This window comes from Rhizobium sp. KNZ2-6A (genome assembly GCF_056755475.1).
Map to the genome: position 1 here is coordinate 56,732 of NZ_JBNDIC010000020.1, position 57,671 is coordinate 114,402.

The following is a 57,671-nucleotide window of genomic DNA, read 5'->3' on the forward strand; positions in this document are numbered from 1 at the left end:
CCGGTGAATATTGACCGTCGGCGCCAGGAGCACCGATGCCCCCTTGCTCTTGGCCTGGCCGGCAAGTGCTGCGCCCATGCGCTGAACGAGCGCCGGATTCCATGTGGCCCCAAGCGCGATGGCGACGGGAAAGCAGGCAGCATTAACGCCGGCAACCAGCGAGCCTGCACCGCGGGCACCATTCGGACCATCCGTGACCTTGATCTTCGGAACGCCAAGACGCTCGACCGGCACCGTGGTCCAGAAATCGGCGCCCGACAGCAGCGAAACCTGCTCTTCAAGCGTCATCCGGTCGAGAATATCGTCAATCATAAAGCCTCCCGAACAATGTGCTCGCCATTCCCCCACCGCGATTTGGCGGAGATTCGTGTTTAGGACAAACAAATCATAAACGCGCCCGATGATCTTCTGCTAGTCTGGACGGCGAAAAGAACCAGTTCGCTAAAATGCGAATAGTCTTCTTTCGAATAAATTTGACCGCGTCGGATTTCATGAGTCCAGTTCATGGAGCCGAGTATGCGTTCGTTGCTAGTCGCTGCAAGCTTTCTCTTCGTGGCCGGTCTGTTGTTTTCGACGACCACAATCGCAAAATCCGTGGCGACCACAAAGCCGTGCATCCGCTCGCTGGGCTTGGCCGCCACTATGTGAATGGCCGACGGCGGCACGTCGATCCGTCGCGGGACTGCCGCCTTAGCAAGTTCAGGCACATCGGCCATCGTCGGTACTGCCTCGCCTAGCCCGGCCGCAAGCTGTCTTACGGAGCGTTTATTGTAGTTCCGCTGGGTGGCAGAAGAAGCCGCTCTTGCCTTCACATGTCGATCGCGTATGAAGATTGTCCCCGTGCCGGGGAACATTTTGAAAGTCATCCTGCGAATGCGAACACGCCTGTCGACAATCCCGGCACTCGGTTCCTTGTTATCCTTGCCCTGACGAATGCCAGCTTCGCCTATGAACTCGTGCGCGTCCCTCCCGGCAATCGCAACAACATTCAGCCCCCATACCCAACACCTCGGTGCTGCGGGCCAAGGCGTTCAACACGACGTATGAGGAAAAATACCAGAAGATCCTCGGCGTGCTTCGCGAGGACAAGGACCTGATGGCGTCGATCAGGAAGGCCGCGACGGCCTATCAAATCGACCCCATCCACATTGTCGGAGCGCTTGTCGGCGAACATACCTACAACATCACCATCGTGAACAGGGTCAAGTCCTATTACGTCAAGGCGCTTGCCTATTCGCAATCCGACTTCAAGTTCGCCTACAAGGACGTGACCGTCCAAGCCTTCCTGAAGAAGCCGGAATTCGCCCATTGCGAAGCATTCCCAGGCAGCGCCGAACTCTGGGAATGCCGTGACGAAACCTGGGACGGGAGTTTTCGCGGCAAGGTCATCGATGGCGTCACCTATGAAAACATGACGTTCCAGCGCGCCTTCTTCCAGCCGTTCTTCGCCGGCCAGACCTTCGGTCTTGGCCAGATCAGCCCGTTAACCGCGCTCGAGGTCACCGATCTGGTGCATGCCACCAGCGGTCTCCCGAAACTGTCTATCGACGATCCGCAGGCAATCTACTATGACATCATGGATCCCGATCGCAGCGTGATCTATATTGCCGCGATCGTCAGGGATGCGATCGACGCCTATCGCACCCAAGGCTTCGACATTACCGACAATCCCGGTCTGACGGCAACGCTCTATAATGTCGGGCAGCCGCGGCGCCGCGCACTTGTCTTGCGGCAGGCCGCTGACGCTTCAGGCGGCAAGAAGCTGCCGGAAGAGAATTACTATGGCTGGTTGGTGAACGACCGGCTGCCGGAGCTGCAGGGGTTGCTGAGAGAGCAGTAATCGAAAAGAGGTCTGCGAAGCTCTCAAAGCCGATCGCATCGGATAGATCACACGAGCAAGGTAATGCGGCCGTTGGCGATCTTGTTTTCGACCCAGAGCCGCTCGTTCTGCCAATCGTGTCGCTTCCATCCTTCCCAGCTGAAGCCGCATAGTTTGACGTCCCACTCGGATACCGGAAAGTTCGCGAGCGTATAGCCGATGCCGAGGAAGCCGGTGCTCGGAAAGACCTCCCGCATCCGATGCCCGGCAATGCTAAGCTCGCTGCAGCCGGCGATATAGGTCTGCGGCGGCATGATACGGATCTCCTTGCCGGCCCTGCCCATCCGTTCGATCGCCTGCATCGTCCAGTCGGCCCTCCGGCCCCGCAGGCGCTGAAAGATGTTGGGGCGCGGATGATATTTGCGGATGATGTTCGGATGATAGGCGAGCATCAGTACCTTCGCTGTCTTCAGTGCCGCATTGTCCAGGAAGCCGGTATCGATCAGCCGCCGATACAAAACCTTGCTCGACGCGGCCAACATGATCATGTCGGTGCGCTCGCCGCTCATGCCCCCGGCGAGGTTCGGTTCATTGAAGCGCATGACGAATTGCGCGTCGTCCACGATCCCTGAGAGATCGCGCTCGAGCTTGCCATTGCCAATGATGATCGCAGTCTTGCGCGCCAATGCGGTCGTCCGGAAAAAGGAGGCCGTGCTTTAGCAATGGCGACTGACAAAGCGCTGAAGCATTGATGATGCGGAACTGAAATCCCCTGCTCCACGACGACGTTACAGTTCATCGGACATCACAGGAAATAGCGGAACTTCAACGGCAGCAGCGCCGCACCGATCGCGCTGGCATCGCCTTTTGTCTCGCTGAGGACTAGCCGCGGCCCGAGCGGTGCGGTACCGTAACGATGCGGGCGCTGCGAGGGCGCATTCACGCGATCGATCATCATCTGCCCGAGCATTGGCGGCAGCTGGCCGCCGAAGACGATCGCCTGCGGATCGATCACGCCGGTCAGCGTGGCGATCAACCGGTCAAGCATCGGCATGGTTTCGGAGAGCCAGTTCTCGACGCCCGGCCAGGAGGAATTGAAATCTTGCTTCAGCTCCTCGATAGAGCTTATCTCGATACCGTTCTCGCGCAATATGCGGATAAGATATTGCAGGGCCGGTCGTCGTGGCGATTCGTCCGGATTATAGATGACGCTGAATTCTCCCGCATTGCCGTGGAAACCGAGATAAGGCTTGCCCTCCAGGACAAGACCGCCGCCAAATCCGTAGTTGAAGGACAGATATGCGAAGGTCTGGCACCAGCGCCCGACGCCACGCAGGCTTTCGCCGATGGCGCCGGTGGTCGCATTGTTTTCCAGCCACACCGGCAATCCGAACGCATCCTCGAGCTCCGGCTGCAGATCGATCAGGGACCAGTCCCGCAAGGGCTCGGGCGCATTGAAATGCCGATTATCACCGACGAAAAACCCGGACATGGCAAAGCCCAGTCCGACAAGGCTATCCCGCGATAGCGCTTGTTCCTTCAAAAGAAAATCCAGTCTTCGCGCGAGGACAGCCAGCATTGCCTTGCGGTCACCCGGCACTCCCCTCAGTGTCTCCTGACCGGTGATATCGCAACGGAAATCGGCAATCGACAGGGTTATAGCATCGGTATTGACCGAAATGCCGACCGAGTAAGCGGCTTGCCTTGCCAGTTCGATTGTCGGGCTCGGCTGGCCGCGCGTGCCCTTGAGGGGCGCACCGGCGCGGAGCAGACCCCGCGCCATCAAGCCTTCGACTAGGCGGTGCACCGATTGCTGTGTCAGGTTGGTATGGGTGGTTATGGTCGAACGGGGGATCGGCTCATGTCGACGCACGATATCAAGGATGAGACGTTCGTTTGCGCTTGCCAGCGGGGATTTCTCAAATGCTGCCATGACTGCGTTCCGCCCCTTTGCCTCCGCCTTCACCTCTTATATTCGCGCCCGAAATCCAGCCCATGCGACATATTCAAGGCGGCCTGTCACAAATATTACACTTTATGTGTATTAATAGCCATCAGCGACGGATGCCGATGGTATTGCGTCGGCGCGCAGCCAATGGCGTCTGCATTCTGCGACGGACATCGAGCGGCGCATCCCGTCAGAACGATCACGAAAGCCATTCCCATGCATAGCCAGACCGCCGTTTCGCCTCGCCTTGCCGATATCTACGATCTCCTGTCCCGCGCCAATCCGGACATTTTGACGATCGCCCATCGCGGCCTATGGTCGGCAGCCCCGGAAAATTCGCTGGCATCAATCCGCGCGGCTGCCGAACTCGGCGTCGAATTCGTCGAGATCGACACGCAGGCAACGGCCGACGGGCATCTCGTCGTCATTCACGACAAGACGCTGGACCGCACCACCTCAGGCAAGGGCATCGTTGGCGCCAGCAGTTTCGCAACGGTCCGCGACACGCGGCTGCGCGCCGGCGCCGGTGGAGAAACCGCTCTCCTGACCGATGAGCGTGTGCCGACGCTCGAAGAAGCGCTTGAAGAGGCGCGCGGGCGCGTCTTCGTCAATATCGACACAAAGTTTCCGCATGAATTGCCGCTGGTCATTGCCGCCGTTCGACGCCTTGGCGCCGAAGACCACGTCATCATCAAATCCGATATCGACCCGGAAAGCCCCAGGTTCTCGGTCCTCGATGCCGACTGGTTCGGCTCTATCCCGCATATGCCGATGTTTCCCGCAAGACCAGGCAAGTTCGCCGACGACCTGCGGCTGATCGAGCCGCTGCGCGCGGCGATAATCGAAGTCAAGTTTACCGACGTCGCCGATCTTGCCGCCGGCCGCGAAGAGCTGGAACGCCAGAATATCAGGCTTTGGATCAACACGCTCGACGTCTCCCACAATCTTAATTTCAACGACAGCCATGCGCTCAAGGATCCGGAAAGCGTTTGGGGAACCCTTGTTACGGCCGGCGTCGGTGCGATCCAGACCGACACGAATGTCGAATTCAAACGCTGGCTGGCAGGCCGTTAAGCCGGGGCAGATAGAAGCACGCTAGCTGCAACCGGTGTCGACCAAGCCGAGCCCCACTTGCGCGAGATAGGTCTCCAGGATCGCCACATCGCCGCTCGTCACGATGGCACCGATGTAGCCGTCGGGACGTACCAGTATCCAATCGCCGACGGTAAGGGCGTAGGCGTCACGGAAGTGACCTGCGTCATCGTGCATATCGCCCTTCGGACCGAACATATGAATATGCATGTCCCGACGCGGACGCACGGACCCTCGCTCGACCTCATAGCCAAGCAGCGTCCAGTGCGTCCCTCGGAACAAATCGAACAGCCGTGTGGCTTGGCCGGCTGCACCGCGAAGCGGGGCGTCCGGCGCACGATCGCCGGCAAGGAGACCGCCGTCCCGCCTCGGCTGCTCAAGCGCCAGCGAGGATTCGGGATAACCGATATCGAGTTGATGGACCTCGCGCCCGCGACGCATGTCGCCACGCTTTAGGGCATCGAGAAGTTTTGTTGCCAGGCCGAGCATTGCTGCTGCGACTGGCCTGCGTTCCTCTTCATAGGTGTCAAGCAACATCTCGGGCGCGCCATTGGCGACTGCAGCCAGCTTCCAGCCTAGATTATAGGCATCCTGCACGCTGGTATTGAGGCCTTGACCGCCGGTCGGCGGATGAATGTGAGCGGCATCGCCGGCGAGGAATACGCGGCCGAGGCGGTAGCGATCGGCCAATCGCGCATTCATGCCGTATGCCGATGCCCAGGATACGGATTGGATATGAATATCGTCGCGATTGGTGCGCTCCGCCACGATGGCCGCCAGCCCTTCGGCGGAAAGATCGATATCGCCTTCGAGAGGGATCGGCCCCTGAATCTGGAACATTTCGGTCCCTGCAAGCGGGCAGAACGATATCTGCCGAGCCATGTTTCCCTCGTTGAAGCGATGCCAGGCATCGCGTGTGAGGCCCGTCAGCATGACATCAGCGACGACAGCGCGGACGCCCAGGGTCTTGCCCGGGAAATCGATGCCAAGCACATGGCGCACGAAGCTGCGGCCACCATCGGCGCCGACGAGCCAGCGCACGCGCAAGGTCTCGTCGGCGGCGCTGCCCGCAAGACGTGCCGTCACACCGTCCGCGTCCTGCTCGAAGCCGACCAGTTCCCGGCCGAATTCGGGCCGATGCCCCAATTCCTCCAGGCGTCCGCGCATCAGGCCTTCGGTCAGAAATTGCGGTACCATCAGCGGGAGATGGTAAGGCTCGGCCGCGGTCGGAGGCTCATGCGCCGGCACATCGGCATCGACATGACTGCCGTCATCGCGATGTCGCCGTTCGGGCGGATACAGCCCGCCGGTCGCGACGAGCCGGTCGAGGATACCGAGATCTTCGAATATTTCCTGTGTTCGCGGTTGAATGCCCTTGCCGCGTGAGCCGCGGAACGGACCATCCATCTTCTCGATCAGGCGGAAGGAAATGCCTCTTCGCGCCAGGTCGATCGCCAGCGCCAGACCGGCTGCGCCCGCGCCGCAAATCAGCACATCGGCTGCAAATTTCTCTGTCATTTCATTCTCCATATGTGCAATATGCACATATTACGAGAGGCATGGCTAGGTGTCAATGAAAAAGGTGCAAAATACACATATCAGTACTCAACTGCGTGAGCTGCATGGCGCTTTGCTCGAAATCGTCGGCGTCATGAACCGACCTCAGCGCGACGAAGCGATGGTTCGGGAGGCGGGCATCTCGCTCGACCGAGCGCTATTCCCGCTGCTTGTTCTGGTGGAGAGGCTCGGGCCTATCGGCGTTGTCGAACTGGCCGACCGCGTCGGGCGTGACTACACCACCGTCAGCCGGCAGGTTGCCAAGCTGGAGGGCCTCGGATTGGTAAATCGCCAGGAAAGCGCACACGACCGCCGCATCCGCGAGGCTGTCATTACCGGGCAGGGAAAGGCAATGACTGATCGTGTCGACGCGGCGCGTGAGAGAATCGGCCTATCTATTTTCGCCAATTGGGACGAACGGGATATCGAAGATCTGGTGCGGCTTATGCGCAAATTCGCGGACGATATCAAAAGCGATGCGCCGGGCACTCCAGGTGACGCAAACTGAAGCGCTGAGGAACGCTGTAAATACGGACAAACCCGGCCGATCGAAAGGACTAGCCGGGCTTGTCTTGCGTCTGGGGAGACAGGTTTAACGCGCGTTGTACTTCGCATCGACCTCGTTCATGGCCTTGACGTTGCCGGCCGAGCGGCCGTTCTCGTCGAAGGTCTGCGCCAGGAAGGCGTCGGCGATGGCCTTGGCAAGTTCGGTGCCGATGACGCGAGCGCCCATGGTGATGATCTGCGCGTTGTTCGACAGCGCGGCGCGCTCCGCCGAATAGGTGTCATGGGTCAGGGCCGCGCGGATGCCCGGCACCTTGTTGGCCGAGATGCAGACGCCGATGCCGGTGCCGCAGACGAGGATCGCCTTGTCGTAGGTGCCGTCGATGACGCCGGAGGCGACGCGGTCGGCGAGATTGGCGTAGAACGGATCAGCACCTTCCTCGGTGCGCGACACTTCGCTCACCTCGAAACAGTCTTTCAGGTGCTCGGCAAGTACCTTGGCCAGGCCTTCGCCGGCACTGTCTCCAGCAATAGCAAGCTTCATGATATGTCTCCTCAGAGTTTTGCGGCGCACTTGGTAAGGATGTCGAGATAGCCTTCGACGTTCCAGGCGGAGCGGCCGATAAAGAGCCCGTCTACGTTCGGGCAGGATATGAGTTCTTCGCAGTTTTGCGGATTGACCGATCCGCCGTAGAGGCATGGAATTTTTCGACCGAGCACCTTTTGCGCGACCGCAATGATCTCGGCCTGGCGCGCATCGGCATAGGAAGGCTCGGCCGGAATCCCCTTTTCACCGATCGCCCAGACCGGCTCATAGGCCAGCAGGATCTCAGCGTGCTTCTGGCCTACGGACAGTTTCGACAGCGCGCCGACGACCTGCTCGCTCAGGATCTCGGTCGCGCGGCCGCTTTCACGATCTTGCAGCGTTTCGCCGATGCAGATGAGCGGAATCAGGCCGTGACGGACTGCCGCCTCGGTCTTCAACCCCACGGTTTCGTTGGTCTCGCCGAAATGCTCGCGGCGCTCGGAATGGCCGAGTTCGACGATGTCGAGATTGCAATCCTTCAGCATCAGCGGCGAAATCTCGCCTGTCCAGGCGCCTTGGTCGGCCCAATGCATGTTCTGGGCCCCGATCTTGACGGAGCTTTCCGACAGGATCGACTTGACCTCGCGCACCGCGGTAAACGGCGGGATGATGAAGCGCTGGATGCGGGCATCGCGCAGGGCATCGGCAGCACGCAAAGCCTCGGCAAAGGCGCGTGCTTCCGCCAGCGTCTTGTTCATTTTCCAGCTCGTGCCGATCCAACAGCGAGGCTTGTCTGTCATGTCATATCCTGGTTCGAGGCAATGGTGAGGGTGACACCGTCCCGGCGAAATTGCTCGAGAATGGCGTCGTCGGGCGCGTGATCGGTAATCACGGCATCGAAATCGGTCAGGTCGGCCATGACATGCAGGGCCGTGTGCCCCATGCGACTGTGGTTGACGAGCAGGCAGCTCTTAGTTGCCGATGCGATCATCGCCCGCTTCGTGCGCACGACGTTATCGTCCATGTGATAGGCGAGCCTGCCGGAAACGGCCGGTGTCGACAGGAAGGCGATATCGGCCCTCAGCCGCGACAGCGCCTCCTCGGTCACGACACCGAGAAAGGCGTTGAATTTGGCCGAATAGACGCCCCCGAGCGCGATCAGCGTGATGCCACTTTCGTTCTTCATGCGGTCGATGATTGCGGCATTGTTGGTGATGAGCGTCAGCGGCCGCTTCTGCAGCAGCATTTCGCCGAGAACGGCGGCCATCGAGCCGTCATTGATCATAACCGTCATGCCGGGCTCGACCAGATCGAGCGCAGAGCGAGCCATGGCGAGTTTTTCATCATGGCCCTGACGCTCGCGGAAACGGAAATCGCTTTCGAACTGTGTCCCGGCATCGATGGTCGCGCCTCCGCGAACCTTGCGCAACACGCCGGCCTGCTCGAGATCGTCGAGATCGCGATGGATCGTCATCTTGGACACGGTGAAGCGGTCGGCCAGATCGTCGAGATCGACGGTCTTATGCTCCACAAGCAGATTGATGATCGATTGCTGACGCTCTTCCCGCTTCACCTTGCTCTCCGGCTACAAGCCTTACATGGAACTAGAGGAATATAACATCAAAATATCACAATTCAACATTTTCATTGTTACATTGAGATGATTTTGCGTTTCCCACGGATGGCAACAGGCTTAGGCTGTCAACAGCGCTTTCGCCGTTTTCTCATCCGTAATCAGACCATAAAGACAGCGGCTCCTAAGCACGGCGCGAATGGCTTCGACCTTGGGCAACCCGCCGGAAAGCGCCACCAGACGTTCGCTCTCGGTGCGCGGCAGGGAGGCGGAAAGCGTGCGAGCCGTCAGCGTCGTCTCCAGAATGTTGCCATCGGCATCGAAGAAATGGCCAAGGATTTCGCCGACGCCGCCGGCTGCGGTGATCTCCTTGATCTCCTTCGGCTCGACCATGCCCGAGAGAACGAGCTGCGCATCGGTATCGACCGTACCGAGACCGACGAGCTTGAGATCGGCGCCGTTTGCGAGGTCGAAGACTTCCTTGACGCCGCGCTGGGCAAGCAGCACATCGCGGTCTTCCCGCGTGTTCGCGAAGAAAGGCACCGGCATCACATGCGACTGCATGCCGGTCTTCTCTGCGATGCGATGCATCACGTCATAGGGATTGGCCGCATAGTTTCGTGTCAGACCACCGAGCAGCGAGACGAAGCGCAGATCCTTGGCGCTGACGCGCGCCATGTGATGCACCGCCGAAGAGAGCGTACGCCCATGGCCAAGGCCGATGACCTTGTTGTTGCCGCTCTCGATCTCGCGCCGCAGAAAGCCGGCGCCCGCCTGCCCGAGCGCGCGAAACTCGAAACCCTCTTCGCCAAGATCGGGCGCAACCTCGCAATATTGCAGGCCGAAGCGCGCCGAAAGCTGCGTCTCGAGCTCGACGCATTCGACGATATCGCCATCAATCGTCACCTTGACGACGCCTTCGGCGACCGCACGCGCGATCAGACGGTGCGCCTTCACCGAAGGAACACCGAGACGCTTCGCCACTTCGGACTGCGTCAGTCCGCCGGCATAGTGCAACCAGGCCGCCCGCACGGCGAGCGAATCGTCCGCATCCGTCATCGACCGTCCCCTTTCATTTCGTTACGCATGGCCCTCGCCTGCTTTTATCTGACCATGACGCCCGACTCGTCCCACTGTCGCAAGGGTGAGGCTCACATGGAATCGAGACTCGGCCACTCCAGCGGCTAGATATGCAAGTCGCCAGCACCCGTGTCGATATGAGGCGCCCAAAAGGCGACGCTTTCGGCAATCTGCGAGATGACCTGGCGATCGTTGGGTTCGCGCTCCTTGAAGGAGAGTTCCAGGCAGATTTCGTTGTCCTTGGCGCCGCCTTCGGCAAACGCCTTCAAGAGCGGTTCCGGCTGGATGCGGCCCTTGGCATTGAATTCGGCCGTGAAGGGGCGATGCCCACCCTTATCCATCAGGCTCTGCTTGATATGGATGATCGGAGACACCTTCGGCACGGCACGCGCCCAGGCATAGGGATCGTAGTCATCGGGATTGGCCGAAGTGACATCGCCGTGATCGATATCGGCCATCATCCACATCGGAATGGCGAAGGGCGCCTTGGTCAATCTTTCCTGCAGGGACAGGCATGCCTCGATCGTCTCGCCGAATTCGCGGCCGATACTCATCGGCTCCCAGAATAGATAGGAAAGACCGGCGGCACGCGCATGCTCGGCCACCTCGCCCCAGCAGTCGATCGCGATCTGGATCAGTTCCTCGCGCCGGGCCGGATCGTCATAATCCTTGTAGGTGAAGATCGCAAACTGCGTGCCGAGCGACTGGCCGCCAAGATCGGCGGTGATATCGGCAAAGGTCTTGAACCAGTCGATATAATAGCGGCGGACGTCCTTGTCGGGATGGCCGAAATGATTGAGACGGCCGTAGGGACCGGTCATGCCCGACGTTACGCGAACGCCGGTGCGCCTCAGTGCCGCCTGCATCTCCTGCGTCAGCCGGCGAATGACCGGCGCCTGCCAGCTCGGATTGATGAACTCGTGGGTGAGCTGCAGATCGCGGATACGCAGATCACGCGCCACCGTTTCAATCAGATCGGCCGGCTCGGCAAAGCGGTTTACCAACGGGTTGGTGTTGAGTGAAAGCGTCAAGGGCATGCGTATTCTCCCGGCAAGATCTGTTCTTCAGGCGGCGAGCGCCAGCTCGGCGTCGAACCAGGCAGAGAAAGCCGCCTTCTCCTCGGCCGTCATGTGCAGACCCTCCTTGGTGCGACGCATCAACACGTCTTCGGCCGCCTGGGCCCATTCGGAAGCGACGAGATAGCGGACTTCGGCCTCATAGAGATTGCCGCCGAAATGGCGGCCAAGCTCGGCCGGCGACGAGGCTTGGCCGACGATCTGCCCGGTGCGGGCGCCATAGAGATGGCCATAGTGATTGACGAGCGCACGCGGCATCCAGGGATAGGCCGCGCGCAGTGTGTCGGCGAAGGCGACATAATCGGCATTCGGAATCTCGCCGCCCGGAAGCGTGGCGCCCCGCGTCCAGTCGCCGCCCATCTTGGGGAAGAATTTGGCAAGCCGCTGCATCGCGTGTTCCGAGAGCTTGCGGAATGTCGTGATCTTGCCGCCGAATACGCTCAACAGCGGCGCACCACCGGCCTCGTCGAGATCGAAGACATAGTCACGCGTCACGGCCGACGGATTACCCTTGCCGTCATCGAACAGCGGTCGGACTCCGGAGAAGCTTTCCAGCACGTCGGACCGGCGCAGCTTCTCCTTGAAGTAGCGATTGACCGCCGAGATCAGGTAATCGATTTCCTTCTCGTCGGCCTTCACCTCTTCCGGCTTACCTTCATAGGGAATGTCGGTCGTGCCGATCAGCGCCTTGTCGCCTTCATAAGGGTTGATGAAGATGACGCGCTTGTCGTGGTTCTGAACGAGATAGGCCTGCTGACCGGCCCAGAATTTCGGAACGATGATGTGGCTGCCCTTGACGAGCCGGACGCTGCGCTGGCTGTTCGAGCCGACGACGCGGCCGATAATATCATTGACCCAGGGTCCGGCAGCATTCACCAGCACGCGGGCGCGAACGGTCCGCACTTCGCCGGAGCGCTGGTCGCGCGTCTGGACGACCCAATTCCCCTGATCGCGACGAGCGCTGACACAAGCCGTGCGCGTCAGGATTTTGGCACCCTTGGCGGCGGCATCGAGAGCATTGAGAACGACGAGCCGGGCGTCATCGACCCAACAGTCGGAATACTCAAAGCCTCTGGAATATTGATCGAGGATCGGAGCACCTTCCGGGTCGCGATGGAGGTCGAGCGAGCGCGTGCCCGGCAGCTTCTTGCGGCCACCGAGATGATCATAGAGGAACAGACCGAGGCGGACGAGCCAGGCCGGACGATCCGTCGGGCTGTGCGGCAGCACGAAGCGCATCGGCCAGATGATGTGGCTTGCCGAGTTCAGCAACACCTCGCGCTCGATCAAAGCTTCGCGCACCAGACGGAATTCGTAATATTCAAGATAGCGCAGGCCACCATGCACCAGCTTGCCGGAGCGCGAAGAGGTTCCCTCGGCAAGATCGCCCTTCTCGCACATGATAACCGAAAGACCGCGCCCGGCTGCGTCGCGGGCAATACCAGCACCATTGATGCCTCCGCCAATCACGAAAAGATCAAAGATTTCCGGTTCCATCATGTCATGCTCCTTCGGATACCCGCGTTCAAATGCCTTGGGGCATCATCAAATCAATCTTCGAGGGCGGCGCTCGCTCGCCGGCCAGCATTTAGGCTAGCGCTCAGCCAGCTTGTCCCAGGCAGGCGCAATAGCCTGTCGTACGTCCTTGTAGGCATCAAACAAGCGGTCGTAGCGCTCGACGTTTTCCGGGTCCGGCAATTCCGCCGTGCCGAGCAGCGGCGTCACCCAATCGGCGATGCAGCTATCCATGTCCTGATAGGCGCCGATGGCGACCGCTGCCATCATCGCCACACCGGCAGCACCTGCCTCTTCCCGATCTGAAATGCGCACCGGCGCTTTGACTGCGGCGGACAGAGAGCCGCGCAACGCCTGCGAACGGGCAGCACCGCCGGTGATGCGCAGTTCTGAGGGCATGTCGCCCGTGGCCGCGTAACAGTCCCGCGTTGCCATGCCGAGCCCTTCGACCACGGCCCTCAGCATGTCGGCAAAGCCGTGCCGTGTCGAAAGCCCGGTGAAGCCGGCCCGCGCATGCGCGTTGACAAAGGGACCGCGCTCGCCGGCTTCCGAAATATAGGGATGATAGAGAAGGTTCGACGGACGCGCCTCGGCAAACCAGGCATCGATCCGCGGGATGAGATCCGAGTAGGATAAGACCTGACTGCCACCCATGGATATCAGATCCGCCGCGACCTTAAGAATCCAGTCGATATTGATGGTCGCGCCCATATTGGTCTGGACCTGCGTGACGATACCGGGAATCGGCAAGGCGATCACATAACCTGTGCCCTCGTCGTTGAGCTGGACGTCGGGTACGGCCTTGGCGCGCATATGCACGCCCGTCGATCCGATCGTCGAACAGGCGGCGTTCTGGCCGCCGGTGCGCACGCCGGCGCCGAGCGCCGTCATGACCATGTCGACATAGCCCAGGCAGACCGGCGTACCGGCAAGCAGGCCGGCAGCCTTGGCGGCAGCCTCCGTCAGGGGATGGCTAATCTCGGTTCCGTCGATGATCTCAGGCAGAAGCGAGCGCCGGCGGGCAAGGCCGAGCGCATCGATGACAACAGGATCATATTGGCGATTGCGGAAATTGCCGAAGGTGAAACTGGCCTCGGACGGATCGGTCGCCCGTATCCCTGTGAGGTTGAGATAGAGCCAATCCTTACAGTGCAAGGCAGTTTCGGCCCGATCGAGAAGCTCCGGCATGAAGCGATCCATATGAGCAAGCTGCGCGCCCTGCTGGCAGGTATTCAGCCCCGTGCCGGTCGCCTCGAAACGGGCGCGGTTGCCAGCCATGGCACTCAGCCGCGTCACGGTCGGTGCGGCGCGCGCGTCGAGCCAGAGCCAGGCATCATCGACCGGCGCATTGCCGGAACCGACAAGCCATGTGCCGTCGCCCTGCCCCGTGACCGCGATCGCTGCTGTTCGGGCAGCAAGGTTCTCGACCTTCTCGCCAAGCCCACGCAATGCGCTGAGGCAATCCGACCACGTCTGGGCGAGCGACTGCGTGACCGAGCCGTCTTCGCCCGTATCGTAGCGATTGCGCGCCGATGCGGAAGCGATCTGCTTTCCGGACAATTCGAAGGCAACTGCCTTCAGAACTGAGGTACCCGCATCGATGCCGATGATGATCCCGTCACCCTTAGACATTGAACGCAGGCTCCATCATCATGCGCCCTGCGACGGGGGCTTTGGCATACATCACGAACATCTTCACTCCTCCCCACGGCCACGAGTGTAATTTTTCCAACTCGCGCACGCATCGCCGCCACATCCAAGCTCACGGGAGCGCCCGTGAATGGCTACTTGCACATTCAATACTCCGAATAATCGAATCCGACGCGACAGCGATCCATCGGACAACACGCATCTTATAACACAAAGATATCACTAGTGCAGTAAAATTTTTCTCGCCTTGTAATTTTTTTCATATAAAATGGATGCTGTCAATTCCTCAGCCATCCATGGCAAGAACTGCGGCGGAGCGGAAATTCGCAAACGAGCGATCGACAGGCGGAAGCAAGGTTTTAATCGAGGCGCTGCAGAACGCCTCCGTAATATTTCATGTAAATCAGTAACTTAAAGAAATTTCTTTGAGCAACTATACTCTGAGAGGCGCCAGGGCCGAAAGCTTTGGATAACGCACGCCAAGCGGAAGTTGCGTGTCATCTTAGAAGAAAACATTGGCGCGCATGAGGATAAGCGATAGGCGGAACGCGCTAAATCGCGGTTGACATGCCCGAGGATTTATAACATATAAAACGAAGTTATTAACATACTTATATCACAATTATCGCATAGACGCGGTGTTTGTGACGCTGAATTGGGCGACTGGAGGAGACAGCCGCCCGCACATGCTGAGGAGGCTCCTGATGTTGAATTTCCATTCCGGTGACGGCGTAAGCCGAACGGCGCGCCTGCAGGCGCGAAGCCCGAGCTTCCGCTAACCGGATCTCGGCACCTTTCTTCCCCTCTCCATCAGGCAATCCGGCTGATAGGCCGAAGGTCGTTTGAACATGAATACGCAGACTCAATACGCAACTGCCAAACCGGCAGGCTCCAAGTTCAAAATCTTGGCTGGCATCGTCGCCGTGGTGATCGTGATCGGCGCCATCGCGGCCGATACCAAAGTCGTCAAGATCGGCTCCGCACACGACGTGCGCGAACAGGGCTTCCAACCCGAAGCCTTTGGTGCCGAGGAATTCCCGAAGGTGCAGGCCGATGTCGAAAAGCGCGCCGTCGATGCCGTGACGCTTGTCGATGCCGTTCTGGCCGACAAGAAGGCCGCCGGCGCAAAATACGGCGTTGCCACCACCACCGGACCGGTTCTCCCCGTTTCGCTGACCGGCACTTTCGGCGAGCGCAAGGCCAACCTCAACGAATTCAAGGTCGATGGCCTGCCTGATGGTATCACCATCCGGGTACAAACAGGCCCGGCGATCAACGGTACCGATCTTCGCGACGCGACAGGCAAGATCGAATTCGGCCAGTTCACCAACCAGATCGAATATCAGGACGCCGGTTCCGCCATCAACAACGAGATGAAGAAGGCGACCCTCGGCAGCCTGGATCCCGAGAAGCTGACGGGCAAGACGGCAACCGTCGTTGGCGTTTTCAAGCTGATCAATCCGAAGAACTGGCTCGTCACCCCGGTAAAGGTCGATGTGAAATGAGCCAGGTCCAGCACAATGGCGTGACCACGGGCGAAGTCGTTCTCGCCGCCCGCAACGTCGCCAAATCCTATGGCAGCGTCCATGCGCTGAAGGGCGTGAATTTCGATATCCGTCGTGGCGAAGTCACCACGCTCTTCGGCGAAAACGGCGCCGGCAAGTCGACGCTGATGAAGATCCTGTCCGGTGTCATCCAGCCGACCTCGGGGGATATCATCCTCGATGGCCATCCGATCAGCTTTGCCTCATCGACGCATGCGCGCGCCTGCGGCATCTCCATCATCCATCAGGAATTGAGCCTGGCACCCAATCTCAGCGTCCGCGACAACATCTTCATGGGTCGCGAGATCATGAAGGGCGGCGTGGTCGATTTTGCCGAGGAAGAGCGCCAGACCCGCGCCCTGATGGAGGAGCTGGAAGAAAATATCGATCCGCTCACACCTGTCGAGGATCTGCGCCTCGGCCAGCAGCAGATCGTCGAGATCGCGCGTGCGCTTTCCGTCAATTCCCGCATCCTGATCATGGATGAGCCGACCTCGGCATTGAGCGCCAGCGAAGTCGAAGTCCTCTTCAAGGTCATTCGCGACCTGACGAACCGCGGCGTCTCGATCGTCTATATCTCGCATCACCTGGAAGAGGCATTGCAGATCACCCATCACGCCGTCGTGCTGCGCGACGGCAATATGACGGCCTATGCCGAGCGCAAGGACATCGATCTCGAATGGATCGTGCGCAACATGGTCGGCGACAATTTCGACCTCGGCAGCCCGCCGACCGGCCATAAAATAGGCGATGTGGCACTGACGATCGACAATCTCACCGTGCCAGGCCCCTCGGGAGCTGCCTACAATGCCGTGGACCGCATGTCGCTCAAGGTCCGCGCCGGCGAGATCGTCTGCATCTACGGGCTGATGGGCGCCGGGCGCACCGAGCTGCTCGAATGCGTGGCGGGACGCCTGCGGTCGAGCGGCGGCCGTGTGCTGCTCGGCAATACCGACGTCGGCGGCCTCAGTATTGCCGGGCGCATCGCGCAAGGCCTGGTGCTGGTGCCGGAAGATCGGCAGCGCGACGGCTTGGTACAGACGATGACCGTCGGCTCGAACCTGTCGCTCGCCAGTATCGGCGCCTTCACCAAAGGCCTGTTCACCTCGGGCGGCCGCGAGCGGTCGCTGGTGAACGATTCCATCCGCAAGGTTCATATCAAGACCGATGGTGGCGAGGCCGCGATCGGCTCGCTGTCCGGCGGCAATCAGCAGAAGGTCGTCATCGGCAAGATGCTGGCGACCGAACCGAGAGTGATCCTCCTCGACGAGCCGAGCCGCGGCATTGATATCGGCGCGAAGGCCGAAGTCTTCAAGCTGCTTGCCGAACGCGCCAAGGAAGGTCTCGCAGTAATCTATTCGACGTCGGAAGTCGCCGAATGCCTGAGCATTGCCCACCGCATCATCGTCATGCACCGCGGCAAGATTTCTGCCGAATTCGGACCCGACGTTACCAAAGAGAAGATCATGGCCGCCTCCGGCGAAGCAGTGGTCGCGCACTAGCCGCATTCATGGAGCACTGATTATGTCAGTCACGAACATCACAGAAAAGAAACCAATTTCGAACGGACAGCGGCGGAACTTCAATCTCGTGCGGCTGATCCTGGAAGGGCGCGCCTTCTTCGCGCTGATCGTCATCATTGCGGTCTTCTCCTTCCTGTCGCCCTATTACTTCTCGCTCAGCAATTTCCTGACGATGGCCTCGCATGTCGCAATCTTCGGCATCCTTGCCATCGGCATGCTGCTTGTTATCCTCAACGGCGGCATCGACCTTTCGGTCGGCTCGACGCTCGGCCTTGCCGGCTGTATTGCCGGCTTCCTGATGCAGGGCGTCACGCTTTCGAGCTTCGGCGTCATTCTCTATCCGCCGGTCTGGGCCGTGGTCGTGCTGACCTGCGCGCTTGGCGCCGTTGTCGGCGCCGTCAACGGCGTGCTCATCGCTTACCTGCGCGTCCCGGCCTTCGTCGCATCGCTCGGCGTGCTCTATGTCGCCCGCGGCATCGCATTGCTGATGACCAACGGCCTCACCTACAACAATCTCGGCGGCCGTCCCGAACTTGGCAATACCGGCTTCGACTGGCTGGGCTTCAACCGTCTCGCCGGCATCCCGATCGGCGTCATCGTGCTTGCGGTCCTTGCCATCATCTGCGGTCTCGTTCTCAGCCGCACCGCCTTCGGCCGTTGGCTCTATGCATCGGGTGGCAACGAGCGCGCGGCCGATCTTTCCGGCGTTCCGGTCAAGCGCGTCAAGATCATCGTCTATGTGCTGTCGGGCGTCTGCGCCGCTATCGCCGGCCTGGTGCTTTCCTCGCAGCTGACATCGGCCGGCCCGACCGCAGGCACCACCTACGAGCTGACGGCGATCGCCGCCGTCGTCATCGGCGGCGCCGCCTTGACGGGCGGCCGCGGCACGGTGCGCGGCACCATGCTCGGCGCCTTTGTTATCGGCTTCCTGTCCGACGGCCTCGTCATCATCGGCGTGTCGGCTTACTGGCAGACCGTCTTTACCGGCGCGGTCATCGTGCTCGCCGTGCTCATGAACAGCATCCAGTACGGACGTCGGACCAAGTCCAGCTGACGCCCCACACAAACTTGTCACCGACCGGTGAAGAATGCCGGTCGGGGAAAGAACCGCCGGCTCGCCGGCACCACTGAGCTCATCAAAAGGGAGAGAGACTAATGTTCAAGAAAGCTTTGCGTACCGTCATGGCGGCGGTTGCCGTGGCGCCGCTTCTGACGGGAGCTGCCTGGGCTGCCGGCCAGATCACCGTCATCGTCAACGATCCGTCCAACCCCTACTGGTTGACGGAAGGCAATGTCGCCAAGGCGACCGCTGAAAAGCTCGGCTATACGGCGACGGTTGGCGCCCATAAGGGCGATACCAACACCGAGAGCAACCTGATCGATACGGCGATCACCAACAAGTCGGTCGCCATCATTCTCGATCCGGCCAATGCCGACGGTTCCGTCGGCGCGGTCAAGAAGGCAGTTGCCGCCGGCATTCCGGTTTTCCTGGTCAACGCTGAAATCAACCAGGAAGGCCTCGCCAAGGCTCAGCTCGTCTCCAACAACGCCCAGGGTGCCGCTATCGGCGCTCAGCAGTGGGTCGAAGCCGTTGGCGACAAGGGTAATTATGCCGAACTCTTCGGTGCGCCTTCGGACAACAACGCCGCCACCCGGTCGAACGGCTATGAAACCGTTCTGACCCAGTATCCCGATCTGAAGAAGGTTGCCAAGGAAGTCGCCAACTGGGACCGCACCCAGGGCCACAACAAGATGCAGTCGATCCTGCAGGCGCACCCGGACATCACCGGCGTGATCTCCGGCAATGACGAAATGGCGCTCGGCGCGATTGCCGCTCTCAAGGAAGCCGGCAAGCTCGCCAACGTCAAGGTCGGTGGCTTCGACGGCTCGCCGGACGCTGTTGCCGCCATCAAGGCCGGCGAACTGCAGTACACCGTCCTGCAGCCGGTCGCCACCTTCTCGGCGGAAGCCGTCAAGCAGGCCGACAGCTTCATCAAAACCGGCAAGACCGGTGCCACAAGCGAAAAGCAGCTCTTCGACTGCATCCTGATCACCAAGGACAATGTCGACAAGTACACGGCACCCTTCGTTCTGTCCGAATAATGCTATCGGGGGCGCCGGGAAGCCGGCGCTCCCATCCCTTGACCGCCATCGGCGACACTCTGCCCGAACATCAGGCAGAACTTGCAGAACTGCCAGCAGCGAATTGCTTTTTATGCCTTTTCCCATAGCATGGCATTCCGCTGCGGCAAGGGAACATCCGCAAGGCTCAGCGCTAGAGGCCGACGTGACAGACAAGACAAGCCCCGTATCATTCCTGCAAGATGAACTGCCGAGCGACAGCCGGCATTCCCGCCAGATCGCCCGGCGCCAGATGATCGCCGAAGCCGTCATGGCGGAAGGCTCCATGCGCATAGAGGATCTGACCGACCGTTTCGGCATCAGCCTGATGACGGCGCATCGCGATGTCGACGAGCTGGTCAGCCGTGGGCTGTTTCGAAAGACGCGCGGCATCGTTTCTGCCGCCGCCACCAGCCTGATCGAATCGAGCGACGTCTATCGCGCCAACCGGCAGGCGAGCGAAAAGAAGATGATCGCGGCTGCCGCAATGCAGTTCATCGAGCCCGGCCAGGCAGTCTTTCTCGACGATTCCACTACCGTCCTGCAGATGGCTTCGCTGCTGCCCGCCAAGGTGCCGTTGACGGCGATCACCAATTCTCTGACACTGATGAATGCGCTGAAGGACATGCATGACGTGTCGCTTCTGGCGCTCGGCGGGCAATACTTTAATTGGTGCAACGCCTTCATGGGCCGCATGACGATCAACGAAATCAATCGCTTGCGGGCCGACGTCGCCTTCATCTCGATGTCGGCCATCATCGACGACGTCGTCTTCCATCAGTCGCCCGAGATCGTCGATATCAAGCGGGCGATGTTCGACAGCGCCGCCAAGCGCATCCTGATGATGGATCACACCAAATTCGAACGGCGGGCACTGCATAGTTTCGCGCATTTAAGCGAATTCGATGTCGTGATCGTCGACGACAAGACGCCTGCCGCGCATCTGGAGCGCATGCGCAACAAGAATATCAATGTGGTCGTCGCCAAAGGCGACAAGGAGCGGTCCTGACGGCCAGGCCCATGCGGTCGGCCCAGGAATAGTTCGCGATCAGGAGTATCGAGAATGCCGAGTCTGCTCGGAATTGACAGTGGCTTGACCGTCACCAAGGCCGTCATCTTCGACGTCGACGGTACACCGCTTGCCGTCGCACGCCGCCGCGTAACCCAGTTCATGCCGAAAGCCCGCCATGTCGAACGCGACATGGATGAGCTCTGGACCCGCACGGCCGATGCCATTGCCGAGGCGATCAGGCTCAGCAAGCGTCCCGCCAGCGACATTCAAGCGATTGCCACCACCGCCCATGGCGACGGTATCTATCTGCTCGATAAAGCAAAAAAGCCGCTCGGACGCGCCATTCTCTCGCTCGACAGCCGCGCCGGATCGATCGTCGAACAATGGTTGAAAAGCCCGCTTGCCGATCAAGCCCTGGCGCTCACAGGCCAGTTGCCACACGTCTCGGCACCATCGGCGCTGCTTGCCTGGATCAAGGCCAATGAGCCGGAGCGTTTCGCGCAAATCGGCCATATCCTCAGCTGCAAGGACTGGCTGCGCTTCTGCCTGACTGGCGTTGAAGGCACCGACCGGACCGAGGCCAGCACATCCTTCACCGATGTTTCGACCCAGGATTATTCGCCGGACGCGTTGAAGCTCTTCGGTCTCAGTGAGATGGCGGGTGCCATGCCGCCTGCTTCGCGATCCGACGAGATCGTCGGATACGTGACCGAAGCCGTTGCGAGGCAGACGAGCCTTGCCGAAGGCACGCCTGTTGTTGCCGGTCTGCACGACGTCACCGCTTCGGCCCTTGGCGCCGGCGGCTATGCCGACGGCATCGTTGCCGTCATCGCCGGCACCTATTCGATCAACGAAACGCTTTCCTCGGAGCCCCGTGTCGACGGCCGCTGGTTCTGCCGCAACGCCATTGCGCCGGGCCAATGGAACAACATGTCGATCTCGCCGGCATCATCTGCGAATTATGAGTGGTTCCTGGACAAGCTCTGCGCCAGCGAAATTGTAAGCGCTGAAGCAGCAGGCCAGTCGATCCATGCCTTGCTCGGTCCCGAGATCGAGGCGGCGTTCAAGCGGCCATCGAGTGCGCTGTTCCACCCCTATCTGTTCGGCTCACCCTACGGCGCCGATGCCAGTGCCAGCTTCTTCGGACTTGGCGGTTGGCACGATCGCGGCGACATGCTGCGGGCGGTTCTCGAAGGCATCGCCTTCAACCATAAAATTCACGTCGATGCCTTAAGTGACGGTTTTTCCTTTAATCAGGCGAGATTGGCGGGCGGCGTGTCGCGCAACCCGATCGTCGTGCAGATGTTTGCCGATATATTCGGCATGCCGGTTACCGTGACCGAAACCGATGAAGCCGCCGCCTGGGGTGCCGCCCTTTGCGCCGGCGCCGGTATCGGCGTCTACGCCAGCCCGCAGAGCGATCCGCGCGATGTTGCGAAGATCGCCAGGACCTATCATCCGGATTCCGCCCGTAGCGCCGGCTATCGCAGCCGCTACGACCTCTTCCGCGACATTGCCGAAGCAATGACGCCGCTCTGGCCGCGGATCGGCAATCTCGCCGTTCAACACTCCCAAGACTAGACCGAAATGCGCCGCGCGGACAGGCTCTGTCGCGGCAGCTCAGCAGGACGATGATGTTATGACCGATATGGCCGCCGATCTGAACCAACGCTTCTCGCAACTGCAAGACGGAGATGTCGATGTCGTCATTCTCGGCGCAGGCGTCAACGGTGCCGGTCTGTTTCGCGATCTCTCGGTCCAGGGCGTCAATTGCCTGATCGTCGACAAATCAGATTTCGGTTCGGGCACGAGTGCAGCGCCTTCGCGGCTGATCCATGGCGGCCTCAAATATCTCGAAACCGGCGAGTTCCGGCTGGTGGCCCAGTCAGCGCTCGAGCGGAACCATTTATTGAAGAATGCGCCGCATTGCGTCGAGGCACTGCCGACTTTCGTGCCGATCTTCTCCTGGACGCGCGGCATATGGGCCGCCCTTCGCACTCTGACAGGCTCGACGACCGCTCCGCGCAGCCGCGGCGCCGTGCTCATCAAGATCGGGCTTGCGCTCTACGACTTCTTCGGCTCGCGCAGCCGCGTCATGCCGCGCCACAGGTTTCTGCTGAAGGGCCGCGCGCTCAAGGAAATGCCGCATGTGACGACTGAGATCGTGGCGGGCGGTATCTACTACGACGCCAAGATCAGCAGGCCGGAACGGCTGGTTTATGAGTTGGTCAATGACGGGATGGAAGCGAACAAGGGCTCGCTGGCGGCAAATGCGACAAGACTTGTTTCAGCCGCCGATGGCCTGCTGACCTTCCAGCGTTCGGACGGCTATGCCTTCTCGGTCAGGCCGAAGCTCGTCGTCAACGCCGCCGGCCCCTGGATCGATCACGTCAATGCTGCTCTCGGCGCACCGGCTCACCTGATCGGCGGCACCAAGGGATCGCATATCCTGCTCGATCATCCGGAGCTGGTGCGCAGCCTGAACGGCCATATGATCTATTTCGAAGCCGATGACGGCCGTATCTGCCTCGTCTATGGCTATCTCGGCCAGGCACTTGTGGGATCGACGGACATCCCCTGCGACGATCCTGACAATGTCCGCTGCGAGGAGCCCGAGATCGACTATTTCCTCGATAGCGTCCGGTCGCTGCTTCCGAGCCTCCGCTTCGACCGCGACCAGGTGACCTATAGCTATAGCGGCATCCGTCCCCTGCCCGCCTCGGACGCCTCCTCGCCGGGCCTGATCAGCCGCGATCACTCCGCACCGGTCTTCGAGCCACAGGCCGGCCGCCCCTTTCCGATCATCTCGCTGGTCGGCGGCAAATGGACCACGTTCCGCGGCTTTGCCGAAGAAGTGACGGATACCGTGCTGGCGCGCCTCCAGCGCAGCCGCAAGACATCCACCGAACAGCTCGCCATCGGCGGCGGCCGGAATTTCCCGATCAGTTCCAATGAGCGTGCAAGCTGGATCCGGTCGGTCGCGGTAAAGACCGGGGTGGAGGCAAGCAGAGCGGACGAGCTGCTCGGCCGATACGGCACGACGGCCGCAGCAATCCTCGCTCATCCTTCAACCTATAGCGACGGCCAGCGCATCAGCGGCGCGCAACGTCATAGCGCGCTCGAGATCGATTGGATCGCGCGGCGGGAGATGGTCGTGCATCTGTCCGACATTGTGTTTCGCCGCACGACCATGGCGATCGAGGGGTTGCTGACGATCCAGGGCTTGCGCGAAATCGGTGCGATCGCCGCAGCCACCCTGCACTGGGATGCGCAGCGGCTCGCGAACGAGATCGACGATGTCGTCGCGTCGCTGTCGAAGTTCCACGGTCAGACCTTGAGTGAAGAAAGCGTGCGCCGGGCGGCAAGCCCGGCGGCACGCTGATCAGCTACTTCAGGAGAAAACCGGGTCGAGCGAACCGGACTTGTAGCGCTTGGCCATCTCGGTGACGGTCAACGGCTGGATGCGCGAGGCGTGTCCTGCCGTTCCGAACTGCTCGAAGCGCTCCTTGCAAAGCTTCGTCAGGGCAGCCATGGCCGGCTTCATATATTTGCGGGGATCGAACTCGCTCGGATCCTCCTGCAGCACACGGCGGATCTGGCCCGTCATCGCCATGCGGCCGTCGGTGTCGATGTTGATCTTGCGCACGCCGTTCTTGATGCCGCGCTGGATCTCTTCGACCGGCACGCCCCAGGTCGGCTTCATCTGACCGCCATACCTGTTGATAATCTCCTGCAATTCCTCGGGAACCGAGGAGGAACCATGCATGACGAGATGCGTGTTAGGCAGCTTGCGATGGATTTCCTCGATCACGTTCATCGCCAGCACCGAGCCATCCGGCTTGCGCGTGAACTTATAGGCACCGTGCGAGGTGCCCATGGCGATCGCCAGCGCATCCACCTTGGTCTCACGCACGAATTTGACCGCCTCATCCGGATTGGTGAGCAACTGGTCATGAGACAGCTTGCCTTCCGCGCCATGACCATCTTCAGCCTCGCCCATGCCGGTTTCCAGCGAGCCCAGCACGCCAAGCTCACCCTCGACGGAAATGCCACCGAGATGCGCCATACCGGTCACCGTCTTCGTCACGCCGACATTATAATCCCAATCGGCCGGCGTCTTGGCATCCGCCTTCAGCGAACCATCCATCATGACCGACGTGAAGCCGGCCTGGATGGCCGTCATGCAGCTCGAGGGATCATTGCCATGGTCCAGATGCACGCAGACGGGAATATGCGGATAAATCTCGACGACGGCATCCATCATGTGCTTCAGCATGATGTCGTTGGCATAGGCCCTGGCACCCCTCGATGCCTGCATGATCACTGGCGCGCCGACGGCATCGGCCGCTTCCATGATGGCGAGCGCCTGTTCCATGTTGTTGATATTGAAGGCAGGAACGCCATAACCGTTTTCAGCGGCGTGATCGAGCAATTGCCTTAAGGTGATACGTGCCATTCAATTCTCCCTGGGCCATGATGGGCGGTTCAACATCGCGCGGACGATGCCGCTTTGAGCGGCTGCACAAGCAGAATGCCGATACCCGACTTCGTTTCAAAAGACCGGCAGACAGGCGCTCCCGCCGCAGCGGCATTTATAACAAGTTAAAATTACAATATCACAATTTTTATGACATTTTGTTGTGATTTCCATAAAGAGGTTGTTTTTGAACTATGATGGCTGCTTCGGATTTTTGTGCAGAAATCAGCCAATGGGTTGCCTGATCTTCTACAGCCCACTCAAGCGACAACCGAATGCCGCCGGCGCCGCCCTGCGCTTCAAAGCGCGACATCTAATCATTTGCTTATCCGTATAAAAAACATTTGACGATCGGCCGCTTAACTGTTTTCTATAGATAAAAAACAAACATCGGGAGGATTGGTGAATGTCTGCGCCTTGTTCCCGTCAAGCGTTGTCAATCAACATTGAAGATAGGAGCAGCCTGGCGTGAGCTCGCGGATCATTCAATTCGGCACCAGCCGGTTTCTGCAGGCCCATGCGGCGTTCTTCGTGCATGAGGCAAGGCAATCAGGCCAGGATGTCGGGCCCATCACCGTAGTACAGGTTTCAGGCGCCAGCAGCCGCAGCGGCCGCGTTGCCGCCTTTGGCAATGCGGAAGGATATCCCATCATCATTCGCGGCATGGTGGGCGGGCAGCCTGTCGATCGCACCGTGCAGGTGACTAGCGTCGATCGCGGTCTTTCGGCCGTCGAACACTGGGACGAACTATCGAAGCTCTTTGCCGAGGAAGCCGAATTCGTCATCTCCAATACCGGCGATACCGGCTACCAGACATGGCATGAAGAAGATGGTTTTGGCGCGGATGGCCAGGTGCCGCGCTCCTTTCCCGCCAAGCTTGCCGCGCTGCTCGCCAAGCGCTGGCAGGTGACCGCTCGCCCGCTGGTCATCCTTCCCTGCGAGCTGGTGACGGGCAATGGCCGTGTCCTGAAGCAGGCGGTGATCGACTGCGCCAAGCTCAACGCACTACCGACCGGGTTCTTCACCTGGCTCGACGAGCATGTCGCCTTTGCCGAGACCCTGGTCGACCGTATCGTTTCCGAGCCCATAGAGCCGATCGGCGCCGTTGCCGAACCCTATGCGCTGTGGGCGATCAAGCGCGCCCCGGGCGTCCGCCTGCCATGCAGCCACCCGAGCATCGTGCTGACCGACGATCTTGAGCCCTACGAGCGCCTGAAGCTGCATATCCTCAATCTTGGCCACACCGTCCTTGCCGAAATCTGGCAACGCGAAAACCGGCCGGCGGATGAGACCGTGCGCGCCATACTGGCCGATAAGGCGATACGGGCAAGGCTGGATGCACTCTACCAGAGCGAAGTGCTGCCCGGCTTTGCCGCAAACGGCATGGGCGATGAAGCGAAGGCCTATGTGGCAACGACGCTCGACCGTTTCCTCAACCCCTTTCTGGATCATCGCATCGCCGACATCGCTCAGCATCACCGTGAGAAAGTGGCTCGCCGCATTCACACCTTCCTGGACTGGGCGGACAAGGCAGGCAGTCCCTCGGACGCCCCGGTCCTCAGAGAAATCGCAGCGCGCCATGCCCAGATGGATACAGCACGGTGATGTCCGCGCAGGCTTCGAAGCGAAACGCAGAAATCGCGTGAATATGATGAATGAACCGAGGACTGCCGGCTCGCCGTTTTAGGAAAGTCGACACGTACACATTGAAACACCAACGGCCGGCATCGCCAGCCTTTCGAGAGTGCATCACCATGAAAACATTGATCTGCAATGAACCCGGCTGGCTCTCCCTGATCGAGCGCGATGTCCCGACGCCCGCCGAAGGCGAAGTGCTGGTGCGCATCAGGCGCGTCGGCATTTGCGGCACGGATTTCCACATCTATCAGGGCAAGCATCCCTTTCTCGAATATCCGCGTATCATGGGCCATGAACTGTCCGGCACGGTGGAGGATGCAAATGGTTCGAGCCGCCTTAAGAATGGGGAAAACGTCTATGTCGTTCCCTATCTTTCCTGCGGCAAATGCGTTGCCTGCCGGCGCGGCGTGACCAATGCCTGCCAAAACATTGCCGTGCTTGGCGTCCATCGCGATGGCGGCATGACCGAATTCCTCTGCATTCCCGAACAGAATGTCATCTCTGCCGGCAAGGCCTCGCTGGACGAAGCTGCGATGATCGAGTTCCTGGCGATCGGCGCCCATGGTGTCAAGCGCGGCGGCATCACGTCAGCCGATCGCGTTCTCGTCGTCGGCTCAGGCCCGATCGGCATGTCCGCCATCATCTTCGCCAAGGCACGCGGCGCCGACGTCACCGTCATGGACATCCGCGAGGACCGATTGGATTTCACCATCGCTTCGCTCGGCGCCGACCGGACACTCATCGCCAATGACGACGCCGAAGCCCATGCAAAACGCCTCACCGACGGCGATTTCTTCGACGTCGTCATCGACGCAACCGGCAACACCAAGGCCATGCAACGCGGCTTCGGCTTCGTCGCCCACGGCGGCCGCTACGTCCTGGTCAGCGTCGTGCGCGACGACATCACCTTCTCCGATCCGGAATTCCACAAGCGCGAAACCACCCTCTTCGCCAGCCGCAATGCGCAGCCGGACGATTTTGCGGAGGTCGTCAAGCAGATGGAGAATGGCCAAGTGTCGACGAAAGCGTTGAACACGCACCGGGGTTCGCTTGATGATGCACCAGGGTTGTTCAAGGAGTGGCTGCGGCCTGAGATGGGGGTGATTAAGGCGATTTTGGAGGTCGGCCACTCGACAATATCGTAGGATTCTACGCAACTTACAATAGTAAGCATTTTATGAGAGCGAGCGTTCGGGCAAAACGTCGATGCGTATTCGAAATAGCGCCTTGGACTGATGTGCACAAACTTTGCGACAAGCCAAACCTGTCACCAGGGTCTCTTACATGAATAACTCAACATCTGCGAGCAAGGGCTGGCCCTGATCCTTGGATGAGAGGATTGGCTGATCGCTCAGCTTCCAGTCGATATCGATCTGTGGATCATCCCAGCGAATACCGCGATCGCTTTCCGGCGCATAATAATCGGTGGTCTTATAGAGGAATTCAACATGGTCGCTCAAAGTCAGAAAGCCGTGGGCAAATCCTTCCGGAATCCAAAGCTGGCGCTTGTTTTCTTCCGACAGGAGCACGCCAACCCATTGCCCGAATGTCGGCGAAGCCTTCCTTATGTCGACTGCGACGTCATAGACTTTGCCGACCACGACCCGCACTAGCTTGGCTTGCGCATGCGGCGGCAGCTGGTAATGCAACCCGCGTAGAACGCCCTTTCCGGATCGGCTGTGATTGTCCTGGACGAAATCGGCGCCTCGCCCTATCGCCGTCTCGAACTTCGCCTTGCTGAAGCTTTCAAAGAAGAAGCCGCGATCATCGGCAAACACGGTGGGCTCGATGATCTTTACATCCGGAATGGCGGTATCGATGGCTTTCATTCGTCTTCCTACTTCGATTGAGAAGCGTTCGGTGGCAAGCGGCATGACAGCCGCCACGGCATCGCTAGAATATTTTCTCGCGCAAGATTCCCAGAAGATATTGTCCGTAAGCGTTCTTCTTAAGCGGGAGCGCCAGCGCCTCGACCTCGGATGCGTCGATCCAGCCGCTGCGATAGGCGATCTCCTCCGGGCAAGCGACTTTCAGGCCCTGCCGGTTTTCGATGGTAGCGATGTAGTGGCTCGCCTCCAGCATGGATTCATGCGTGCCTGTATCGAGCCAGGCATAGCCACGCCCCATGGTCTGCACATCGAGCTGCCCGGCCTTCAGATAATGCACGTTGACATCGGTTATTTCCAGCTCGCCGCGTGACGAAGGACGAATGGATTTCGCGACATCGACAACGCTCTCATCATAGAAATAAAGACCGGTGACGGCATAATTGCTCTTCGGCAGCCTCGGCTTTTCCTCCAGGCTGATGGCCCGCCCCTCTCCGTCGAACTCGACGACACCATAGCGATCCGGGTCCTGTACATGATAGGTAAAAACGGTGGCGCCGGTCTCCTTGTCACTCGCCTCGCGGAGAAGTCGAGTAAAATCATGTCCGTAGAAGATGTTGTCCCCCAGTACCAGCACGGATGGGGCACCATCCAGGAATTCCTCGCCAATCAGAAATGCCTGTGCCAGACCATCCGGGCTTGGTTGAACCGCGTAGCTAAGTTTGATGCCCCATTGACTGCCGTCACCGAGCAATTGTTCAAACCGGGGCGTATCCTGCGGTGTCGAGATGATGAGTATCTCACGGATACCAGCCAGCATCAGCGTCGTCAGCGGGTAATAGATCATCGGCTTGTCGTAGATCGGCAAGAGCTGTTTGCTGACTGCGAGCGTCACCGGATAAAGGCGCGTTCCAGACCCACCTGCAAGTATGATGCCTTTGCGTGCTTTCTTCATGGTTCAGTGTCTCGTCTTCATTCCGTCCACGTCTACCCGGCTCACCGATCATGATCCGCGCCGCTAGAATATCTCTCAATCTTCAATTCGCTGCGAGCCGCAACCTTGCAACGACGTCGCTGACACCCTCCTGCCATTCCGGCAAGGTAACCTCGAAGCGCTGCATAAGCTTTGCGCAATTGAGCCTTGAGTTGGCTGGGCGCTTTGCGGGAGTTGGATATTCGGGAGTCGAGATCGGCTTGAGCGCATCAAGGGAAAGGGCAAGCTTGAAGTTTGCGGCCGACGCTTCGCGAAGGATATGTGCCGCGTAGCCATGCCACGACGTGTTGCCCTGTGCCGTCAGATGGTAGGTTCCCGAGAAATCGTCGGGCGCCTGCGAATCAATCATGCGCTCTATAACCGCGCGCGTGACGTCGGCAATAAGGGCTGCCGATGTCGGTGCTCCCACCTGATCGGCAACGACATTCAGCGTGTCCCGCTCCTGGGAAAGCCGAAGGATGGTCTTCAGGAAATTGCTGCCGTGATATCCATAGACCCAGCTCGTCCGCAGGATCACATGCGCAGCCCCGGCCGCACGCACGGCCTCCTCCCCCAGCCATTTGCTTTCGCCATACACGGATCGCGGATTGGCCGCGTCGTCCTCCATGTAGGGAGCCACTTTCGTGCCGTCGAAGACATAATCTGACGAGTAATGCACAAGCAAGGCGCCCCTGTCCGCCGCCCAGCGCGCCATGATCCCCGGCGCTGCGGCGTTGGCTGCCATCGCCTGCTCGGCGTCCCTTTCCGCGCGATCCACCGCGGTGTAGGCGGCTGGATTGACGATGATATGCGGCTTATGCTCCCGGAGTGCAGCAAGGATATTGGCTTCGTTGGCCAGATCCATCTCGCCACGGGTGACTGCTACCACAGTCCCCAAGATCGCAAGCGAATGCTGCAGTTCGAAACCCACTTGCCCGTTGGCACCTGTGACCAGGATCCTGCTCACAGCTGCACCTCATATTGCCTGCCGATCCATTCACGATAGGCGCCACTCGTAACGTTACTCACCCAATTCAGGTTGGCGAGATACCATTCGATCGTCTTGCGAATGCCGGTTTCGAAAGTCTCCTCAGGTCTCCAGCCGAGCTCGCGCTCGAGCTTGCGCGCATCTATCGCATAGCGCCGATCGTGGCCCGGCCGATCCTTCACGAACGTGATCTGATCGCTGTAGCGGCTGCCATCCGCCTTTGGCCGAAGCTCATCTAGGATCGCGCAGATGGCGTGGACGACATCAAGATTCGGCTTCTCGTTCCAGCCTCCGACATTATAGGTCTCGCCAACCTTGCCGGCCTTCAGCACGCGACGGATGGCGCTGCAATGATCCTTGACATAGAGCCAGTCCCTGATCTGCTGACCATCGCCATAAAGGGGAAGGCTCTTGCCCGAGAGCGCATTCAGGATCACCAGCGGGATCAGCTTTTCGGGGAAATGGTAAGGTCCGTAATTGTTGCTGCAATTTGTGGTTAGTACCGGGAGACCGTAGGTGTGGTGCCAGGCGCGAACCAGATGATCCGACGCCGCCTTGCTGGCGGAATAAGGACTGTTCGGCTCATAGCGATTGCGCTCGCTGAACGGCGCCTCGTCCTTGCTCAACGTGCCATAAACCTCGTCCGTCGAGACGTGAAGAAAGCGGAAGCCCTGCTTCTCATCGTCTGGCAGGCCATCCCAGTAACCGCGAACCGATTCCAACAGATTGAAGGTGCCGACAATATTCGTCTGGATGAAATCGCCTGGCCCATGGATGGAACGGTCGACATGGCTCTCCGCGGCAAAATTGATCACTGCCCGCGGCTGGTGCATCCAAAATAGGTCGCTTACCAGCGCTCGGTCACCGATATCGCCATGCACGAATACATGGCGGTTGTCGCCGTTCAATCCTTTCAACGTCCCCAGATTACCGGCGTAGGTTAGTTTGTCGAGATTGACAACTGTCTCGTCACGCCGATCAAGCCAATCAAGAACGAAGTTTCCGCCAATAAACCCGGCTCCTCCGGAAACCAAGATTGTCATCTAAAATCCATCTCTGATTTAAGCCATTATAAAATAGATATTCTTGCGCCTACGCTTCCGAGACGTGCCACAGTTACCGAATCATTCTACGACAAAGCAAAGCGGAACGCATCAAGACACTACGCTCAATATTTTCATTAAGTGGGAATTTACGTATCACTACGCTTTCAAACCGTTTAATTAAGAATCAAGCCGCGTCATTGAATCCAAAACAAGCATCACTGGCTATTCGCCTCATAGCAAGGTAAAGGTGCCGCCTCAGTCCATTAAGGTGGCCGCCTTTCCACAAACACCATTGCTCTAAATGCTCTCGCACACCGGCTCCACCATCGCAATCAAGCACCACACTCTGGGAATTCCTTCCGTCAATTGCCTCCCGGTTGTGAACGTCTATTGATTCCTTACCTGTTATGCCTTGCGCTGTTTTGCCACGCGACCACCTCGGCGATCACGTTGTTTACGTACTTTGTGGTCGATCCTGCAGTCGAGACAATGGCTTTTCAAAACGCCGTCCGTGAATGCCCTCGAAGAGCAATGTTGCAGGGTAGTAATGTCTTAATAAGCAAATATGTCCCGCGGGATTCCGACCCATGGTGCCGTGCCAGCTGTAGAATGGACGCGAGATCGATAGCCTGTGAGTGCTCTCACACGAGCACTGTACAATTGGCGTCACCTTCATTTAAAATACGGCGATTAGATCAGAGTGGTTGTACACTTGCGACAATCAACCGGCTTGGAGAGCTCGCAGAGCAATATGACTTCCCGCGAAAAAATGCTCGCCCGTCGAATTATGTTAACGCTTCTCCCCATCTTTGGCGGTTTGAGCGTTATGGCGCTTTTTACGCTATCGGTGATGGTCTAACGCGTTGCACCTCTTTGGATTAGTGGGAAAACTCCATTAATTCCTAGCCATAAGCCATTGTTTCGACGTGACAAAAGCAGAGCACTAGCTTGAAGATATCGCTGCCACATATCGTGCGGTGGCCGCCTTTCTTCTCGCGACCAGTGGCTACGTGTGCGAAGAAATTGGCTCCGCCTATATTTTCTCCAGCGCCAACAGCTCATCCACGGTCTGCCGCCTGCGGATCAATCGATGCGCAGTGCCGTCAATAAACACCTCAGGCGCATAAAGGCGACTATTGTAGTTCGACGACATCGTCGCCCCATAGGCGCCGGCGCCGTGGAACACGAGATAGTCGCCGACATGGGCTTCCGGGAGATCGCGGGTCTCGACAGTGCCGTTGTCCGTCTGCGTGAAGACATCGCCGGATTCGCAAAGAGGGCCAGCGACGACGGTCGGGAAAATTGTGCCTGCGGCATTGCGAGCTGACTCGCCCGGGATCACCGAAATATGGTGATAGCTTCCATACATGGCCGGTCTGGCAAGATCGCTGAAACCGGCATCGACCAGCACGAAGCGATTGCGCCCCATCATCTTCACGGCCCTCACCTCGGCGAGCAATACGCCGGAATCCGCGGTCAGGAAGCGTCCGGGTTCGATTTCCAGCCGGATCGGATGGCCGAAATGCGTTTCGATTTCGCGCCGTGCCGCATCCCAGAGCGAGAAGTAATGAGCGGGATCGATTTCCTCCTCGCCCTCTCTATAGGGCACGGAGAGACCGCCGCCGGCCGAGATCGCCTCGATATCGACATCAAGCCCGCGGCAGAAGCCGACCATCGCGCCGCAGACGCGCTGCAGGTGCCCGTAATCAACGCCGGAGCCGATATGCATATGCAGGCCGACCAGTGCCAGGGAATATTGGCGCGTCAGCGCCACGGCCTCCTGCAATTGTTCGAACCAGATGCCATGCTTGCTGCTTTCGCCACCAGTATTGGTCTTTTTGCTATGGCCATGTCCAAAACCGGGATTGATGCGCAGCCAGACCCGATGGCCAGGCGAGCGTTCGCCGAGCTGATGCAGCATGTCGATGGAGCCGATATTCACCTCGACCTTGTCGGCCACCACGCGATCGAGGGTCGGCCGGTCGAAGACGTCAGCGGTGAAGACCAGTTCCGCCGCACCCGACACGCCGCCAGCGGCGAAGCCGGCCCGCATCGCCCGCTCGATCTCGCCGAGTGAGACGGCATCGACCCGCACACCCGCTTTGCGCATTTCCCGCAGGATATGAATGTTCGAACAGGCCTTTTGCGCATAGCGAACGACGTCGAAGGCGGAGAGTTGCGCAATACGGCGACGGATCGCAGCGGCGTCGTAGATCCAGAGCGGCGTTCCATATTCGCCGGCAAGCGCGCTCAGTGTTTCATTGGAAGGAATGGTCATCTTGTCTCAATCGGTCAGGGCGGGAATAGATCAACGATGAATAATAGTATGGGCGGAGCGACAGTGCCACTCCGCCCCCTCTTACAATAAATAGGCGCAGACCCTCGCTAGCGTTTTGCTGCCACGAGCGCCTGCTCGAGATCGGCAATGACGTCCTTTGCCGCGTGCAGCCCGACATTGAGGCGGATCGTGCGGTCGCTGACGCCGAAGCGCGCGAAGACATTGGTCTCTGGCGAGATGCTGAGCGCAGCCTTTGCCGGCACCACCAGGCTTTCCGGCCCACCCCAGCTGACGCCGATGCGGATGAGACGCAGCGCGTCGACGAAATCGGCGACGTCGATGCGGTCGGAAACCTCGAAGGAAAACAGCGCGCCGAAACCGCTGAACGTGCGCTTTCCGGGATGATCGCACAGCGCCGGATGCATGACATTGGTCACATCGCCATGCGCCTGCAGCCAGGATGCGACTTCGAGGCCGGCTTCATGGTGATGGCGCATGCGGAATGGCAGGGTCTCGAGATTGCGCAGGACAAGCCATGCCTCGAAAGGAGCGAGCTTCGCACCCGTATAGGGGTAGATTTCGCTGTTGATGCGATCGATATGCACCTTGGAACCGGCCACGAGCCCTGCCACGGTATCGCTCTGCCCGCCGAGATATTTCGAGGCGGCGTGAATGACGATATCGACGCCGACGGAGAGCGGCTTCTGGTAGAGCGGCGTTGCCCAGGAATTGTCGACCATCGTCACGACGCCATGGCGGCGTGCCGCCTCGGCGATGGCGGTCAGATCCTGCAACTCGAAAACCATCGAGGTCGGGTTTTCGAGATAGGCGAGCTTGGCGCCGCGAAGTGCCGCGATCATCGCCTCGGTATCCGTGCCATCTATATAGTCGACGGCGACACCGAAACGCTTCAGAACCTTTTCGAAGAAGCGGAAAGCATCGCTATAAACATGCCGCACGGTGACGATACGGTCGCCCGGCCCGACGAAAGCAAGGATTGCCGCGGCGATAGCGCCCATGCCGCTCGAAAAGGCGCGTGCCTCTTCCGCGCCCTCCATTTCGGCGATCCTGCGCTCCAAAAGCCGCACGGTCGGATTGTCGCCACGCGAGTAGATCGGCTTCTTCGAGCGGCCGGCAAAAACATCTTCCAGCTCCTTGTAGCTATCAAACAGGAAGAGGGATGTCTGATAGATCGGCGGCACGGCCGCATCGAACGGATCGTCGCGAGGCGGCATCAACGCATCCGGAATGGCGTGTCTGTAGGCATCGAATCTCGGGGTCTCGTTCATGACGTTCCTCATGGTCAGGGGTGAAGTGTCGATTGGCTGATGAGGCTTGGCGCATCCGCGGGCAGAATGGCGAGCCATTCCCGCCGAGCGACGAAAAGGCCAAGAATGGCGGCGAGGATAGCAGCCACGGCGGGTGCCGCGGAAACGCCGCCAAAATCCATCCAGAGCGGCAGCAGAAGAAGAAGCGGGATCAGCAGATAGCCTTGCGGCGCGAGCCCGACCAGAGCGGACAGGCCAGCCCTGCCCCGCGATTGCAGCATCACCAGCAACACGGATTGAAAAGCCGCCAGCGGGAAGACCGGAAAGAGTGCGCGCAGCCACGGCACCGCTTCGCCGACAACCTGCGGACTATCGGTGAACAGGCGCGCGATCGGTTCCGCCGCCAGGAACAGCAGGGCGGAATAGAGCAAAGCAACGGGTACGGTCACTGCCAGCATGAAACGGATGACGGCCTTTAGCCGCTGGGCATCGCCGGCGCCGAAGGCATGGCTGACGACGCTCTGTGCACCAAGGCAAAAGCCGAACAAAGGAAGCTGCCCCAAAGTCATCAGACGAATGGCGATCGCTGTCGCGGCCACACCTGTATCGCCGCCATGGACCGCGGCCTCCCGCATCAGGGCGAGAAAGCCGAAGCCGGTCACGATGCTGGTCGCGGCGGCGGGGATGCCGATCCTCGCGATCGGCCGCAACAACTGCCAACGTATCAGCCCACCGGTGATGCTGACCGTTCCCCATTTACGGACAAAATAGACAAGATAGCTGGCAAGGGCCGCGATAGCGGAAATGATGGTCGCCAGTGCCGCGCCGGATGCGCCGAGCTTGAAGAGGAAAATGAAAACGGGATCGAGAATAGCGTTCAGGGCAAAGCTGGCGATCAGCACGATCATCGAGAAGCGTGATTTGCCCTCGGCAATCGCGATGAAATCGCAAACGGCCTGCAACAACCCCAGCGTCACGCCGAAAGCGAGCAGCCGGCCATAGTCCAATCCCGGGGCAAGAAGACTATCGCTAGCACCAAGTGCGCCGACGAAATCGGGCAGCCCGAGATAAATCAGTACAGAGAGGGCGATGCCGAGCGGAACCGTCGCCGCGAGCGCTGTCGCGGCGACCGAGGAAGCGGCTTTCAGATCGCCCTCGCCGAGATGGCGCGCGAGAAGCGTGGCAAGCCCGATGCCGAGCCCCTGGCCTGCCGCCGCGACAAGCAGAAACAGCGGCATGACCAGGCTGATGCCTGCCAGCACATCCGGCCCGAGGGCGCCGAGAAAGACCGCATTGATCGCATGATGTCCGGCACTGGCGGCCAATCCCGCCACTGCCGGCAGCGCGACTGTCAGAACGAGCCGCTTGATGCGCGGATCGTTCATGTCGACAGCTGCCTTCATCGCTCCGCATCTCGCGGCAACGAACCCAGAACGGGCTGACCGTCCTCATCAAAAAGGCCGGTGAGATCCGGCATCAGCAGCCGGTCCATGAAGAAGCGCTCGCGCAAAAGCATGACCAGAAGCGCCTTCTTGTGCGGAAACTGGATGTGCTTGACCTTGGCGAAACCCGAGCGGTCGAGATTGCGGATCTGCTGGGCATGATAATGGATCGGCTCGCCGACGATGCGGCGGGTGCGCGGATCTGTCAGGAACATGTAGTGCATCAGCGATGGCAGCCAGGCGCTGACGAAGCCTTTTCCGCGGAAATCGTCTTCGCCGATCGCGACGTGCCAGCCACGATCGTAGCCATCGGCTTCATAGTGCGGTCCGATCCGATCTTCCTTGGCCCAATAGAGTTCGAAATAGCCGAACGGCACGCCGCCGAAGGTTCCGATCAGCGGCAAAGTCCGCGGATCGGCAAGGCGCCCCGCGATGAAGTCGCGATGATAGGAAAGTTCGCCGCTATCCTCCCATATGGCGGCGACCCGGGGATCGTTCATCCAGCGATGAAAATACGGGAGATCGGCCTCGATATCGGCGACATGGAAGCCAAGCTGCGTGTTCAGCCAGGGAATGAAGCGATCGTAGACGGGGCCAACTGGCTTCGGCGGCCTTTGCGGATGAAGGACATTGTTCGTCAGGATCGGCACTTCCGGATAGGCGGCGGGTACGCTTCCAATCCAGGATCTTGCCTGCTGAAAGAAGGATTCGGCGCGCACGATCAAACGATCGCCCCGACGCTCGACCGCGCCCGCTTCCACCAGGCGCTTCGCAAGGCCGTCGTCCGCAAGCTCGATCTCAAAGCAAATCACATGCGGATTGCATGTGAGAACGGCTTCCAAGACGGCATTGACGATATCCTTGCTGGAAGCAGGCAAAGCGGCTGAAGATATGGTGTCGAAGACCAACTGGTTGGCGGCTGGGCCTGAGAGAAAGCCAGAGGCAACCTCAATGCCATTTTGCGCGACGCGGAAACTGCCCGATGCCCGCCCCGGCGACACGATGAGCGGCCGAACACAGGCGAGTGCATGACTTGCAAAGCCTGACGCCGGCAGGCGCAAGTCAAATGATCCCTCCGCCGTCTTTTCATCCCTCAACGCTACGGAAGCATCCATCTTTTTCTCCATATTTCGAAAGCGCACCCTCTGGAATCGGCAAGCTGTACAAGGCGTTCATTCCGCAGTGACGAACGACGTCAGGCGAAATTCAAAATATTTTCCAAAAATATTTTTTAAGATTTCTCTGAATTTCCTCAGGCGCTGTTCGTCATGCAGCTACGACAAGGTAATTTCCCGTAGATCTGAATTTATCGACGTAGGAAAGTCAGCATAGTCGGCTAGTTAAACTCAATGTCTATTTATAGACATTGTTAAGTATACGCTATTGCATTCTATCGCACCGAATATGCATTTCGAAATATTGATGGAGAGCGGCGAAGAAATGACCATTCATGATCGGAACGCTAGGGCAACAAATGACTCCGATTACGTCGCCAAATGCTCGCTGTCCCCGACGCAATCGCGCATCTGGCTCTTGTCGGAGACGGGTAACGAAGCCGTCTATGGACGGCAAATACTCGCCATCACCTTCCCTCCAGTCTCTCTTGCTATGGCGCAACAAGCTCTTGCGATGCTTTCGCGCCAGCATCCCCTCATCACATCGGAATTCGAGGCGCGGGCGGGCGGCGCCGTTCAACAGATCCTGAGAAATGATCGTACGGTCGACATCATCGAGACGGAGCTGGCTGCTGGTGGCGATCTGAGTGCGGCGCTGACCGCAGCCGCCACCGCAGAACAGGCCCGCTCGATCGACCTGACGAACGGCAATCCGGCGCGCTTCATTCTCGCAAAGCAGAACGGCCAGGCCGTCGGCGCAGTATTTTCCCTGCATGCCATCATTGCCGATGCGATGACGCTGGATTTGCTGGCAACGGATTTCCTTCGCAATATCGACAGCAGCCGGCCGGCGGACATTGCCGAAACCACCTTGGCCGACGCAGTGTCGTGGATGACCGGCAATGGCGCACCGCGCAATCCGGCGCCGGAACTGGTCGACTTCTGGTTCCAGCGATTGAGGGGACGAGAGAATATCGCATCGCTGCTGCCGCAGACGTCGGCGGGAAAAAACATCGTCGACGAGGCATGGTTCGAGCATGCGCTTGAAGTCCCTGTGCCGGGGCGGCTTATTCAGACGTTGGCGACTGCGGAAACGTCCCGCGACCTTCTCGCAGCACTCGGGATCGCCCTTCGCCGGCATTCCGGTCACAGTACGCTAAGGATCGGCCTGGTCACTCGGCCGGAAAATCAGACGATCGCGGCACGCAGCGAGGATGTGCTGATCCTGACGACGGAACTCAACGGCGCCATGACGCTGGGCGACGTTCGTACGGCATTCACAGAGGAAATCGAGACCGCCGCCCGGCAAGCCCTGCCTTTTGAGGCGCTTGCCGATGCGCTGCTGCGCCGGGATGAGCTGTTCGACACGACAGGCCTCGTCAAGACGCTTCTCGATGTGCGGCCTTCCCTGCGCTTCATGGAAGCGACACCGGATGGCACAGCAAGCCACAGCGTCGTCGAGCCCCAGACACGCCGCGACGCCGAACTGGTCATCACCGTTTGCCCGGTCTCCGATGAGAGGCTTCGCATCGGCTTCGGTTTCGATCCGCAAAAGCATGACCGAAAACAGATCCTTCGCTTTGCCGATGATCTCGCCATCGCGCTCGCGCGGCTGAACACCAATCCCGACGAGCAGATCAAACACGTTCCGTTCGTTTCGCCTGAAGAGCTGGACAGGCTCTCCGCGCCCTATCCCGACGCACCGGAACCGGACGATGGCACGCCGATCCATGAGGTCATCTCCGCGCAGGCGAGACGACGGCCGAATGCCTTCGCCGTGGCCCAGGGCGAGAGGTCGGTAACGCATGGCGAGCTCGAGGCTGCCGCAAATCGGCTGGCACATCGCCTGATCGCATTGGGGGTCGGACCGGAAAAACGCGTCGCCATTGCGCTCGAAAAGTCGATCGATGCCATCATCGCCATCCTGGCTGTTCTGAAGTCGGGCGGCGCCTTCACGCCGGTCGAACCCGATCACCCGGAAGCGCGCAATCGCCATATCCTAACGGCGCCGGGGCTCTCGCTGGTCATTTCCCGCGCTCGGCACATCGCAAACCTTCCAAGCGATATTGCAACGCCCTTCCTCAATCTCGACGTCATTGACCTCTCCAAGGAAAGCAGCGAAACGCCTGCGACCGTGATCACGCCGCAGCAGCTTGCCTACGTGATCTACACCTCCGGCTCGACGGGCGTGCCGAAAGGCGTCGCGGTCGAGCACGGCCCGCTGGCGCATCATTGCAAGGCGACCTTGCGCATCTACGAAATGAGCGAGGAGTCTTGCGAATATCCCGTCCTTCCCTTCACGTCCGACGGCGGCCACGAGCGCTGGATGGTGCCGCTGATGGCGGGCGGCGGCGTGGTGCTGACCCAGGATAAGCTCGCCACACCCGAAGATGCCTTCGCGATGATGAAGCGCCACGGCGTCAACAATGCCAGCCTGCCGACAAGCTATGTGCGAGGCCTTGCCGAATATGCCGGCGAGAACAGCGAAGTACCGCAGCTGCGGCTCTATTCCTTCGGCGGCGAAGCTTTGTCGCAGGCGGTGTTCGACATGATCACCGAGAACCTGAAGGCGCAGCTGCTGATCAACGGCTATGGTCCGACCGAAACGATCATGACGCCGATGATCTGGAAAATCCCCGCGGGCACCCGCTTCGAGGGAACCGTCGCCCCGATCGGCCGCGGCGTCGGTGATCGTCGCATCTATGTGCTCGATGCCGATCTCGCGCCCGTTCCGGTCGGCGTGATCGGTGAGATCTATATCGGCGGCAGCGGTCTTGCGCGCGGCTATCTCGGCCAGCCGGAGCTGACGGCGGATCGCTTCATTCCGGACCCTTTCTCACCCAACGGACGGCTCTATAAATCCGGCGATCTCGGCCGCTGGCGGGAAGACGGCATCGTCGAATTCGCCGGCCGCGTCGATCACCAGATCAAATTGCGCGGCTTCCGCATCGAGCCGGGTGAAATCGAAGCCGTTCTGCGCTCCGATCAGCGCGTCGCCGAGGCAGTCGTGCTGCTGCACAATGAAGGCGGGCGCAGCTCGCTGGTCGCTTATGTGGTGCCACGCGAAGGCGAAAGTCTTGGCGTCACCGAACTGCGCCGCGCCGCCATGACGGCCCTGCCCGACTATATGGTGCCGCAGACGATCATGCTGATCGACAAGCTGCCGATGGGACCGAACAGCAAGCTGGACCGCGCCGCCCTGCCGGCACCGCGCATCGAACGCGAGATGGCAGCACCTGACAATGACAAGGAAAAGGCGATCCTCGACGCCTGGAAGGAAATCCTCGACATCGGCGATATCGGTGTCACGGAGAATTTCTTCGATATAGGCGGTCAATCGCTGGCGGCCGTGCGCATCGTTTCGCGCCTGAAGATGCGCCATCCCGAATGGCCGTTGTCGATCGCCGATATGTTCAATCACCCGACCGTGCGCGATCTGGCGCTCGCGATCGACGGCAATCGCGACGAGGCCGGCGTCGACGTGGTCTATCTTCGGCGAAACGGCGACCGGCCGGTGCTTTACTGCTTCCCCGGCCTCCTCGTCAGCACGCGCGAATATATGCGCCTGGTCGATTATCTCGGCCCGGAACAACCGGCAACGGGCTTCATCTGCTATTCGCTGACGGAGACCAAGACGCTGAGCACCCGCGTCGAGGATATCACCGCGCGCTATGCGGAGGCCGTGCGCAGAAAAGCTAAGGGCCGCCCATGCGCCTTCCTCGGCTGGTCCTGGGGTGGACTGCTTGCCTATGAAGCCGCCCGCCAGCTCGGCAACGACATCGACCTGCGCATGATCGGCATGGTCGACGTCTGCGACATGGACGAGGAATTCACCGTCGGCATCATGCCGCGCTTCGAAGACGGCATTCGGGACCGCACCCATGTCGCCGTGCAAAACTGGCTGGCAACCACGCCGATGCGCGAGGACTGGAAGAGGCTCTTTGCCGCCATGAACGAGGAGGTCTACGAACAGTTCCTCCACCATGTCATCAAGCACAACGTCAAGCTGCCGACGGACGGTCCGGACATCGGCTCGGAGGAGCATACGTTCTGGATCCTCATCGACAATGCGATGATCTTTCGAAACTACCGCCTTGAGCAATCCGAGTTCCGCATCCACGCTTTCGCGGCCGAGGATTCCCTCACACGCGCCCTCAATGTCATCGACTGGCGGCGCTTTTCGCAAAACGCCACCGCCTCGGAGATCGTCACCGGCACCAATCATCTGACGATCATCGGCAAGACGCCCTTCCATCAGCGCTTCGCGCGACGGCTCGATCACGCTTTTGCAGCGGACTCCCTGTCCGCCGACATCATCAAGTAACCCCTCTTTCGATATCATTCTGGAGCTGCATCATGACATCGCACGTGCTCGACCTCGCCGGGGCTGGAATTGGTCCGTTCAACCTCAGCCTTGCCGCCCAGCTCGACTCCGTCCCGGAACTCTCGGTCCGTTTCTTCGAACGGCGCCCATCCTTTGCCTGGCATCCGGGGATGATGCTGCCGGGCGCCGAGATGCAGACGTCCATCCTCAAGGATCTGGTGACCGCGACCAATCCGACGAGCCCCTGGAGCTTTCTCTCCTATCTTGTTGCTCATAAACGCTTTTATCAATTCCTTAATGCGGAATATGAAGCCGTTCCACGCAAGGAATTCGCCGATTATCTCGGATGGGTTGCACGCGGGCTGACTTCGCTTCGCTTTGGCGCAAGCGTGCGCGAAGTCCACGCCAATGATGGTTTCTTTTCCATCGCCACCGACGATGGCGTCATTAGCGCCCGCAATCTGTCCGTCGGCGTCGGCAAGGTTCCGGCCCGCCCGGCCTGGGCGGAGCAGCTGCCGAAATCCATGACCTTCCACAGCAGCGAAGCGGCCCAGCGCCTCGGCGATGTGAAGGCTCCCCGCGTCGCCGTTGTCGGCGGCGGCCAGAGCGGCGCCGAGATCGTCGATGCTCTCTTGGATCTCAACACCGTCTCGACCGTTCACTGGATCAGCCGCCGGCCGAATTTCGAACCGCTCGATGCCACGCCCTTTACCAACGAACTGTTCACGCCGGGCTATATGGAGCGCTTCCATGGGCTGCCCGAGGAGCTTCGGCTCATGCATACGCGCCGCCAGGTGCTGGCGAGCGACGGCGTTTCCGGCTCCACTTTGAAGAAGCTCTATCGCCGGCTCTATGAGCGCAAGCTCGAAACCGCAGGTGCCCCGGATCACGGCATATCGCTGCGCCCTTTCCGCAACGTCATCGCGGCCGAGCAGGATGGCCCCGAAATCCGGCTGACCATGCGCAACGGCTTCGATGACAGCATCGAAACGCTGGCGGTCGACATGATCGTTCTTGCCACCGGCTATCGCTTCGTGCTCCCGGAATTCCTGCACACGCTCGAAAACCGCATCGAACTGAGCTCCATCGGCGAGCCGGTGCTGGAAAGCGATTTCTCGCTGGCATGGGATGGCCCGCGCGAAAACCGCATCTTCGTTCTCAATGCCGGCAGACACAGCCACGGCATTGCGGAACCGCAGCTCAGCCTGACCGCGTGGCGCAGCGCCGTCATCGCGAATGCCCTGCTCGGCCGCGAGTATTTCAATATCGGCCAGCTCGAACCCATCGTTCAATGGGAAACGCAGGAACACTCGACGGAAATCCCCTCTCATATGGGACAGGCGGCGGAATAAATTGACCACCCGCCGAGAGGGAGAAGGCGTCGCGCAGGTCGAGCTCCACAGCCTGCATCTGCGCGAGGGATTTGATGTCCCTGACTGGATATTGAGCGAAGCGGAAAGACACCGTGCGGCGGCATTTCGATCGACTGAGGCGCGGCGTCTTTTTATCGCCGGGCGGTTCCTTTGTCGCCGCATCCTCGCCAATCTGCTCTGCCGCGCGCCGCAGGCCCTCCCCATTGCGATTACGCCATCGGGCAGACCCTATCTGTCCGACTATCCCGATATCGACTTCAATATTTCGCATGCGCGCGATCGAGTGGTGCTCGCGATCTGTCGCGGCGGCCCAATCGGCATCGATATCGAACACCGCGATGCATTTTCGGAGAAGGAGGCCTGCGAGTTCATGCCGATGATCCTTTCCGAACACGAGTTCAATCAAATTCATCAGTTGGACGGGCAATGCCGCCGCGATGCTTTTCTCGCTCGCTGGGTTCAAAAGGAGGCTGCGCTGAAATGCCTTGGCCAGGGCTTTCTCACCGACCCGCGAAGCGTGACGCTCCCGCCCAGAGTTACAACTTCTGGAAGCGAAAGCCAGCTACCGGGCGAACCGATTTTCATCCATTCCGGCCGGATCGGGGGCGAAGAAAGTGGGGATTTTCAATGGGCTGTCGCCACATCAAGGGTCGTGACAGAGCCGCAGTGGCAGCATCACATAAACGGGATTTCCTTATAGATCATATTAGAAAGTTAAAATAAAATCAGGTGCATAAACCATGATTTAGGAGATGCTGCACTTTCCCACTCCACTATCTTGACTATCGTTGTCATGTTTTATAGGTTCCCTCTCAAAAAGAGGGGCACACAGAAATGCAACTTTGGATTTCAGCGAGAGCCCGACATGATTGCCAACCATTCGCAGTCGACTTCCAATGAGCAACTCCAAACAGCACTTCACGCCTACCCGAAACTTCTCTCCGTCGCGCGCCGGATCACCGGTTGCATGACTTTGGCCGAAGATGTCGTGCAGGAGGTTCTCCTGCAGCTGGTCTCCAAACCGCTCGGAGAAGACATAGCCGCGCCCACCTCCTATGTGATGCGCATGGTGCGCAATCTCGCCACCGATTATATGCGGCGGCAGCAATATGAACGCGGCCTGTTCGTCGAAGAAGAGGTCGGAGGCAATACCTCGGCCTATGGAAGCCCCGAAGAACATCTCCATGAGGCGGAGGCCTACAAGGCCTTTCGCTGCACGGTCGAAGCCATGCCCGCCAGAACCCGCAAGTTCTACGAGGAGCACTATTTCGACGACATTCCCCAGAACATCATCGCCAAGGAGGCCGGCGTGTCCTGCGCCCTTGTGTGCGGCCTGCTGCGAGAGGCGCATTCGCGCTGCCTGGCCGCGATCTCGCTTGAAACCGATCACAATTATGCCGTCACCAGCAACCATCGGCGAAACCGATCCGCACGGGTTCGGGAGATGCGGGCCTAATGGGAATACGCCGCCATCTTCAGCTAACAACGGTCAAACGACGTGAAAGGAAACTAGATGCAGGAAGCTGTCGAGATAACCGAATTCAAAGGTACGATCTGTCGGGACATCATGTCGGAGCTTACGGAGTGGTTCACCGATCCTGATGTCGTCGATGCCTGCGCAGGCGCCGTCGAAACCCTGCCGATGTTCGGCTGCGTCGAGGCAGGCACCGTGTCCGGCTTCGTTTCGTTACGGGCGCATCCGCCGGCTGCCATGGAGATCCTGGTGATTGCGACTAGACGCCAATATCACCGCAGCGGCGTCGGCAAGCGGTTGCTGGCGGCAGCCGAGACATTCGCGCGTTCCTCCGACTGCAAGCTCTTGACGGTCAAGACCCTTGCGCCGCGTGGCAAAGATGAACCGCAATATGAAATGACGCGCGCCTTCTATGACAGGAACGGCTTCATCCGTGCGGAAATATTCCCAACGCTTTGGCGTGAAAGCGATCCATGCCTTTTCTTCGTCAAACCCTTGATTTCAATCAATTAACCAAGCCGCTTCGCCGGCAGTCAACATGTCAGGAAGCCGCCGAGCTTCAGCAGGAATGATAATGAACGACGAAACTACCGCCCGAAACGATCAGCGTCATGCAACGGTTTTCACGACGGAAGGCCTGCGTTTCGAGGTCGATGGCAAGACCATTCTTCACCCGCTCGATATCAGCTTCAATGCTGGCGAGATTTCCGGCTTGATCGGTCATAACGGCTCCGGCAAATCCACACTGATCAAGTTGCTGGCGCGGCAGATCCAGCCGACGGGCGGGCGCATTCTGTTCGACGGGGTTGCCGCCGGCTCCTATGACATGCGTGCTTTCGCGCGCGCCGTCGCCTATTTGCCGCAGGATACCACATCGGCTACCGGCATGAAGGTCGAGGAGCTTGTCGCCTGCGGGCGCTATCCCTGGCACGGAGCGCTCGGCCGCTTCACCGATGTCGACCGCGAAAAAGTGGAGACCGCGATGAAGCTGACGCATGTCGATACGCTTGCGGGGCGGATGGTCGATACGCTTTCCGGCGGCGAGCGTCAGCGCGTCTGGATCGCGATGCTGGTCGCCCAGGACAGCCGTTGCCTGCTGCTCGACGAGCCGACTTCGGCGCTCGACATTGCCCATCAGATGGAAATTCTCGGGCTTGTGCGGGAGCTTTGCCGAACGAAGGATTTGAGCGTTATTCTCGTCCTGCACGACATCAACGTCGCCGCTCATTTCTGCGATCATCTGCATGCGCTGAAGCAAGGTCGCCTGATTGCCGCTGGCCCCTCACCAAGCCTCATGAAAGCCGAGACGCTGCATACGATCTACGGCGCCAACATGGGTGTCACGGCCCACCCCGTGCATGGGACGCCGCTTGCCTATGTCATTTGAACGCTGCTTTAAGACCCTGAAATTATCCCGCCGTACGCTTCTTGCCGCCGCAGCACTTTGTGCCGTTCCGAGAGCGGGAATGGCGGCCGAAACGATACCAGGCCCGATCGTCTCCCTGGATTATGGCTTGGCCTCGACACTGCTTGCCCTCGGCGTTACACCAGCGGCCATCGCCTCTCTTGCCGACTGGAATACTTGGGTTGTCGAGCCGAAAATGCCTGATGGGGTCATCGATCTCGGCACTACCAGCGAAATCAATCTCGAGGTTCTGGCCAGCGTCAGGCCGGCGCTGGTCCTGACGACGCCCTATCTCGCTCCCCTGAAGCCGCGACTGCAAGCGATTGCGCCGGTCATGGAACTGACAATCTATGCCGAAGGCGGCGAGGCACTACAGCGTTCCATCGCCGCGACACGGCTGCTTGCCGACGTCATCGGCCGACGACCACAGGCAGACGATTTCCTCGCCCGGTCCGAGCAATTCTTCGACGATTGCGCAAACCGGGTGAAGACGCTTAACCCTCCGCCGCTGGCGCTGATCAATTTCGTCGACCAGCGCCATGCCCGCATCTACTGCGGTGCCGGCCTCTATCAGAACGTCATGACCAGGATCGGCCTGAAGAATGCTTGGACTGGGCCTGGCGACTATTGGGGTTTTGAAACGATCGGCCTGGAGCAATTGGCAAGGCTCGACCAAAATCTGCGGCTGATCGCATTCGAGCCGTTGCTTCCACCCAATGTGCTCGACAACCTGCAGGATAGTCCGCTGTGGACCAGCCTCCCCTTCGTGCGGGCCGGGCGCGTATCCGTGCTGCCGGGCACATTGATGTTCGGCATGGTGCAGGAAGCGCAGCGCTTCGCACGTATCCTGCTCGATCATTTGGAAAAATTTGCATGACCCGCATCGAAGCGAACAATCCCCTCGGCGCTCCGGCTGTGGCGCTGACGTTGTTGGTGTTCGCCGGCCTCCTTTCCTGGCACCAGCTGGCGCCTGATCTTGCACGGCTGACAACGCAGGCAGCCGGCTACGATCCGCGGCGTCTGTTGCTGCTATATTCGACGCTGCCGAGAATTGCGACGGCGTTGCTGGCCGGTGCTGCCCTTTCGCTGTCGGGAAGCCTGTTGCAGCAGGTGCTGCGCAACCCGCTGGCCTCGCCCTCGACGCTCGGCATTTCCGCCGGCGCCAACCTCGCGCTCGTCGCCGTCATGCTCGCCTTTCCCGCTCTGCAGGGCCTCACCCGCGACGCGGTCGCCCTATTCGGTAGTGCGGCAGCCGCGTCCGTCGTTTTCCTCATCGGCGCAAGGCGCGGCTTCTCGCCCCTGGCGCTCGTCCTTGCCGGGCTGATCGTCGGCGTCTGGAGCGGCGCGCTGGCCGCTATTCTCGTCTTGATGAACGATCGCTATCTCTCCGGCCTCTTCATCTGGGGTGCCGGATCGTTGGCGCAACAAAGCTGGACCATTCCGCTTTCTCTCCTTCCGAAAATCGCTGTCCTCTCCGCCGCCGCGCTCCTGATGGCCCGGCCGCTATCACTCATGGAGCTCGGCGACAGTGGCGCGAGCGGACTTGGCCTTTCGGTGAAACGTACGCGTATCGCCGCCGTCTGTATTGCGATCGCACTTGCCGCCATCGTCACCAGCGCGGTCGGCGTCATCGGCTTCATCGGCCTGATCGCGCCGCGCATCGCTCAGCTTGCCGGTGCCCGGCAGATGAAGAGCCAGCTCGTGTGGTCTCCCCTTATCGGGGCCGGACTATTGCTTTTGACGGACGAAGCATTGGTGTTCCTTTCCGGAACATCCTCGACCTTCCTTCCGACAGGAGCCATTACAGCCTTGCTCGGCGCGCCGCTGCTGCTTCTGATGTTGCCGCGCCTGAAAACGGCACAGCGCAACGTTTCGAATCCGTCGCAGGATGCGAACCGCGCCATGCGAACACCAAGGGTGCTGTTAGTCGCATCGATCCCCGCACTCCTTCTTCTGTTGGCGGGTGCGGTCTTCTTCGGCCGCGCGCCCGACGGTGCCTGGGCTTTCCTGAGCTATATGCATTGGCCGGACGTGCTGCCCTATCGGCTGCCGCGCATCGCCGGCGCCTTTGCCGCCGGCACGATGCTGGGCGTTGTCGGCGCCATCCTGCAGCGGCTGAGCGGCAATGAGATGGCAAGCCCCGAGGTTTTGGGCATTTCCGCGGGCGCGACGCTCGGCGTCACTGCCGCGCTCTTTCTCCTGCCTGCTCCGGGCATAGTCGCGCAGCTCGGCTTCGGCGGCCTCGGCGCTTTCGCCGTTTTGGTTGCCATTTTCCTTTTCGGCATCCGATCCGGCTTTGCGCCCGAACGCGTGCTTTTGACGGGTATCGCGCTCGGAGCCATGCTGGATGCCTTCATCAGCGTGCTCGCCGCCAGCGGCGATCCGCGCGCGATGATCGTCATGCAATGGATGAGCGGCTCAACCTATCTCGTTGATATACCGAAGGCATTTTCAGCAACTGCGGCTGCAATTGCGGGTCTCGCGTTTGCCTTCCTCGGCCATCGATGGCTCGATCTCTTACCGCTCGGCCCGCAAGCAGCGCAAGCGATCGGCATCCGCGTCAATCGCGCCCGCGCCTGCCTCTTTGCGCTCGCCGCAACCATGACCGCCGCCGCCACCCTCATCCTCGGCCCGTTGAGCTTCATCGGCCTCATGGGTCCGCATCTGGCAAGAGAGCTCGGATTGCGCCGCGCCGCGCCCCAGCTCGCCGGTGCCGCCCTTGCCGGCGGTGGCCTGATGGTGCTGGCGGACTGGTTCGGCAGAATGCTCGCGTTCCCCTATCAAATGCCCGCCGGCCTCGTCTCGGCACTGGTGGGCGCGCCGCTGCTGCTGGTGCTGATGAAAAAGCCTCGGTAGCTTATAGTGGAATAATCTAGTGAACCGTCATGAACTTACATTCCCGCAATGAATGCGGCAGTATGAGGACGGGCGACCAAGCTATTTTTTCAGCAACATCGTGATTGGCATAAATCGCTGCACATCGATGTAGCGAGCTATCGTATCGTAAAGCCAATCGCTTCCAGTCATGCTTTTAAACATTTGCCGCGCGGTCCCATGGGGAATGAACGGATCAACGACCTCCAACCCCATGATACGTGCCGCCCCCACAACTTCGTCGTAGGATAGATAGTCATGCATCTGAATTCGCTTATCGAACGATGGTTCCATCATATCGAGCCCGCGACCAAGTTTGCCTACGATATCGCTTGCATAGCTATCTGACAAAAGCCGTACAAACGGAAGTCTCGTATCGTGGCGATCAAATGGATAGAGGGAATTTTCCGTATCGATATGGACAACCCCGCCAGGCGCAACCAATTCGAACAAGCTCTTGAGAGCCTTGAACTGCATCTCTCGAGGGATATGCTCAACCACCTGATAGCAATAGACGAAATCAAATTGCTCCCTCATGCGAGATTCGACGGGGGTTATCAGATTTCCTTCTCTAGCAACGATCGTCGCACTGTGTTCATTGAACCTCATATTCGAGATTCGAACCGCTTCCTTTGAGTAGTCAAACGCTGAAACGCTTCGAGCACCCAATTCCCAAGCCGCGATAGCAGCAATGCCAGTTCCACATCCCACATCGATGAAGCGGCTTCCTTCTATTTCGATATGGGGAGCGCAGGCTTTCAGAAAGCTCTTAACCCAATCAATACGGGTTGAAAGCTCGATTTGCAGGCGCTCCGCGCTAGACGCACCTGTATAATGCTCAATCGCGTTTCTGAAGGTTTCTGAATATTGCTGGGTCATAAAAAACATATATCCAGCACGCATCTCTCATACAAGCGCCTTTACACAACCGGAATGAACCATTAGGTCGAGCTAGAGGTAGTTTGTACGTCCATATAACTTTGGTCTGGCAAAGTTAAACCTAAAGAACTGTCTCCAATTGCTCGCCAACAACGTCAAGTAGCGGCAAGAAAGAATGGGCCATAGCATCTTCGGTAAATAGCAGCTCATAACGAGCTCGGCCTGCTTTTCCCATCTGCGTCCTGAGGTTGGCATTCGAAATCAGCACTTTCATCATTTCGTAGAGCGACACGGCGTCAGCAGGCTCGGCCAAAAGGCCAGTTTCACCATGCGTTACAACCTCTGGCATTCCTCCCGTTCTACAAGCAACCACGGGCTTAGAACACATCATCGCTTCCAATGAGATCAACCCAAATGATTCATAGCGCGAAGGCGCCACGAAGATATCACATGCTTTATAAAATTGTCGTAATGCTTCTTCGTCACAGCGACCATGAAAATGGATCCGTTCACGTACATTCTGCGGAACCTGTCTAGCTTCGAATTCTAAACGATATGTTGCCCGACCACCGATCGAAATTGTATCATCACCGACGATATCTAATACGATCTCAGGAAACTCAGCTAAAAGTCTTGGCGCAACCTGTAGCAGAATATCAATCCCCTTACGGGTTTCTAAGCGACCCACAAATAACAACTTTATAGTCTTTGACGGAACAGAGGTGGCCGGCAATTTACCCCAGTCCGATAGTCCTATCGGAGCCACCAACACTCGCTCTCCGAAATCAACGTCACAGAGTGCCTCAACATCCTTAGCGATTGCCTGGCTTATAGAGTGGATACGCCACGAGCCTTTTACTAGCAGCCGTTCCATAGAAAGGATCGGGTTCCCAAAAACTCGCATCCATTCCCCATCGGCTCTTTTCTCAGGATAACTATCGAGCCAATGATTCATTGTCGTCTGCAGCGACGTGACAAGATGGAATTCTCTGTCCAGAAGTACCGCGATCCCTTCACAATCCCATATTGGAGCATACACAAGATCCACCCGCCGACGATCAGAAATATGCCGTATGATAGCGAGCGCGGTGTTGGACCAGTTCCAAATGTGTTGCGGAATTATGTCTGGAGCAATAGGATTATCTTGCGGTAGATCTATATGCTTTGGAATAATACGATGAACCCAGACGTTGTCCTCGTAGTCCAGCCGATCATGACCCGAACCCTTCGTGACAACGTGAACATTATGCCCCATTCTCCCAAGCGCAGCCGCAAGTTGCGATATATAGCGAGCGATGCCGCCGTTTTGGTTGGGGGGATAGTCCTGGCTTACGAAACATATAGTTTTTCGGCCCTGAGACGGTCGCAAAACCGAGACATTGCGAAAATCCTCGGCATGCGCTCGCATAACGGCTTCTGAAAGCAAGCACCTTGACGGCGTCAAGCCACGCTGCATCCCATCTCGCACCGCGTCGGACATCTCTTTATCGAACTTCCGGCGTTCAATTGCGCTATAAAGGCCATTTCGATATCCATTTTCTACAGCCTCGGTCCATGCCGTTACGTCATCCAAACCCGCACGTACGCAATCATCGAGACTGTAATGGAAGGACGCATTTTTCAGAGCAAAATAAATGCGATTTTTTATGAGAGGATACCAGCTTCGAACAATCTTCTTGCTATCGCGGATGCTGCTCTCTGCAAATTTATGATGCACAAAGGCGCGATCTGACTGAATTATTTCATAACCACGATCTAAAAGCCGGCACAGCACGTCGGTTTCGTCGAGAAAGTACTCATATTCTTCATCGAAACCCCCAATTTCAAGTAACGCTGTACGAAGGAATGACGAGTTCGTCCCAAGTAAATGAGGTATCACTGCTGACATCGGAAAATTGAATTCCGGCGTCGGGCGATGCCAATTAAAAGGGCGACCAAGTCGATTAACTGCGACATATTGGCTCTGGAAATTGACTCCAGTATTGTCGTAAACAAATCCACCGACAGCACCAACGGTGCCCCGACTGTATTCAATGGCAAGATCTCGTAGCCACTCAGGTTCCGGAACAGCATCATCATCAATAAACGCAACAATGTCGCCTGCGGCCATCGCGATGCCGACATTACGTGATTTTGACAAATTCCTTTCTGAGCAGCGAGCGATTTTGAACGCCGAACTATAACTTTTAACGATTTCCTCCGTACCATCCGCAGTGGGTCCAATGACTACACAAACTTCAAAGTGCGGATAGTCGATATGCAACAAACTCGAAAGAGTTGCACCTATCGTCTTTGCTCGACCGTCGGTGTTAATTACAATGCTGAATGACTTCACGTCGGCATCAGGCGACATAACTGGACCCGTTTAGTTAGGGGAAGATGCGGAGATCTCAAATTCGTAACACAGACCGTTACGGCGGCCACGCGCCCTAATATCTATGTTCAAAAATCCCTCCGCTTTCAGAAGCTCGGCGAAACTTTCGGGCGTCAACGCATTATAGTGAAAATCACCAGCGTAGTCTTGCGCGCCAAACAAAACCTCGCGAAAATCGGCAAAGCTGTATTCGCCAGTTGCTGCATGTTTAATCATTGCGTCGCAATCCGGCATAATTGCATGGAAAACACCCCCTGCCGCCAGGAGAGATTTCCAATATGGAAGCAATCGACGTTTAAGCATTTCCTGAGGAAAATGCTCGATGAGGTGCGAGCTAAAGATCTTTTCAACGTCACCTTTTTCAAAAGGAAGGCCATCCACCGACGCGACGACATCAACCCCCGGCAGTTCCCTCATATCGACGTTGATATATCCTTCCAAAGGATGCAACCCGCAGCCGAGATTTAGTTGATAGCGCCCCTTCCCAAATTTAGCTAGTTTATCCGCAGCGAGAACCCTTGCTTGAAGCGGCTCAGCAGAATCTCCGAGAGCATTTCGATCAAACTCGGAGCTTGCGGTTGAAGCAGAACGCTCACCAAACTTCATTTCGAACAGAATCTCACGTCGCAAAAACTCAACCCGATCTTCGAGCTTCCGTTGATCTCGAACAATCTGGCCCTCGAGGCGCTCTCGAAGCCATTGCTGGTCAATTGCGATTGACTGATTTAGACGCTCCTCCAGGCGCTTCTGATCCGCAGCTAAATTTGCAAGCGCTTCAGCAAAGGTCTTGTCCGATGATTCAGTTTTTTTTACATGCGCCGAAAAAGCTCTGGCAAGCGCAGACAACGAACTTAAGACGCCACCTTCCTGTTGCGTGGACGTGCTCATCTCCAACAGTGATATACGCCGGACCAATGGATCGACAGCTCCAGTAATCATTGAGTTAACGCGAAACGCGATTCTGTGCCAAATGGCCAACCATACGGGGCGTACGATGGGTTTTGCAGACGACTTGATTTTTTCTTTGAAGCTCATTCGAACTCCCCTTGGCATTAAATTGAGGTGCTACGCTTTAATTAATTGACTGGAAAATGCAAGTTCCAATCCGCTCGCGCCTACGAGCGGATTGCGCCATACCCCATGATAGCTTAAATGGCCGGTAATTTTGAACGACGGAAAATGTTCGGAGCGGAGTGGAGAAACAGTTGTTTAACAAGGTGTGCAATGACGTGAGATTGGCATGGCTTTTGGCAAAGCGTGATTTACGAAATCGCTATGCGTCGTCTTATGCGGGCTTTGTATGGGCAATCGGCGTTCCGCTTGTCTATGCACTCATAAATATTGTCGTGTTCTCCTTGCTGATGCGAGGGCAGATGGGAGAACGATATGGCAATGTGCCCTTCACAGTCTTCTACTTCGTAGCCCTCTCACAATGGATTATGTTTGCAGAAGTCGTGCCTCGATCGGCGAACATTATTCGAGAATATTCATATATTCTCAAAACAAGGGTAGGGTTTCCCGTCTGGATAATTCCTTTAATTCCACTTGCCTCAGCGTTTGTAACACAACTTGTAATCGCTCTCCTATGCGCAATATATATGTGGGCACACAACCTTGCCCCCTCACCTTCCACACCTATAATTTTTTTCGTTTGGCTCACCAGCATTACAATCACTGTTGGAGTCGCACTTATTGTCGCCAGCATTTCGGTCTTCATTCCAGACATGAATCAAATAGTGCCTATCGTTATCAATGTCATTTTTTGGCTGACACCAATTCTCTATCCACCCTCTATGGTTAGTGCTGCATCGCCTGCAATCCAGTGGATTATCGTCGGCATTAACCCATTCTATTATGTTACAGAAGCAGCGCGATTGTCCGTATTTGGAGCCGCCTCGGAAATATGGAAGGATATTTTAGTTGCCGCAATTTATGGAATTACTTTCATGATCCTTGGCTCTTACGTTTTTAGGAAGCTTCGCCCTGGCTTCACAGATGTGCTTTGAGGAGGCAAGATTTTATGGATGCTAGCATATTCACTCCAGCGATAAGCCTTAGTGGCATCAGCAAGGCATATACAACCTACGAGAAGCCTTGGCATCGCCTTGCGGAACTTCTCTCAGGAAATCGGCGCAAGCTCGGGCATCGTGTCAATGCCTTGAGCAATGTCTCCCTCGAATTGCAGAAAGGAGACCGCCTTGGCATTGTCGGGGAGAATGGAAGTGGCAAAAGCACCTTGTTGAAGATCATCAGTGGGGTCCTCACGCCCACGACTGGTTCCGTGTCTGTCAGGGGGCGTGTCTCAGCCTTGCTGGAACTGGGTGCAGGGTTTAACGGTGATCTATCGGGACGTGACAATATCGAAGCTTTTGGTGTCATCCACGGGCTCTCCTCCGATGAAATTCAGGAAGCTATACCGAAAATTATTGCCTTTAGTGAGCTTGGAGAATTTATCAATTATCCAGTGAAGACTTACAGCAGCGGTATGGGGGTGAGGCTTGGCTTTGCATGTGCGGTTTACGTTCGTCCAGATATTCTTATCGTGGACGAGGCGCTTAGCGTCGGCGACGCCTATTTTCAAAACAAATGCTTGCACAAAATTAAAAGCCTGCTTGATGACGGTGTCACATTTATTTACGTCACGCACACCGCTGACAGCGTGCGAGCACTCTGCAACAAAGGGCTTTGGATGGAAAAGGGGCACCCAAAGCTTTTTGCTTCGTCGAGCGAAGTTGGCGAGAGATACAACGCAGCTATGTTCGAAAAGATTTCCCACGCGCAGCAAGCAGTAGAACTTGATTCAAGTACAGACGAGTTGGAGTCCCCGACCACGTCAAGCGACCACGCCATTGACGACGCCAGAGCAAAGGTCTTTGCTGAGCGCGTTGAAGCGCTGCGCACCGGTAGCGGTGAAGTTCGCATCACTGATATTACCATAGGTAACGACGTTGAGAGCGTTGAGATTGATGAACTTATGAAAATAAGAGTGTACTTACGGCGATTTGGGAAAATTCCGGAGAACTGCGCTCTAGCAGTCGGAATTACTGACAAAATGGGCCGGCAGATCTTACATTTTAGCTCCGCAATTAAGAACATTTATCTTAACAGAATGGGTATTGGCGGTGAGACTTGTATTGAGTTCCGTTTCAATAACGTACTCTGCCCAGGAGAATATGGTGTGATCGCGGGCGTGGGGCCACTAGATAAACACCCGCAGTCCGATAGTCTCTCCGTACCCAAACAGGTGGTTGACTATTGCGTAGGCGGAGCTCGGTTTTCAGTTCGCTTTCCGAACTCTGGAGATATAAAAGATCTATGGGGAGTGGTCCATACACCGTATGAAGTTGTTCAAGTTGCGAAGACCTGAAGAATTTCATTCAATTGCAAGCCTTAAGCGCTCTCAACACTTTACTCAAATCAGGCAGCGACCAATGCGATCTAACTTGTCGAGTTATTCTCCTACCTCCGCGGGCAACGAAATAGACAGTTATGATTAAATATTTTAAAGACTTTATTAGAAAAATTGCAAGAGATGAAGTTGATCAACGATTGCACGAAATAATAACCTACCTTGAAGGAAGAGATTTTACTTCGAAAATTGCACAAAACCTCATAACAACTCCGACGATCTGGGGCGGCGACTGGAGTAAAGTTGAACTTGGAGAGCGTGTAACCCTGGTTAATACACTACTGAATGTCTCGTCAGGCAAGATCGTTATTGGTGATTTCTCTTTTTTTGGTCATAATGTTTCCCTTCTCACGGGCACCCACTTCCTCGACAAGGAAAAAAATGAACGACAAGCTTTTCCTAGCAGCGGGCGTGACATTATTATCGGTAATAGCGTCTGGATCGCTAGTAATGCCGTGATCCTCGGTCCTTGCCAAATAGGCGACAGGGCGGTCATCGCCGCAGGTGCTATTGTCACTGATGATACGATTGAACCTGATAGCGTTTACGCGGGATGCCCTGCGAGACGTATTCGCTAAAAATTAGCATCACAAACTAGCGCATGATGCCATCCTGGAAGCTAGCGTAAACGGTTTCATTGCCACCGCGCTCAATCATCTTCTGGCCGTTCCCTTGGATAACGATAATCTAAAACGACCCGCAGCTATTATCGCTATTTCGGTTTCTCCGCCACTAAAACCATATCGCATCCTGTTTCCGGATATATATTGCCTATGTGAATATTTCGAAGTGAAAAGCCGACAGCAGATGGCAAACGCTTCCAAACCTCGGGGCTTATGATCCATACATGTTCTGGTGCGTTATCAACGTCAAGTGGTACCGCAAAAAATAGCCAGCCGCCAGGTTTAAGTACGCGCATGATTTCGTTAAATGTCGACTCTAGGTCAAGGCTATGTTCAAGTGAGTGGGAGGAAAAAACAAAATCATACTCGCCATCTTCGCAAGGGAGCTTCTCATTTGAAGCACGCAAAAAACTAAAATTAGGTCGGCCCTGCGTTTTACCGATATTTCCGCTTATAACTCTCTCGTCTATGTCGAGACCAGTATAAGTGAAATTCGCTTGCTCGAAGTACTCAAGCATGCCAGGAAGGAAATTCCCGCATCCTATATCGAGAACCTTTGCGCCCTGAGTCACATAAGGTTCAGCCTCTCTCCATCGCATGAGGTATGCATCTCGACGCTTTAGAGTGATTTGCTCTATATCTTGTCCGGTTTCTATGATGTTCCGCAGCCAGCGATCAACTTGATCAGTTTGAACAGACCTAAACCTCTCTTCATCGAAATGCGTTATTTCGTTTTCTGAATCCATCATTAAAGTTTTTGGCACAAATGCGCCATAAATGATCAACTCCTCGCCCTGAGAGATTACAGGCTTGCCCACAATCGTCAGAGAATTAGCCAATATTACATCTGTATAGGTACTGACGGAGTATAGATTTTCCGTTCGGGATGGATCTTGATCACACGATACCGTGCCGGACCATGGGTGATGCATGACTAAGAAGAGGATGTCTCTGCCGGGTTCATTCCATTGAACCGACGACCCTCTCCCAAAACCGAGATTTAAAGTTTGGTCCGGCCGCTCTTGCCATTTTCCTGAATATTGAAAGCGTGGATCGTCATAAGCGACAAAATCGTAGTTCTGCTTTCGATAAATTTGCTTGAACAGAGATGCCATTATGCCCTCAAATTTGCAGCTCATCCGCTTTCGATGACTTGGCGTATGTAGTGCATTTGTGTCGCCCTGCAAATACTACGAAGGCATTTTACCGCCTTCTGCCAGGAAGCTATCGCTTAGGGAACGGGTTCCACGTTTGCCATGTATCTTTCATTGTGCTTCCGGCAGCTGGAACCAATCCAAGCAGAAGAGACCATCAATCTGAGACAAGTTCACCTTTAAGATCAGAA

General features: G+C 58.1%; 48 protein-coding genes and 1 pseudogene (1 of these 49 cut by a window edge). 23 read left to right on the top strand and 26 right to left on the bottom strand.

The features are described from left to right. Positions 1 to 312 carry the beginning of a glycoside hydrolase family 3 C-terminal domain-containing protein gene (locus ACPYOP_RS15765; RefSeq protein WP_481411300.1) on the bottom strand. The gene continues 2,160 nt to the left of window position 1, outside the view, so 312 of the gene's 2,472 nt are visible here — the first part of the coding sequence; the start codon lies at positions 310 to 312; its stop codon lies beyond the left edge, outside the window. A 59-nt stretch (positions 313 to 371) separates the two neighbouring features. After that, positions 372 to 854: a hypothetical protein gene (locus ACPYOP_RS15770; protein ID WP_481411301.1), complete on the bottom strand. Its 483-nt coding sequence runs from the start codon at positions 852 to 854 to the stop codon at positions 372 to 374. Positions 855 to 873: 19 nt separating this feature from the next. On the opposite strand from ACPYOP_RS15770, the pseudogene ACPYOP_RS15775 reads away from it, so the two are divergent. Further along, positions 874 to 1,840 (top strand): annotated as a pseudogene (locus tag ACPYOP_RS15775) (DUF1402 family protein). 47 nt (positions 1,841 to 1,887) lie between these two features. On the opposite strand, the gene ACPYOP_RS15780 reads toward ACPYOP_RS15775, so the two are convergent. Together ACPYOP_RS15780 and ACPYOP_RS15785 are read right to left on the bottom strand one after the other, a co-directional pair. Then, positions 1,888 to 2,505 (bottom strand): hypothetical protein, encoded by a 618-nt coding sequence (locus ACPYOP_RS15780; protein WP_481411302.1) that lies wholly within the window; start codon positions 2,503 to 2,505, stop codon positions 1,888 to 1,890. 119 nt (positions 2,506 to 2,624) lie between these two features. Beyond that, positions 2,625 to 3,752 carry an ROK family transcriptional regulator gene (locus tag ACPYOP_RS15785; RefSeq protein WP_481411303.1) on the bottom strand — a complete coding sequence of 376 codons (1,128 nt, stop codon included), beginning with the start codon at positions 3,750 to 3,752 and terminating at the stop codon, positions 2,625 to 2,627. 231 nt (positions 3,753 to 3,983) lie between these two features. Between ACPYOP_RS15785 and ACPYOP_RS15790 the strand changes: the two genes are divergently transcribed. Continuing rightward, on the top strand, positions 3,984 to 4,841 hold the full coding sequence (locus tag ACPYOP_RS15790) for a glycerophosphodiester phosphodiesterase family protein (protein WP_481411304.1): 858 nt from the start codon (positions 3,984 to 3,986) through the stop codon (positions 4,839 to 4,841). Between the two features lie 21 nt (positions 4,842 to 4,862). Here ACPYOP_RS15790 and ACPYOP_RS15795 read toward each other — a convergent pair whose 3' ends face one another. Further along, the gene (locus tag ACPYOP_RS15795) at positions 4,863 to 6,377 is read right to left on the bottom strand and encodes an FAD-dependent oxidoreductase (RefSeq protein ID WP_481411305.1); all 1,515 of its coding nucleotides are present in this window, start codon (positions 6,375 to 6,377) and stop codon (positions 4,863 to 4,865) included. A gap of 55 nt (positions 6,378 to 6,432) precedes the next feature. On the opposite strand from ACPYOP_RS15795, the gene ACPYOP_RS15800 reads away from it, so the two are divergent. Beyond that, positions 6,433 to 6,924: a MarR family winged helix-turn-helix transcriptional regulator gene (locus tag ACPYOP_RS15800; protein WP_481411306.1), complete on the top strand. Its 492-nt coding sequence runs from the start codon at positions 6,433 to 6,435 to the stop codon at positions 6,922 to 6,924. Between the two features lie 84 nt (positions 6,925 to 7,008). On the opposite strand, the gene derI is transcribed toward ACPYOP_RS15800, so the two are convergent. From derI to ACPYOP_RS15835, 7 genes are all read right to left on the bottom strand, one after another. Next, entirely contained in the window at positions 7,009 to 7,464 is a 456-nt protein-coding gene (gene derI, locus ACPYOP_RS15805; protein WP_481411307.1) for a D-erythrulose-4-phosphate isomerase, read from the bottom strand. Between the two features lie 11 nt (positions 7,465 to 7,475). After that, positions 7,476 to 8,246, bottom strand: a complete 771-nt coding sequence (locus tag ACPYOP_RS15810; protein WP_481411308.1) for a triose-phosphate isomerase — start codon at positions 8,244 to 8,246, stop codon at positions 7,476 to 7,478. Next, the gene (locus ACPYOP_RS15815; protein WP_481411309.1) at positions 8,243 to 9,019 is read right to left on the bottom strand and encodes a DeoR/GlpR family DNA-binding transcription regulator; all 777 of its coding nucleotides are present in this window, start codon (positions 9,017 to 9,019) and stop codon (positions 8,243 to 8,245) included. Before ACPYOP_RS15815 ends, ACPYOP_RS15810 begins: the two co-directional genes overlap by 4 nt. 120 nt (positions 9,020 to 9,139) lie before the next feature. Beyond that, positions 9,140 to 10,078 carry a sugar-binding transcriptional regulator gene (locus ACPYOP_RS15820; protein WP_481411310.1) on the bottom strand — a complete coding sequence of 313 codons (939 nt, stop codon included), beginning with the start codon at positions 10,076 to 10,078 and terminating at the stop codon, positions 9,140 to 9,142. Positions 10,079 to 10,203: 125 nt separating this feature from the next. Next, positions 10,204 to 11,136 carry a sugar phosphate isomerase/epimerase family protein gene (locus ACPYOP_RS15825; protein WP_481411311.1) on the bottom strand — a complete coding sequence of 311 codons (933 nt, stop codon included), beginning with the start codon at positions 11,134 to 11,136 and terminating at the stop codon, positions 10,204 to 10,206. Positions 11,137 to 11,163: 27 nt separating this feature from the next. Continuing rightward, positions 11,164 to 12,675, bottom strand: a complete 1,512-nt coding sequence (locus ACPYOP_RS15830; protein WP_481411312.1) for a glycerol-3-phosphate dehydrogenase — start codon at positions 12,673 to 12,675, stop codon at positions 11,164 to 11,166. Positions 12,676 to 12,768: 93 nt separating this feature from the next. Beyond that, the gene (locus ACPYOP_RS15835) at positions 12,769 to 14,322 is read right to left on the bottom strand and encodes an FGGY family carbohydrate kinase (protein ID WP_481411313.1); all 1,554 of its coding nucleotides are present in this window, start codon (positions 14,320 to 14,322) and stop codon (positions 12,769 to 12,771) included. Positions 14,323 to 15,188: 866 nt separating this feature from the next. On the opposite strand from ACPYOP_RS15835, the gene ACPYOP_RS15840 reads away from it, so the two are divergent. The 7 genes from ACPYOP_RS15840 to ACPYOP_RS15870 all read left to right on the top strand — a co-directional run bounded on the left by ACPYOP_RS15840 (position 15,189) and on the right by ACPYOP_RS15870 (position 23,922). Beyond that, a complete protein-coding gene (locus ACPYOP_RS15840; RefSeq protein ID WP_481411314.1) occupies positions 15,189 to 15,845 on the top strand; it encodes a DUF2291 domain-containing protein in 657 nt (218 codons plus the stop codon). Beyond that, on the top strand, positions 15,842 to 17,386 hold the full coding sequence (locus ACPYOP_RS15845) for a sugar ABC transporter ATP-binding protein (RefSeq protein WP_481411315.1): 1,545 nt from the start codon (positions 15,842 to 15,844) through the stop codon (positions 17,384 to 17,386). The genes ACPYOP_RS15840 and ACPYOP_RS15845 overlap by 4 nt, the downstream gene beginning before the upstream one ends. 22 nt (positions 17,387 to 17,408) lie before the next feature. Further along, positions 17,409 to 18,461, top strand: coding sequence for an ABC transporter permease (locus ACPYOP_RS15850; protein WP_481411316.1), 1,053 nt, complete (start codon positions 17,409 to 17,411; stop codon positions 18,459 to 18,461). 101 nt (positions 18,462 to 18,562) lie between these two features. After that, on the top strand, positions 18,563 to 19,510 hold the full coding sequence (locus tag ACPYOP_RS15855; protein WP_481411317.1) for a substrate-binding domain-containing protein: 948 nt from the start codon (positions 18,563 to 18,565) through the stop codon (positions 19,508 to 19,510). A gap of 184 nt (positions 19,511 to 19,694) precedes the next feature. Beyond that, positions 19,695 to 20,537 (top strand): DeoR/GlpR family DNA-binding transcription regulator, encoded by an 843-nt coding sequence (locus tag ACPYOP_RS15860; protein WP_481411318.1) that lies wholly within the window; start codon positions 19,695 to 19,697, stop codon positions 20,535 to 20,537. Between the two features lie 54 nt (positions 20,538 to 20,591). After that, positions 20,592 to 22,121 (top strand): FGGY-family carbohydrate kinase, encoded by a 1,530-nt coding sequence (locus tag ACPYOP_RS15865; RefSeq protein ID WP_481411319.1) that lies wholly within the window; start codon positions 20,592 to 20,594, stop codon positions 22,119 to 22,121. Between the two features lie 58 nt (positions 22,122 to 22,179). Continuing rightward, positions 22,180 to 23,922, top strand: a complete 1,743-nt coding sequence (locus ACPYOP_RS15870) for a glycerol-3-phosphate dehydrogenase/oxidase (protein ID WP_481411320.1) — start codon at positions 22,180 to 22,182, stop codon at positions 23,920 to 23,922. Between the two features lie 9 nt (positions 23,923 to 23,931). On the opposite strand, the gene fba is transcribed toward ACPYOP_RS15870, so the two are convergent. Both fba and ACPYOP_RS15880 read right to left on the bottom strand, forming a co-directional pair. Continuing rightward, positions 23,932 to 24,996, bottom strand: coding sequence for a class II fructose-bisphosphate aldolase (gene fba, locus ACPYOP_RS15875; RefSeq protein WP_481411321.1), 1,065 nt, complete (start codon positions 24,994 to 24,996; stop codon positions 23,932 to 23,934). 169 nt (positions 24,997 to 25,165) lie between these two features. Then, the gene (locus ACPYOP_RS15880) at positions 25,166 to 25,330 is read right to left on the bottom strand and encodes a hypothetical protein (RefSeq protein WP_481411322.1); all 165 of its coding nucleotides are present in this window, start codon (positions 25,328 to 25,330) and stop codon (positions 25,166 to 25,168) included. Positions 25,331 to 25,485: 155 nt separating this feature from the next. Between ACPYOP_RS15880 and ACPYOP_RS15885 the strand changes: the two genes are divergently transcribed. Both ACPYOP_RS15885 and ACPYOP_RS15890 read left to right on the top strand, forming a co-directional pair. Then, positions 25,486 to 26,622, top strand: coding sequence for a mannitol dehydrogenase family protein (locus ACPYOP_RS15885; RefSeq protein ID WP_481411323.1), 1,137 nt, complete (start codon positions 25,486 to 25,488; stop codon positions 26,620 to 26,622). A gap of 149 nt (positions 26,623 to 26,771) precedes the next feature. Beyond that, positions 26,772 to 27,800, top strand: a complete 1,029-nt coding sequence (locus tag ACPYOP_RS15890; protein ID WP_481411324.1) for a zinc-binding alcohol dehydrogenase family protein — start codon at positions 26,772 to 26,774, stop codon at positions 27,798 to 27,800. Positions 27,801 to 27,935: 135 nt separating this feature from the next. Here ACPYOP_RS15890 and rfbC read toward each other — a convergent pair whose 3' ends face one another. The 8 genes from rfbC to ACPYOP_RS15930 all read right to left on the bottom strand — a co-directional run bounded on the left by rfbC (position 27,936) and on the right by ACPYOP_RS15930 (position 37,591). After that, positions 27,936 to 28,484 carry a dTDP-4-dehydrorhamnose 3,5-epimerase gene (gene rfbC, locus ACPYOP_RS15895; RefSeq protein ID WP_481411325.1) on the bottom strand — a complete coding sequence of 183 codons (549 nt, stop codon included), beginning with the start codon at positions 28,482 to 28,484 and terminating at the stop codon, positions 27,936 to 27,938. Positions 28,485 to 28,548: 64 nt separating this feature from the next. Beyond that, positions 28,549 to 29,436, bottom strand: a complete 888-nt coding sequence (gene rfbA / locus ACPYOP_RS15900) for a glucose-1-phosphate thymidylyltransferase RfbA (protein ID WP_481411326.1) — start codon at positions 29,434 to 29,436, stop codon at positions 28,549 to 28,551. A gap of 82 nt (positions 29,437 to 29,518) precedes the next feature. Continuing rightward, the gene (gene rfbD / locus ACPYOP_RS15905) at positions 29,519 to 30,421 is read right to left on the bottom strand and encodes a dTDP-4-dehydrorhamnose reductase (protein WP_481411327.1); all 903 of its coding nucleotides are present in this window, start codon (positions 30,419 to 30,421) and stop codon (positions 29,519 to 29,521) included. Then, positions 30,418 to 31,485: a dTDP-glucose 4,6-dehydratase gene (rfbB, locus tag ACPYOP_RS15910; RefSeq protein ID WP_481411328.1), complete on the bottom strand. Its 1,068-nt coding sequence runs from the start codon at positions 31,483 to 31,485 to the stop codon at positions 30,418 to 30,420. The genes rfbD and rfbB overlap by 4 nt, the downstream gene beginning before the upstream one ends. 1,036 nt (positions 31,486 to 32,521) lie before the next feature. After that, entirely contained in the window at positions 32,522 to 33,766 is a 1,245-nt protein-coding gene (lysA, locus tag ACPYOP_RS15915; RefSeq protein ID WP_481411329.1) for a diaminopimelate decarboxylase, read from the bottom strand. 107 nt (positions 33,767 to 33,873) lie between these two features. Continuing rightward, entirely contained in the window at positions 33,874 to 35,055 is a 1,182-nt protein-coding gene (locus tag ACPYOP_RS15920; protein ID WP_481411330.1) for a PLP-dependent transferase, read from the bottom strand. Between the two features lie 14 nt (positions 35,056 to 35,069). Continuing rightward, on the bottom strand, positions 35,070 to 36,437 hold the full coding sequence (locus tag ACPYOP_RS15925) for an MATE family efflux transporter (protein WP_481411331.1): 1,368 nt from the start codon (positions 36,435 to 36,437) through the stop codon (positions 35,070 to 35,072). Next, a complete protein-coding gene (locus ACPYOP_RS15930) occupies positions 36,434 to 37,591 on the bottom strand; it encodes a GNAT family N-acetyltransferase (protein ID WP_481411332.1) in 1,158 nt (385 codons plus the stop codon). Before ACPYOP_RS15930 ends, ACPYOP_RS15925 begins: the two co-directional genes overlap by 4 nt. 325 nt (positions 37,592 to 37,916) lie before the next feature. Here ACPYOP_RS15930 and ACPYOP_RS15935 point away from each other — a divergent pair, with 325 nt between their 5' ends. The 8 genes from ACPYOP_RS15935 to fhuB all read left to right on the top strand — a co-directional run bounded on the left by ACPYOP_RS15935 (position 37,917) and on the right by fhuB (position 49,023). After that, positions 37,917 to 41,915 carry an amino acid adenylation domain-containing protein gene (locus ACPYOP_RS15935; RefSeq protein WP_481411333.1) on the top strand — a complete coding sequence of 1,333 codons (3,999 nt, stop codon included), beginning with the start codon at positions 37,917 to 37,919 and terminating at the stop codon, positions 41,913 to 41,915. 32 nt (positions 41,916 to 41,947) lie between these two features. Then, complete coding sequence (locus tag ACPYOP_RS15940; RefSeq protein WP_481411334.1) at positions 41,948 to 43,267, top strand: lysine N(6)-hydroxylase/L-ornithine N(5)-oxygenase family protein; 1,320 nt, start codon at positions 41,948 to 41,950, stop codon at positions 43,265 to 43,267. Between the two features lies 1 nt (position 43,268). Continuing rightward, complete coding sequence (locus tag ACPYOP_RS15945; RefSeq protein WP_481411335.1) at positions 43,269 to 43,988, top strand: 4'-phosphopantetheinyl transferase family protein; 720 nt, start codon at positions 43,269 to 43,271, stop codon at positions 43,986 to 43,988. A 165-nt stretch (positions 43,989 to 44,153) separates the two neighbouring features. Continuing rightward, complete coding sequence (locus ACPYOP_RS15950; RefSeq protein ID WP_481411336.1) at positions 44,154 to 44,744, top strand: sigma-70 family RNA polymerase sigma factor; 591 nt, start codon at positions 44,154 to 44,156, stop codon at positions 44,742 to 44,744. A 57-nt stretch (positions 44,745 to 44,801) separates the two neighbouring features. After that, complete coding sequence (locus tag ACPYOP_RS15955) at positions 44,802 to 45,275, top strand: GNAT family N-acetyltransferase (protein WP_481411337.1); 474 nt, start codon at positions 44,802 to 44,804, stop codon at positions 45,273 to 45,275. 61 nt (positions 45,276 to 45,336) lie between these two features. After that, the gene (locus ACPYOP_RS15960; protein ID WP_481411338.1) at positions 45,337 to 46,149 is read left to right on the top strand and encodes an ATP-binding cassette domain-containing protein; all 813 of its coding nucleotides are present in this window, start codon (positions 45,337 to 45,339) and stop codon (positions 46,147 to 46,149) included. Positions 46,150 to 46,228: 79 nt separating this feature from the next. Then, the gene (locus tag ACPYOP_RS15965) at positions 46,229 to 47,044 is read left to right on the top strand and encodes an iron-siderophore ABC transporter substrate-binding protein (protein WP_481411339.1); all 816 of its coding nucleotides are present in this window, start codon (positions 46,229 to 46,231) and stop codon (positions 47,042 to 47,044) included. Then, on the top strand, positions 47,041 to 49,023 hold the full coding sequence (gene fhuB, locus ACPYOP_RS15970; protein WP_481411340.1) for a Fe(3+)-hydroxamate ABC transporter permease FhuB: 1,983 nt from the start codon (positions 47,041 to 47,043) through the stop codon (positions 49,021 to 49,023). The genes ACPYOP_RS15965 and fhuB overlap by 4 nt, the downstream gene beginning before the upstream one ends. Positions 49,024 to 49,104: 81 nt before the next feature. On the opposite strand, the gene ACPYOP_RS15975 is transcribed toward fhuB, so the two are convergent. The 3 genes from ACPYOP_RS15975 to ACPYOP_RS15985 all read right to left on the bottom strand — a co-directional run bounded on the left by ACPYOP_RS15975 (position 49,105) and on the right by ACPYOP_RS15985 (position 53,329). Beyond that, entirely contained in the window at positions 49,105 to 49,920 is an 816-nt protein-coding gene (locus tag ACPYOP_RS15975; RefSeq protein ID WP_481411341.1) for a class I SAM-dependent methyltransferase, read from the bottom strand. A 121-nt stretch (positions 49,921 to 50,041) separates the two neighbouring features. Then, positions 50,042 to 52,273, bottom strand: coding sequence for a glycosyltransferase (locus tag ACPYOP_RS15980; protein ID WP_481411342.1), 2,232 nt, complete (start codon positions 52,271 to 52,273; stop codon positions 50,042 to 50,044). 12 nt (positions 52,274 to 52,285) lie between these two features. Then, positions 52,286 to 53,329: a class I SAM-dependent methyltransferase gene (locus ACPYOP_RS15985; protein WP_481411343.1), complete on the bottom strand. Its 1,044-nt coding sequence runs from the start codon at positions 53,327 to 53,329 to the stop codon at positions 52,286 to 52,288. 170 nt (positions 53,330 to 53,499) lie between these two features. Here ACPYOP_RS15985 and ACPYOP_RS15990 point away from each other — a divergent pair, with 170 nt between their 5' ends. The 3 genes from ACPYOP_RS15990 (at position 53,500) to ACPYOP_RS16000 (ending at position 56,281) form a co-directional block, all read left to right on the top strand. Next, positions 53,500 to 54,300 (top strand): ABC transporter permease, encoded by an 801-nt coding sequence (locus tag ACPYOP_RS15990; protein WP_481411344.1) that lies wholly within the window; start codon positions 53,500 to 53,502, stop codon positions 54,298 to 54,300. Between the two features lie 14 nt (positions 54,301 to 54,314). After that, positions 54,315 to 55,661, top strand: coding sequence for an ABC transporter ATP-binding protein (locus ACPYOP_RS15995; protein WP_481411345.1), 1,347 nt, complete (start codon positions 54,315 to 54,317; stop codon positions 55,659 to 55,661). Positions 55,662 to 55,783: 122 nt separating this feature from the next. Continuing rightward, entirely contained in the window at positions 55,784 to 56,281 is a 498-nt protein-coding gene (locus ACPYOP_RS16000; RefSeq protein WP_481411346.1) for an LbetaH domain-containing protein, read from the top strand. A gap of 134 nt (positions 56,282 to 56,415) precedes the next feature. Here the strand turns inward: ACPYOP_RS16000 and ACPYOP_RS16005 are convergent, their stop codons facing one another. Then, the gene (locus ACPYOP_RS16005) at positions 56,416 to 57,441 is read right to left on the bottom strand and encodes a class I SAM-dependent methyltransferase (RefSeq protein ID WP_481411347.1); all 1,026 of its coding nucleotides are present in this window, start codon (positions 57,439 to 57,441) and stop codon (positions 56,416 to 56,418) included. Positions 57,442 to 57,671 lie beyond the last annotated feature (230 nt).

What these genes read in the sequence shown, in the direction of transcription:
- ACPYOP_RS15890 (WP_481411324.1), top strand. Translation starts at nt 26,772, where the DNA reads ATGAAAACATTGATCTGCAATGAACCCGGCTGGCTCTCCCTGATCGAG.
- ACPYOP_RS15920 (WP_481411330.1), bottom strand. Translation starts at nt 35,055, where the DNA reads ATGAACGAGACCCCGAGATTCGATGCCTACAGACACGCCATTCCGGAT.
- ACPYOP_RS15820 (WP_481411310.1), bottom strand. Translation starts at nt 10,078, where the DNA reads ATGACGGATGCGGACGATTCGCTCGCCGTGCGGGCGGCCTGGTTGCAC.
- ACPYOP_RS15960 (WP_481411338.1), top strand. Translation starts at nt 45,337, where the DNA reads ATGAACGACGAAACTACCGCCCGAAACGATCAGCGTCATGCAACGGTT.
- rfbC (WP_481411325.1), bottom strand. Translation starts at nt 28,484, where the DNA reads ATGAAAGCCATCGATACCGCCATTCCGGATGTAAAGATCATCGAGCCC.
- ACPYOP_RS15935 (WP_481411333.1), top strand. Translation starts at nt 37,917, where the DNA reads ATGACCATTCATGATCGGAACGCTAGGGCAACAAATGACTCCGATTAC.
- ACPYOP_RS15950 (WP_481411336.1), top strand. Translation starts at nt 44,154, where the DNA reads ATGATTGCCAACCATTCGCAGTCGACTTCCAATGAGCAACTCCAAACA.
- ACPYOP_RS15975 (WP_481411341.1), bottom strand. Translation starts at nt 49,920, where the DNA reads ATGACCCAGCAATATTCAGAAACCTTCAGAAACGCGATTGAGCATTAT.
- ACPYOP_RS15865 (WP_481411319.1), top strand. Translation starts at nt 20,592, where the DNA reads ATGCCGAGTCTGCTCGGAATTGACAGTGGCTTGACCGTCACCAAGGCC.
- fhuB (WP_481411340.1), top strand. Translation starts at nt 47,041, where the DNA reads ATGACCCGCATCGAAGCGAACAATCCCCTCGGCGCTCCGGCTGTGGCG.
- ACPYOP_RS15925 (WP_481411331.1), bottom strand. Translation starts at nt 36,437, where the DNA reads ATGAAGGCAGCTGTCGACATGAACGATCCGCGCATCAAGCGGCTCGTT.
- ACPYOP_RS15785 (WP_481411303.1), bottom strand. Translation starts at nt 3,752, where the DNA reads ATGGCAGCATTTGAGAAATCCCCGCTGGCAAGCGCAAACGAACGTCTC.
- ACPYOP_RS15830 (WP_481411312.1), bottom strand. Translation starts at nt 12,675, where the DNA reads ATGATGGAACCGGAAATCTTTGATCTTTTCGTGATTGGCGGAGGCATC.
- ACPYOP_RS15845 (WP_481411315.1), top strand. Translation starts at nt 15,842, where the DNA reads ATGAGCCAGGTCCAGCACAATGGCGTGACCACGGGCGAAGTCGTTCTC.
- derI (WP_481411307.1), bottom strand. Translation starts at nt 7,464, where the DNA reads ATGAAGCTTGCTATTGCTGGAGACAGTGCCGGCGAAGGCCTGGCCAAG.
- ACPYOP_RS15825 (WP_481411311.1), bottom strand. Translation starts at nt 11,136, where the DNA reads ATGCCCTTGACGCTTTCACTCAACACCAACCCGTTGGTAAACCGCTTT.
- ACPYOP_RS15985 (WP_481411343.1), bottom strand. Translation starts at nt 53,329, where the DNA reads ATGAGCTTCAAAGAAAAAATCAAGTCGTCTGCAAAACCCATCGTACGC.
- ACPYOP_RS15840 (WP_481411314.1), top strand. Translation starts at nt 15,189, where the DNA reads ATGAATACGCAGACTCAATACGCAACTGCCAAACCGGCAGGCTCCAAG.
- ACPYOP_RS16005 (WP_481411347.1), bottom strand. Translation starts at nt 57,441, where the DNA reads ATGGCATCTCTGTTCAAGCAAATTTATCGAAAGCAGAACTACGATTTT.
- ACPYOP_RS15835 (WP_481411313.1), bottom strand. Translation starts at nt 14,322, where the DNA reads ATGTCTAAGGGTGACGGGATCATCATCGGCATCGATGCGGGTACCTCA.
- ACPYOP_RS15980 (WP_481411342.1), bottom strand. Translation starts at nt 52,273, where the DNA reads ATGTCGCCTGATGCCGACGTGAAGTCATTCAGCATTGTAATTAACACC.
- ACPYOP_RS15855 (WP_481411317.1), top strand. Translation starts at nt 18,563, where the DNA reads ATGTTCAAGAAAGCTTTGCGTACCGTCATGGCGGCGGTTGCCGTGGCG.
- ACPYOP_RS15930 (WP_481411332.1), bottom strand. Translation starts at nt 37,591, where the DNA reads ATGGATGCTTCCGTAGCGTTGAGGGATGAAAAGACGGCGGAGGGATCA.
- ACPYOP_RS15790 (WP_481411304.1), top strand. Translation starts at nt 3,984, where the DNA reads ATGCATAGCCAGACCGCCGTTTCGCCTCGCCTTGCCGATATCTACGAT.
- lysA (WP_481411329.1), bottom strand. Translation starts at nt 33,766, where the DNA reads ATGACCATTCCTTCCAATGAAACACTGAGCGCGCTTGCCGGCGAATAT.
- ACPYOP_RS15870 (WP_481411320.1), top strand. Translation starts at nt 22,180, where the DNA reads ATGACCGATATGGCCGCCGATCTGAACCAACGCTTCTCGCAACTGCAA.
- fba (WP_481411321.1), bottom strand. Translation starts at nt 24,996, where the DNA reads ATGGCACGTATCACCTTAAGGCAATTGCTCGATCACGCCGCTGAAAAC.
- ACPYOP_RS15810 (WP_481411308.1), bottom strand. Translation starts at nt 8,246, where the DNA reads ATGACAGACAAGCCTCGCTGTTGGATCGGCACGAGCTGGAAAATGAAC.
- rfbA (WP_481411326.1), bottom strand. Translation starts at nt 29,436, where the DNA reads ATGAAGAAAGCACGCAAAGGCATCATACTTGCAGGTGGGTCTGGAACG.
- ACPYOP_RS15800 (WP_481411306.1), top strand. Translation starts at nt 6,433, where the DNA reads ATGAAAAAGGTGCAAAATACACATATCAGTACTCAACTGCGTGAGCTG.
- ACPYOP_RS15955 (WP_481411337.1), top strand. Translation starts at nt 44,802, where the DNA reads ATGCAGGAAGCTGTCGAGATAACCGAATTCAAAGGTACGATCTGTCGG.
- ACPYOP_RS15795 (WP_481411305.1), bottom strand. Translation starts at nt 6,377, where the DNA reads ATGACAGAGAAATTTGCAGCCGATGTGCTGATTTGCGGCGCGGGCGCA.
- ACPYOP_RS15770 (WP_481411301.1), bottom strand. Translation starts at nt 854, where the DNA reads ATGTTCCCCGGCACGGGGACAATCTTCATACGCGATCGACATGTGAAG.
- ACPYOP_RS15965 (WP_481411339.1), top strand. Translation starts at nt 46,229, where the DNA reads ATGGCGGCCGAAACGATACCAGGCCCGATCGTCTCCCTGGATTATGGC.
- rfbB (WP_481411328.1), bottom strand. Translation starts at nt 31,485, where the DNA reads ATGACAATCTTGGTTTCCGGAGGAGCCGGGTTTATTGGCGGAAACTTC.
- ACPYOP_RS16000 (WP_481411346.1), top strand. Translation starts at nt 55,784, where the DNA reads ATGATTAAATATTTTAAAGACTTTATTAGAAAAATTGCAAGAGATGAA.
- ACPYOP_RS15940 (WP_481411334.1), top strand. Translation starts at nt 41,948, where the DNA reads ATGACATCGCACGTGCTCGACCTCGCCGGGGCTGGAATTGGTCCGTTC.
- ACPYOP_RS15880 (WP_481411322.1), bottom strand. Translation starts at nt 25,330, where the DNA reads ATGTCGCGCTTTGAAGCGCAGGGCGGCGCCGGCGGCATTCGGTTGTCG.
- ACPYOP_RS15850 (WP_481411316.1), top strand. Translation starts at nt 17,409, where the DNA reads ATGTCAGTCACGAACATCACAGAAAAGAAACCAATTTCGAACGGACAG.
- ACPYOP_RS15995 (WP_481411345.1), top strand. Translation starts at nt 54,315, where the DNA reads ATGGATGCTAGCATATTCACTCCAGCGATAAGCCTTAGTGGCATCAGC.